The sequence below is a fragment of the uncultured Collinsella sp. genome, from assembly GCF_959026545.1.
Classification (GTDB): Bacteria; Actinomycetota; Coriobacteriia; order Coriobacteriales; family Coriobacteriaceae; genus Collinsella.
Window position 1 is genome coordinate 1 of sequence record NZ_CAUFLV010000008.1, and the last position, 57671, is coordinate 57671.

43 protein-coding genes (1 of these 43 running past the window's edge) are annotated in these 57671 nt (G+C 62.1%); 5 read left to right on the forward strand and 38 right to left on the reverse strand.

The annotated features are described in order from the left end of the window. Positions 1–135: 135 nt before the first annotated feature. Entirely contained in the window at positions 136–777 is a 642-nt protein-coding gene (locus tag Q5Q88_RS05145) for a class C sortase (RefSeq protein WP_302742130.1), read from the reverse strand. 142 nt (positions 778–919) lie between these two features. Beyond that, positions 920–1843, reverse strand: coding sequence for a class C sortase (locus Q5Q88_RS05150; protein WP_302742131.1), 924 nt, complete (start codon positions 1841–1843; stop codon positions 920–922). A 190-nt stretch (positions 1844–2033) separates the two neighbouring features. Here Q5Q88_RS05150 and Q5Q88_RS05155 point away from each other — a divergent pair, with 190 nt between their 5' ends. Beyond that, positions 2034–3332, forward strand: coding sequence for an RNA-binding domain-containing protein (locus Q5Q88_RS05155; RefSeq protein ID WP_302742132.1), 1299 nt, complete (start codon positions 2034–2036; stop codon positions 3330–3332). 99 nt (positions 3333–3431) lie between these two features. On the opposite strand, the gene Q5Q88_RS05160 is transcribed toward Q5Q88_RS05155, so the two are convergent. The 10 genes from Q5Q88_RS05160 to Q5Q88_RS05205 all read right to left on the reverse strand — a co-directional run bounded on the left by Q5Q88_RS05160 (position 3432) and on the right by Q5Q88_RS05205 (position 20084). After that, positions 3432–5030: a SpaH/EbpB family LPXTG-anchored major pilin gene (locus tag Q5Q88_RS05160; RefSeq protein WP_302742133.1), complete on the reverse strand. Its 1599-nt coding sequence runs from the start codon at positions 5028–5030 to the stop codon at positions 3432–3434. Between the two features lie 86 nt (positions 5031–5116). Next, positions 5117–8797 carry a SpaA isopeptide-forming pilin-related protein gene (locus Q5Q88_RS05165; RefSeq protein ID WP_302742134.1) on the reverse strand — a complete coding sequence of 1227 codons (3681 nt, stop codon included), beginning with the start codon at positions 8795–8797 and terminating at the stop codon, positions 5117–5119. A gap of 691 nt (positions 8798–9488) precedes the next feature. Continuing rightward, positions 9489–9986, reverse strand: coding sequence for a 4Fe-4S binding protein (locus tag Q5Q88_RS05170; RefSeq protein ID WP_302742135.1), 498 nt, complete (start codon positions 9984–9986; stop codon positions 9489–9491). A 7-nt stretch (positions 9987–9993) separates the two neighbouring features. Next, positions 9994–11088, reverse strand: a complete 1095-nt coding sequence (locus Q5Q88_RS05175; protein ID WP_302742136.1) for a nickel-dependent hydrogenase large subunit — start codon at positions 11086–11088, stop codon at positions 9994–9996. Positions 11089–11090: 2 nt separating this feature from the next. Then, positions 11091–11798: an NADH-quinone oxidoreductase subunit C gene (locus Q5Q88_RS05180; protein ID WP_302742137.1), complete on the reverse strand. Its 708-nt coding sequence runs from the start codon at positions 11796–11798 to the stop codon at positions 11091–11093. After that, positions 11799–12353 (reverse strand): NADH-quinone oxidoreductase subunit B family protein, encoded by a 555-nt coding sequence (nuoB, locus tag Q5Q88_RS05185; protein ID WP_294121602.1) that lies wholly within the window; start codon positions 12351–12353, stop codon positions 11799–11801. A gap of 12 nt (positions 12354–12365) precedes the next feature. Further along, the gene (locus Q5Q88_RS05190) at positions 12366–15248 is read right to left on the reverse strand and encodes a proton-conducting transporter membrane subunit (RefSeq protein ID WP_302742138.1); all 2883 of its coding nucleotides are present in this window, start codon (positions 15246–15248) and stop codon (positions 12366–12368) included. A gap of 295 nt (positions 15249–15543) precedes the next feature. Then, positions 15544–16728, reverse strand: a complete 1185-nt coding sequence (locus Q5Q88_RS05195) for an FprA family A-type flavoprotein (protein ID WP_302742139.1) — start codon at positions 16726–16728, stop codon at positions 15544–15546. A 118-nt stretch (positions 16729–16846) separates the two neighbouring features. Continuing rightward, positions 16847–17242 carry a helix-turn-helix domain-containing protein gene (locus tag Q5Q88_RS05200; protein ID WP_294121596.1) on the reverse strand — a complete coding sequence of 132 codons (396 nt, stop codon included), beginning with the start codon at positions 17240–17242 and terminating at the stop codon, positions 16847–16849. A gap of 214 nt (positions 17243–17456) precedes the next feature. Beyond that, entirely contained in the window at positions 17457–20084 is a 2628-nt protein-coding gene (locus Q5Q88_RS05205; RefSeq protein WP_302742140.1) for a ribonucleoside-diphosphate reductase subunit alpha, read from the reverse strand. A 167-nt stretch (positions 20085–20251) separates the two neighbouring features. On the opposite strand from Q5Q88_RS05205, the gene Q5Q88_RS05210 reads away from it, so the two are divergent. Beyond that, positions 20252–21310 carry a ribonucleotide-diphosphate reductase subunit beta gene (locus tag Q5Q88_RS05210; RefSeq protein WP_302742141.1) on the forward strand — a complete coding sequence of 353 codons (1059 nt, stop codon included), beginning with the start codon at positions 20252–20254 and terminating at the stop codon, positions 21308–21310. Positions 21311–21428: 118 nt separating this feature from the next. Here Q5Q88_RS05210 and Q5Q88_RS05215 read toward each other — a convergent pair whose 3' ends face one another. From Q5Q88_RS05215 to Q5Q88_RS05240, 6 genes are all read right to left on the reverse strand, one after another. Continuing rightward, positions 21429–23894, reverse strand: coding sequence for a metallophosphoesterase (locus tag Q5Q88_RS05215; RefSeq protein ID WP_302742142.1), 2466 nt, complete (start codon positions 23892–23894; stop codon positions 21429–21431). A 296-nt stretch (positions 23895–24190) separates the two neighbouring features. Continuing rightward, positions 24191–26257, reverse strand: a complete 2067-nt coding sequence (locus Q5Q88_RS05220) for a translation factor GTPase family protein (RefSeq protein ID WP_302742143.1) — start codon at positions 26255–26257, stop codon at positions 24191–24193. A gap of 250 nt (positions 26258–26507) precedes the next feature. Beyond that, positions 26508–28904 carry a lipopolysaccharide assembly protein LapB gene (locus Q5Q88_RS05225; RefSeq protein ID WP_302742144.1) on the reverse strand — a complete coding sequence of 799 codons (2397 nt, stop codon included), beginning with the start codon at positions 28902–28904 and terminating at the stop codon, positions 26508–26510. 131 nt (positions 28905–29035) lie between these two features. Continuing rightward, positions 29036–29797 carry an amino acid ABC transporter ATP-binding protein gene (locus tag Q5Q88_RS05230; protein WP_294121582.1) on the reverse strand — a complete coding sequence of 254 codons (762 nt, stop codon included), beginning with the start codon at positions 29795–29797 and terminating at the stop codon, positions 29036–29038. 67 nt (positions 29798–29864) lie between these two features. Continuing rightward, entirely contained in the window at positions 29865–30518 is a 654-nt protein-coding gene (locus Q5Q88_RS05235) for an amino acid ABC transporter permease (RefSeq protein WP_118652299.1), read from the reverse strand. Positions 30519–30836: 318 nt separating this feature from the next. Further along, a complete protein-coding gene (locus Q5Q88_RS05240; protein ID WP_302742148.1) occupies positions 30837–31739 on the reverse strand; it encodes an amino acid ABC transporter substrate-binding protein in 903 nt (300 codons plus the stop codon). A gap of 193 nt (positions 31740–31932) precedes the next feature. Between Q5Q88_RS05240 and rlmD the strand changes: the two genes are divergently transcribed. After that, entirely contained in the window at positions 31933–33204 is a 1272-nt protein-coding gene (gene rlmD / locus Q5Q88_RS05245; protein ID WP_118652296.1) for a 23S rRNA (uracil(1939)-C(5))-methyltransferase RlmD, read from the forward strand. On the opposite strand, the gene Q5Q88_RS05250 is transcribed toward rlmD, so the two are convergent. From Q5Q88_RS05250 to tilS, 10 genes are all read right to left on the reverse strand, one after another. Beyond that, positions 33201–34559 carry a hypothetical protein gene (locus tag Q5Q88_RS05250; RefSeq protein WP_233545981.1) on the reverse strand — a complete coding sequence of 453 codons (1359 nt, stop codon included), beginning with the start codon at positions 34557–34559 and terminating at the stop codon, positions 33201–33203. The genes rlmD and Q5Q88_RS05250 overlap by 4 nt on opposite strands. Positions 34560–34653: 94 nt before the next feature. Then, positions 34654–35478, reverse strand: coding sequence for a phosphatase (locus Q5Q88_RS05255; protein WP_302742150.1), 825 nt, complete (start codon positions 35476–35478; stop codon positions 34654–34656). Between the two features lie 132 nt (positions 35479–35610). Further along, entirely contained in the window at positions 35611–36792 is a 1182-nt protein-coding gene (locus Q5Q88_RS05260) for a pyridoxal phosphate-dependent aminotransferase (protein ID WP_118652287.1), read from the reverse strand. A 318-nt stretch (positions 36793–37110) separates the two neighbouring features. Further along, the gene (locus tag Q5Q88_RS05265; protein WP_302742152.1) at positions 37111–38487 is read right to left on the reverse strand and encodes a 6-phospho-alpha-glucosidase; all 1377 of its coding nucleotides are present in this window, start codon (positions 38485–38487) and stop codon (positions 37111–37113) included. Between the two features lie 157 nt (positions 38488–38644). After that, positions 38645–40216 (reverse strand): PTS transporter subunit EIIC, encoded by a 1572-nt coding sequence (locus Q5Q88_RS05270; protein WP_294160031.1) that lies wholly within the window; start codon positions 40214–40216, stop codon positions 38645–38647. A 31-nt stretch (positions 40217–40247) separates the two neighbouring features. Beyond that, a complete protein-coding gene (locus Q5Q88_RS05275) occupies positions 40248–41114 on the reverse strand; it encodes a PRD domain-containing protein (protein ID WP_294121570.1) in 867 nt (288 codons plus the stop codon). A gap of 42 nt (positions 41115–41156) precedes the next feature. Further along, entirely contained in the window at positions 41157–41723 is a 567-nt protein-coding gene (locus Q5Q88_RS05280) for a PTS glucose transporter subunit IIA (RefSeq protein ID WP_294121567.1), read from the reverse strand. 229 nt (positions 41724–41952) lie between these two features. Beyond that, positions 41953–44208 (reverse strand): ATP-dependent zinc metalloprotease FtsH, encoded by a 2256-nt coding sequence (gene ftsH / locus Q5Q88_RS05285; protein WP_302742155.1) that lies wholly within the window; start codon positions 44206–44208, stop codon positions 41953–41955. Position 44209: 1 nt separating this feature from the next. Beyond that, the gene (hpt, locus tag Q5Q88_RS05290; RefSeq protein WP_118652269.1) at positions 44210–44758 is read right to left on the reverse strand and encodes a hypoxanthine phosphoribosyltransferase; all 549 of its coding nucleotides are present in this window, start codon (positions 44756–44758) and stop codon (positions 44210–44212) included. Between the two features lie 53 nt (positions 44759–44811). Next, the gene (gene tilS, locus Q5Q88_RS05295) at positions 44812–46398 is read right to left on the reverse strand and encodes a tRNA lysidine(34) synthetase TilS (protein WP_302742157.1); all 1587 of its coding nucleotides are present in this window, start codon (positions 46396–46398) and stop codon (positions 44812–44814) included. A gap of 61 nt (positions 46399–46459) precedes the next feature. Here tilS and Q5Q88_RS05300 point away from each other — a divergent pair, with 61 nt between their 5' ends. Beyond that, on the forward strand, positions 46460–47302 hold the full coding sequence (locus tag Q5Q88_RS05300) for an MBL fold metallo-hydrolase (protein WP_118652263.1): 843 nt from the start codon (positions 46460–46462) through the stop codon (positions 47300–47302). Between the two features lie 12 nt (positions 47303–47314). On the opposite strand, the gene Q5Q88_RS05305 is transcribed toward Q5Q88_RS05300, so the two are convergent. From Q5Q88_RS05305 to Q5Q88_RS05330, 6 genes are all read right to left on the reverse strand, one after another. Beyond that, the gene (locus Q5Q88_RS05305) at positions 47315–47746 is read right to left on the reverse strand and encodes an Hsp20/alpha crystallin family protein (RefSeq protein ID WP_118652260.1); all 432 of its coding nucleotides are present in this window, start codon (positions 47744–47746) and stop codon (positions 47315–47317) included. Positions 47747–47986: 240 nt separating this feature from the next. After that, positions 47987–48676, reverse strand: coding sequence for an AAA family ATPase (locus tag Q5Q88_RS05310; protein ID WP_118652257.1), 690 nt, complete (start codon positions 48674–48676; stop codon positions 47987–47989). Positions 48677–48828: 152 nt separating this feature from the next. Then, positions 48829–49467 (reverse strand): amino acid ABC transporter permease, encoded by a 639-nt coding sequence (locus Q5Q88_RS05315; protein WP_118652254.1) that lies wholly within the window; start codon positions 49465–49467, stop codon positions 48829–48831. A gap of 3 nt (positions 49468–49470) precedes the next feature. After that, the gene (locus tag Q5Q88_RS05320; RefSeq protein ID WP_118652251.1) at positions 49471–50256 is read right to left on the reverse strand and encodes an amino acid ABC transporter permease; all 786 of its coding nucleotides are present in this window, start codon (positions 50254–50256) and stop codon (positions 49471–49473) included. After that, positions 50257–51240 (reverse strand): transporter substrate-binding domain-containing protein, encoded by a 984-nt coding sequence (locus tag Q5Q88_RS05325; RefSeq protein ID WP_302742160.1) that lies wholly within the window; start codon positions 51238–51240, stop codon positions 50257–50259. It abuts the gene before it with no gap. A 16-nt stretch (positions 51241–51256) separates the two neighbouring features. After that, on the reverse strand, positions 51257–51988 hold the full coding sequence (locus Q5Q88_RS05330; protein WP_118652248.1) for an amino acid ABC transporter ATP-binding protein: 732 nt from the start codon (positions 51986–51988) through the stop codon (positions 51257–51259). A 299-nt stretch (positions 51989–52287) separates the two neighbouring features. Here Q5Q88_RS05330 and Q5Q88_RS05335 point away from each other — a divergent pair, with 299 nt between their 5' ends. Beyond that, positions 52288–53232, forward strand: coding sequence for a zinc dependent phospholipase C family protein (locus Q5Q88_RS05335; RefSeq protein WP_302742162.1), 945 nt, complete (start codon positions 52288–52290; stop codon positions 53230–53232). 89 nt (positions 53233–53321) lie between these two features. Here Q5Q88_RS05335 and Q5Q88_RS05340 read toward each other — a convergent pair whose 3' ends face one another. The 4 genes from Q5Q88_RS05340 to Q5Q88_RS05355 all read right to left on the reverse strand — a co-directional run. After that, a complete protein-coding gene (locus Q5Q88_RS05340) occupies positions 53322–53882 on the reverse strand; it encodes a hypothetical protein (protein ID WP_294160041.1) in 561 nt (186 codons plus the stop codon). A gap of 153 nt (positions 53883–54035) precedes the next feature. Beyond that, entirely contained in the window at positions 54036–54719 is a 684-nt protein-coding gene (gene pyrE, locus Q5Q88_RS05345; RefSeq protein WP_294121551.1) for an orotate phosphoribosyltransferase, read from the reverse strand. A 177-nt stretch (positions 54720–54896) separates the two neighbouring features. After that, positions 54897–56702 (reverse strand): hypothetical protein, encoded by a 1806-nt coding sequence (locus Q5Q88_RS05350; RefSeq protein ID WP_302742165.1) that lies wholly within the window; start codon positions 56700–56702, stop codon positions 54897–54899. A gap of 152 nt (positions 56703–56854) precedes the next feature. Further along, positions 56855–57671, reverse strand: the 3' portion of a protein-coding gene (locus Q5Q88_RS05355) for an FctA domain-containing protein (RefSeq protein ID WP_302742167.1). It continues 6632 nt past the right edge of the window; only the last 817 of its 7449 coding nucleotides appear in the window; its start codon lies off the right edge, out of view; the stop codon is at positions 56855–56857.

Consider the following 57671-nt stretch of genomic DNA (forward strand, 5'->3'; position numbering starts at 1 on the left):
CCTCAGACTCTCATCCGACTGTCCAATTTAGTATAGCCACATCAGCCACATCAGTCTCGCCTCTCGTCCATGGGCAGCACCCCTTTCTCTCACGATGTGCAAAGAAGGGACTGTCCCTCTTTTGCACATCGGCCGTCAGACCTGGTCACAGTAGACGACGTATCGCCGGTAGTTCTCGTAGAGCGGATGGCACGTCACCAGGGTGAGCATGGTCCGCCCGGGCTGGATCTTCACAGCGTCGATGTCGGCGGGGTCGATGACCGCCGTGCCGGTCACGCGGTAGCCCAGCGTGCCCCATGGGGCGTCGACGAACACCTCGTCGCCCTCGACGAGGTTCACGATGTTGTTGAAGAATACGTTGGCGCGGTACCCGCGGTGCCCCGCCACTACGGCGTTGGCCGAGACCCCCTCGACCGCGCGCACGGGCAGGCTCGTCTGCGTGAGGTGCGCCGCGCCCACGTTCAGGTGCGCCTCGGTGGCACCCAGGTAGACCGGCATGTCGATGCCGGCGGCGGGCACGCGCAGGCGGGCGTAGACCTCGTCGGGCAGACCCCAGGAGGTCAGGTCGAAACTCGGCTCGGTGTAACTCCAGGCGTCGCGCAGGCCCGCCTGGCCCGTCTCGTCAAGGGCGCGGTTGTATTCGTCGACAGCGTTGAGGAGATCCCGGTGCAGTGGCTCGTCCTCCGCGAGCTCGGCCACCGCGTCGTCGTGCCTGGCGAGGGCCTCGCCCATGCGCCACGAGGTGAGCGCGGCGTCGATGTGGGGCCACGCGAGCACGGCCAGCCCCGCGAGCACCATGAGCGCGGCGAGCAGCTTGAGCAGCGCGCCGCTGAATCGCGCGGCCCCGCCCCGGCCGCCGCGCGGCCCGGGCCTGGTCCCAGTCCCGGGCCCGGAAGGGGCGTCGTCCCTGTCAAAATGCCTACCTGCGTGCATGGCGCCCCCTCGGCCCGCGGCGGCGCAGCGCCAGCGTGCCGGCACCCATCACCGCGAGAAGTCCCGCACCGGCGGCGAGCCCCAACTCATACGGCGTCGGGCGCCATCCGGCCGAATTTGCCGCGGCCTTCTCCTCGGCGCCCTCCGCGTACGACACGCGGCTCCCCCGCACCAGCAGGCGGTGCGTGTTCACCGCGTAGGGCGTGCAGGTGACGAGCGTCACCAGGTCCAGGCCGGGCTCGGCGGCCAACTCCGCCAGCTGGTCGGGCTCGACCACGTTTTTATCGTCCACGCGGTAGGCCATGACGTCATCGAGCACGTGGATGTAGAACTCGTCGCCCACCTCGAGCTCGTCGAGGCGGGTGAACAGCTCGGCCGAGGGCAGGCCGCGGTGACCGGTGAGCACGCTGTGGCGGCCCTCGCCCCCGACGGGCAGGGCCGTCTGCTCGATATGCCCCACGCCCTCGGCGAGCACGTCCTCGGAGGTGCCGTGCAAGATGGGTAGGCTCACATCGATCTTGGGGATTTCGATGAAGCCCATCACGCCGTCGCCGTCGAGGTTCAGGACCTCCTCGTAATTCTTCGGCAGGGCGTAGCCGCTGCCGGGGACGAACGGGTCGTGCACGGGGTCGCCCGCGAGGCTCTCGTTGTACTCCAGCGCCGCGGTGCGGGCCGCCTCGAGCTCCTCGAGGGAATACCGGGCCACCGCCTCTCCGTAGTTCTGTATCGCGCGGCTCGCGTTGCGCTCGGCGAACCAATTGCTCACATAGGGGTAGGACATAACTGCCACACCCGCAAGCACGAGCAACAGCGGCAGCCACGCCAGCGCGCCGCGCCGTCCGCGCGACCGCGAGTACACCGGCCCCGAGGCCCGATGGCTGGGGAGGCCCGCCGCCGACTTTTGCGGCATTTCGCGCAATCTCCCTTGGGCACTTCGCGCCGTCTTGTCCACATATCCTCCCCTCACAAACTTCTCTCCAATAATACGAAGGGTCAGCCACAGCTCCATACAGAAGCCTTGGCTTGCATTTATTCCTTTCTAACCATTCTAACCAGATAGTTGGTTAGAATGGTTAGAACGGTTAGAAAGGAGCAATCGCATGTTTGAACACGCTGAATCCAGCCAAGTCGAATTTAAGAGCACCGTCTGTGCCGGGGCCATCAAGACGATCATTGCCTTCGCCAACACAGAAGGGGGCGACCTTTATATCGGGGTCTCGGATGAAGGTGAGGTCATCGGGATCGAAAAGCTCGACGATGAGCTCACCAAGCTGTCGAGCATGATGCGCGACTCAATCAGGCCGGATATCCTCATGAACTGCTCCGTCCGTGTGGAAGACCTCGGAGAGAAGAGCATCATCGTCGTACACGTGCAGCAAGGAACGAAACGTCCGTATTACCTTGCCTCAAAGGGCCCAAGACCCGAGGGCGTTTTCATTCGCAGCGGCGCCGCCACCCTCCCGTCCAGCGAGTCCTCCATCCTCCGAATGATCCAACAGACTGAACAGGACTCCTTCGAAACGCGACCGTCCCTCCAGCAGGACCTTACGTTCGAATTCGCCACAAACGAATTCCGCCGTAAGGAGCTCAATCTTGGTGCCGATGAACTGCGCACGCTCGGCGCGCGAACCCCGAGCGGGTCCTACACCAACCTTGGCCTCCTCCTCTCCGACCAGTGCCCGCCAATCATCAAGGCGGCGCTGTTCTCTGATGACTCAAGGACGACGTTCACCGCGCGCGAGGAATACTCGGGGTCGATCCTCAAGCAGCTCGCAGACGCCTACGACTTCCTCGAGCGGAACAACCATTACCAAACAACCTTTGACGGCTTGGAGCGCATCGATTACCACGACGTCCCACCTATCGCGCTCCGCGAGGCGCTGGTCAACTCGGTTGCACACCGCGAGTACGCGCTCTCGGGCCCCACGCTCGTCTCGGTCATGCCAAACAGAGTTGAGATCGTGTCCCTCGGGGGCCTTCCACTGGGAATTGACTACCCGGACCTGAGCGCCCACATCTCGATGCCCAGAAACAAGCTCCTGTCGAACGTCCTCTTCCGCCTGGAGCTCATCGAGGCATACGGCACCGGCATCGGGCGCATGCGCGACAGCTATGAGGGAAGCGGCTTGCAGCCCTCGATCCGAGTCACCGCGAACACCTTCACCGTCGAACTTCCCAACCGAAACGCCGACCTTCCCCAGAAAATCGGAAATGCCGACCTCGACACAAATGCCCGATCGCTCCTGAGCGGAGGGTCCCCTCGCACAAGGCGGGAGATCCAAGAGGCTCTTGGGATCTCTCAGACGGCAGCTATCCGTCTCCTCAACAGCCTCGAAGCCGATGGACACGTGCGGCGAATCGGCGGGGGCAAGAACACAAGGTACATGATCTCGCGCTAGCGAAGCGGGCCGCCGGGGGCCGTGCGCGATCGCGGCCCCGGCCCTGAGGTATAGAGACGGGGCCGCCCGCACGGATGGGCGGCCCTGGCTCAAGCGGTGTTAGCGCTGCTCGCGCTTGCGGATGGTGTGGTACAGGGCCACGCCGCCGCCCACGAGCACGACGCCCGCAGCCGCGAACACGGCAGTGCCCATGCCACCCGTGGTGGGCAGGGTGAAGCCGGTGTGGTTCTCGACCGTAATGCCTGCAGTACCGGTACCGGACTGATCTGTCTGCTCGAGAATGTCTCCGTCAAGATCACTGTTCACCTTATCGGTGATCGTGACCACAACCGGCTTGTCGAGCTTGTTGTAGCCACCGGGGGCCTCGGTCTCGTGCAGGTAGTAAGTGCCCTCGTTGAGGCCCTTGATCTTGATGAGGCCATCGACGTCGGTCACGAGTTCCGTACTCGAGAGCGGCGTCATCTCGCCAGTGGGGACATATGTCCCGTCTTCTTCCTTATCGAAGTACATATGGCCGCTGATGTTGTCGCCGTCCTGGAGCGTGGAGAGAACGAACTTGGCACCGGGCAGGACAGTGGCTTTGTTGGCAGCGTCGACCTTCAACACGCGAAGTCCGTAGGTGTAAACCTCAACCTTGTCCTGCTTGGTCTTATAGCTATCGTCCCCATAGGGATTATTGCTGTATTGCAGGAGCACATCGTTGGGGTTGCCCGGGTTTCCGACGACGGCATCCTTGTTGATCTTGGCGATGTAGGACACTTCGATCTTCTTGACGCCATGCTGCTGGAGCTTGTCCATATCGAAGCTCAGAGCGAACGTATACGTCTTGCCGTCGAGCCCCTTGGTCCCAAGCGTCACGATGTTCGGCACGGCGCTGTCCAGATTCACCTCGGATTGGTCATCACGAAAGAACTTGATGGTGAAATTGGACAGACTAATATTGCTCGGACGAACGGGAAACGTCAGACCACCGGAAAGCTGGTCAGCGATGACATACTTCTTGTTGATCGCGTTTGCGGGGTATGTGGGGACATCCGAAGTGAGCTTGAATAGGACGTTATCTCCCACCGCACCGTTATAGTTGCCGGACAAAATATTGTCGTCGCCGGGTGCGGCGCTGCCCACCTTCTTGTCGATGGACAGCTCCTCGCGCTTCAGCTTGGCGTCGATACTGATTTCCCGAGCGAACGTCCACTCCCTATTGTCCTGGTCCCAGGCGGGAGCGATGGTGCACACAATGGGCTTGTAGATGTAATTGACGCTCGCGGTCGTGATCAGGTACCCACCCATGGGCAGGTTATCGATGTGATTCAGGGGCACATCATTGACAGGCACGACGGACGCAGTCGCTGCGTACGCGGCGAGCGCTCCGTAAAGCTCTTCCAGTTCACTGGCTTTGGCGTTGGCATATGCCTCGGTAACCGCATTATCGTTTTTGTCATCAATCCAGCTGGAGTTGACATTTTTGACCTCGGCGGCAAAATCATCATTCCAGTAGAAGCCGGAGCCAACCGGAGCGCCGTCTTCAAATCGGTAGTCGATGATCTTATAGCCGGTCATCTTGGCATCCGAATCACTCGAAAGAGTTATCTTTGCGGTCTCATTCCCAGTCAGCGCCTGGGCGGGCACTGCGCCGAGAACCAGTGTGAGCGCCGCTGCGAACATGGCCAAGAACGCAGCGAGTCTGTGTTTCCTCATGCTTCCTTCCTTTCTGCTCGAGGGAGACCTTCCCCCTCAATGTGCACAGAGCTATGTCATCGCGCTGAGGGCGCGGGGACACCGATTTAGAATTGTTGGCGTCGGCGCCAAACGTATGCGCCGACGAGGGAGAGGCCAAGACCCGCCGCGATAAACAGCGCAGTTCCCCTACCGCCGGAACTAGGGATATTCATGGGGCGCATGTTGGGCAGCCTGTGAGGGGTCGTCCCCTCGGGCGCAGCGTCGTTGAACGCGAACGCTGGGGGCTGGGAGCCACCTGAACCGGGAATCGACGTGATCCTTATGCGCGCGGCCTCATCCGCCTGCGTGGGGTCGACCTCCACCTTCCACTGTCCTGTAGGCAGGGAGTAGCCATTGGGAGCCTTCGTCTCAATCAGACGGTAGGAGCCTTTCCGTAGACCGGCGAACGAAACCAGGCCATCCGCCTCCGATGAAGCCTCAGTCTGCAACGCCCAATCCACCCCGGGATTATTGGGATCGACGAGCGTACCGGGATCGTTCCCTGCTCCGGACCATGAGAAAAGCTTGAACGCCGCCCCCTCGAGCGGCTGCGAGGTGTCCTCGGCCGCAACCTTAGTGAACGAGAAGTCCGCCACCAGAGCCTTGATATGAACGACGGTATTACGGGGCGTCATGAGCGATGCGTTCCAATCGCCATTCGCGTAACGGCTCTGGCTCTCCACCGTCATCTGGTTAAGCGCGACGGCACCCTTGCGCTCCAGCTCCAAGCCGCCCTCATTTGGGGCCCGCATATACACGATGGGAAGGAGCATCTGGCCCTCTTTAAGGGTGAAGTCCCCGCCATTCGCAGAGGCACGGCAATCGATGGCGATCGCGGTCACGCCCTGCCAAGAATCCGGCTCGCCCTTTGTCCAGATGTCGGGGTTATCCAAGGCGCGCTGGCCGGCGTTGCCCTCCTGCGCGAAATCGAGTGTCGTGCGGTCGGCACGCGAATAATACAGCTGCGGCTCGGCACCCATGGCCTCGAGCTGGGACAGGTCGATCGAGGCGACCGTTCCGTACCACTGGTCGGGGTGGCCTGAGTCCACGTAGCCCTCAAGCTCGTCATAGAGGACAATGTCTTTTTGCTCGGAGCCCTTCTGGGGGTTGAAGCGCAGCTTGTAACTGTAGCCATTGCCTTCGTATACGGAAGTCTCGTATCCATAGGCGGCATCCTGGGCAGCCCTTACCGTTTTGTTGGTAGTGAGCTCGGTGGACGTCGCAACGTTGAACTCAAGCCCCAAATATTTGAAGAGCATGTTCCTCGACTGGTTAACCGCATCCCCATCAATCTCGTCGAAATAGCCCACGATCGATTTGTCCCATGATTTGTCGCTCGGGTATCGCCCGGCCCCGCCGTCGTCCAGGTACCCGCCGGGAATATCGCCCGTATCGGCCATATACGCCACGTGGTTGGTCGTTGCGGCCCCATAGGCCCGTATCGATTCCCACGAGTACGAGACGTCGTACACCACCAGAAACCCGGTATATGCACCCGCGTTCTGGCTACTATCCATCCCATATATATTCGACGGCTCTTCGCACGCCGCCTTAACCTTGAGCATGGTCCGACCCGAGCCGCGCCAATTGTCGAATACCTCGACGCGATGCGTGGTGGATTTTTCCTGCTCGGGCAGGCGCGTGTTGGACCGTAATTCATAAATCTTGTTCGGACCAACCGCATACGCCTTAACGGAGGAGACGTCGACCGTCATGCCCTTGGGCAGCAAATCGTAGAACGTGCCCGATTTCTGGTCGGGCATGACGCCGTAGCGTTCAAGCTCCTCGCCCGTGAGGCCACCGGCCACGCTTCCCTCGGCAGCGGAGAGTGCCAAAACGCCGTAGCGCGCATGTGCGCACTGATTTGAAGCATCGTTATCAATTGTGCTGCCGCTCTCGAGCTTGAGGGCGACCTTGCTGCATATCGAGCTCGTATCGAACCCTGTGAGCTCCGCATAGCCCGTCGAGTGTTGGGGATGGTTGTTCTCCCCGTAGATTTCAACGTCTCGATTAACAACGTCATCGCGAAGTGCATCGTCGTCGATGCTCACTTCGGACCATTTGTTGACCCAATCCCCGTCGGCATCCAAAACGCGCATGCTGTTGATGTTCGTGAGCATGGTGCTGCTCGTTGCACTGCCGACGATGCCCTTGACATGATCGCTGGAAAACAGCTCGACCTTGACATTGCTCGGCAAACGCGAATACCCGGCCTTCGTTTTGTACTGGAGCTTGACCGCCGTTGACCCTTTGGGCAGCGCGATTTCAATGGAAAGGGCGTCACTGTGAACGACATCCCCATTCTCGTATGTAAAATCTATGCGATTGCAACCGGCGTAATCTTCATCAGAAGTATGAGTCCAATGGGCGGTTCCAACCTTTTCCCAGGTTGATGTTCCTTTCTGCACAAATACGCCAACATCTTGCCATTCCCTAACGGGCATGGTCCCATATCCGTAGTTTCCACCGGCATCCGCCTTGTACTCCTGCTCAAGGCGATTGTTATCCGACGACCCGATTGTAGGCGGAATGGAAAAGGAGAGGTTCGAGAACTGATAGTCTCCGGGAAGCAGGCGCTCCGATCCCAAGAACACCATGTCGTCGATAAGTTCGACCTCCCAAGACCGTTTACCAAAATGTTCCACATTTGAACCGTCTGTCCCGGTCTCTTGGGTAAGCATGCCACCGTAGTTATCGGTCGCGTTCTTATACGTGATAGAACCAACCGGTGTGCCGGGATCTTCTCCACGGAGCAGATCCAATACGCTGTATTCTTGTATGTCATAGCTTTCGTGTGGGTATTTTTCCACACCGTATTTTCCAGGAGGGTATGAGAACCCCTGCTTGAGGTAGTCAAACGAGTCGGTGCGTGTTTGGGTGCTCACGGCGCCGTCCAATCCCGCAAGGTCGACCTTCGTGGTGCATTCGAACGTCGTCTCCTTGCCGTCCTCAACAACGGCGATGGGGAACCTATACAGGGTTATGACCCATTCATAGGAAGCGATGACGTCGTACAGAAGCTCGTTGGGGTCACGCCCAATGGCTTTGCAGTCGAGGATGTCATCTGTTGACACGGGAACGTTTTTGGTGCCAAAGGTGGACTTTCCGCCATACCACGCCACCACGTCACCCTTATACGTGTTACCGCCTTTCACGGCCGTGGCTTCTGAGTTGTAGGTCAAGTGGTACTTCTGGTTGCCTGCCGTATCGACATGGGCACTCCAGGCCACGTACACATAATCGTCCGCATCGTCGGGCCTATCAAGGCCCCAGGAATCTTGCCAGGTCAAATAGATTGTCGGGCCCTTTGTGTGCCTAAGGTCCATAGTATAGAGCTTCGCAGTGGTGGTGAGTGAAACCGCAAGGGGCGCCGTACCGACGGTTTCGGACTTGCCCGTCGAGTCCTCTAACTCAGCAATCGCCTTGATGTCCTTTTTCGAGTACCCGCTTTGTATGTCGCAGATGTGCTCGGCACTCGTCGATCCTGGCGCCTTGTAACCGGAGGCTCCCCACACGACCCCGCAGGACATCTCGTAAGGGTCGGATATGGGATTCGCGTTGGTGATGACAATCTCGTCGTCGTTGGGCGTATCCGTCCCCTTGCCGTCCTCGATGTAATACAGGCCCTTTTCGCCGGTTTGGCCCGCCTCATAATCCCCCCTTGGGGGAACGCCGACATCCATGATGATGCCCGAGGGCCCGCCGTCTCGTGTGAAGAAGATGTGCTTGGGCAGGCGGATACGCAATTGCCCCGGCTCGATGGCGTCGCCGGCGGCTAGCGACAGCGAGACCTGAGCGCTCGCCTTCGTCGCGTTCGCGTCATTGTTGTTATCGTCGCTTATTGGGGAGAGGACAAGCGACCCGTCCGAGTCATATGTGATCCCGGCGCCCTCGTCTTCCTTATTGGTCCAAACGAGCTCGCAGGAAATAATTCGATCGGACGCTCGGCCCGCTCCATCTACACTCGCGACCTCGCGGGGACCCCTGTTATTCGAAGACGCCCCCCCCCGCCAAGCTATCTGCGGCGGAGGCGACGGGGCCCAACGTGAGCGCGAGGGCGGAAACTAGGGCAAACGAGGTGATGGCACGCGTGATGCAGTTGCGCCTCATCGCCACTCCCCTCTCATTACTTGCGGCACACCTGTGCCAATGTACATTTTTCTCCTATTAGATTAACACTTCCAACCGCCCATGGGTCAAATAATCCGGTTCCGGCAGCGGGCTACATCGCGGCAACAAGCGCCCGAACACCAAGATTGATAAGTAGATGGCAAGTAGATGATAAGTAGAGGGCAAGTAGAATCAGAATAAAAAGCGCAGGTGGAGGCATTGCGACCACCTGCGCGAGAATCGATTTGTTATTTGACGATAAGTAGAATCGCGCTCCGCGACATCAACTAAACGCAGACTGGATGTGCAAAAGAGGGACTGCCCCTTTTACACATCCGCCTTCGCGGCATCCTTGGCGGCCTTGCGTGCGCGGGCGGCGGCGACACGCGCCTCCTGTTCGGGCGTGAGCTGCACCTTCTTGCGTGCGGACTTCTCCGCCCCGGCACCAGACGCGCCTTCACCCGCGGCCGGCTTCTCCTCAACAGGCTTATGCAGCGTGGTCAGCGTCAGCTCCGTGGTGGCAGGCGCGCACGCGGCACCCATGGACAGGCAGTCCTTGGGGCATTCATGCGTGCAGCTCGCACACTGGATGCAGCGGTACGGATCGATGGACCAGGTGCCGCCCTTGCGGTCTACCGCGATGGCACCCACGGGACATGCGCGCTGGCACATGCCGCATAGAATGCACACGTCGATGTCGCACGCCACATGACCGCGCATGTGCTCGTAGGACATGGCCGGCACCTGCTCGGCGGGATATTGGACCGTCGCCGGCTTGCCAAACAGCGAGCGCAGCGTCATTTTGCCTAGTTTGAAGCTACCCATGGAGCGCCTACCTTTCCGTGCAGGAGATGCACGGGTCGATCGTGAGGATGATCATGGGCACGTCCGCAACGTCCACGCCCTGCATGGCGCGCACCATGCCGGCAAGGTTCTGCGAGGTGGGCGTGCGCAGGCGGAAGCGGTCCAGGTACTTGGTGCCGTTACCGCGCACGTAGTAGAAGGCCTCGCCGCGGGGCTGCTCAATGAGCACGTGGGACTGACTGTTCTCCGGCGGGAGCACCTTGGGAAGCGGACGCGAGCCAATGCCGTCATGCGGAATCTTAGCCACGAGTTCCTTGATGATCGCGATGGACTGGAACACCTCCTCGCAACGCACCTTACAGCGTGCGAAGCAGTCGCCCTCGGTGGCGATGATGGGCTCGAAGTGCTCTAGGTCGCCATAGGCGCCAAAGCCGGTGGTGCGCATGTCGTGTTCCACGCCAGAACCCTTCGCGAACGGGCCGACCATGGACAGCTCGAGCGCATCCTCGAAGCTGATGGTGCCCACGCCCTCCAAGCGGCTGCGCACCGAGGAATCGTTCAGCATGGTGTTCACGATCTCGCGATAGTCGCGCTGGATGCCGTCGAGCTTCTCACACACACGGCGCAGCATGGCGTCATCGATGTCGTGGGCCATGCCGCCCACGATGGTAATCGACAAGATGATGCGGCCACCGCACGTCTCTTGGAAGATATCGAGAATCGTCTCGCGCAGGCGCCAGCAGTGATTGAAGAGGCTCTCAAAGCCGAATGCATCGGCGAGCAGGCCCAGCCACAGCAGATGCGAATGAACGCGGGAGAGCTCCTCGAGGATGGCGCGCAGGTAGTCGGCACGGCGGGGAATCTCAATACCCAGCAACTTCTCCGTGGCGCTGGCGTAGCCGTAGCCGTGGCCAAAGCTGCAGATGCCGCACACGCGCTCGGCAATGTAGACGAACTGATTGTAGTCACGCTTCTCGACGAGCTTTTCAAGACCGCGATGCACGAATCCGATTTGCGGTATGGCTTCGATAACATGCTCATCCTCAACCACGAGGTCAAGATGCACGGGCTCGGGAAGCACCGGATGCTGCGGGCCGAACGGAATAACGGAACGAGTCGCCATGCCTACTCACCGTCCTTTCCTGCAGCGGCGTCCTTGGCGGCCTTCGCGGCGAGCGCCGCGCGGACCTTCGCCGCCTTCTCGGGATCCATGTTTGCGAGCTTTGCCTCCATCTTGGCGGCGCGCTCCTCGGCCGTCATGGCGGGCTTGGCGGTGGGCGCGGACGCGGGCTCCGGTGCAGACGCAGCCGCGCTCACCGCGGCGACGGCAGCGGAATCGGCCTCGGCGGAGCTCGTGCCCAAAGCGCGCTCAGCCTGGGCGGCCTCGGCTGCTTCGCGTGCCTTCTTTGCCGCCGCTTCCGCCTTTGCCGCGGCGGCAGCCTTCTTCTTGGCGAGCTTCTCGCGCTCGGCCTTCATCTCGGGCGTGATGATCGTCATGGGCTCAGAGGTTGCCAAGTTGAAGAAATGGCCGCCAAAATCGAGCTTCATGTTCACAAAGCGCACGCCGTACAGGTCGTGCGTCTCGTTCTCATATGAGAACGCGGCGAAGTACAGCCCCTGGATCGAAGGCACCCGACTCGACTCGTCAATGCCGTAGACGCACAGGTTGAGCGCGTTTTGCGTGGTCTCGTCATAGAACGTGTACAGCAGGTCGATACCCTGCTCAGTGGTCTCGGCGCACATCTGCACAAAGCGTATGCCCTCGTGCTTGAGCGTTTGCACACGCGTGAGCAGCTCCTCAAGCGGCAGGTCCACAAAGGACGTCGTGTACATCTACGCCTCCTTCTTTTCGTCGGTCTTCGCGGCGGTGGAATTTGCGGTGGAGCCATCGGCATCCTGAGCGCAGGCGCAACCCTTGGGAGGCAGGATGCCCGGACGCGGCGCGGTGGCGGGGTCCTTGCCCTCCGCCATCAGCTTTGCTTTCTCGTCCAGAATCTTCACGGCCTGCAGCACCGCATCGATGATCGTCTCGGGGCGCACGGCGCATCCCGGCGCGTACACGTCGACCGGAATGGCCTTGTCCACGCCGCCGATCACGTTATAGCAGTCGCGGAACACGCCGCCGGTGCAGGCACAGATACCGCAGGCCACCACGACCTTGGGCTCGAGCATCTGGTCGTAGATATGGCGCACGACCTCGATGTTCTGCGCGTTGACGGAACCCGTCACCAAAAAAATGTCGGCGTGCTTGGGGTTGCCCGTGTTGATAATGCCAAAGCGCTCGATGTCGTAGAGCGGCATCATGGAGTCGAGCACCTCGATGTCGCAGCCGTTGCAACTCGACCCATCGTAATGGATGAGCCACGGCGATTTCGAAGAGTATCCCATCTCACAGCTCCCTTAGATAAACGGCGTGATGAGCACGTAGAACAGGTTGACGACGCCCATCACGAGCGCCACGAGCCACGCGAGCTTGAGGCAGAGCTGCCACTTGACGCGGGCGAAGTTGTTGTCGATCCACACCTCGAAGAACCACACGAGCGCCATCACGATGGCGGCGACTGCGAACGAGATGGGGTTGTCCCAAATGAAGAACATGCCGACCCACATGAGGAACAGCACGCTCTCGCACCAGTGCATCACGTCCACGATGGCGAGCGTACGGCCGCTCATCTCGGTGGTGATGCCCTTGACGATCTCCTGGTGCGCGTGATGACTATAGGAGAGGTCGAACGGGGACTTACGCAGCTTGATGGTGAGGATGAACAGCAGGCCGATGAAGATCGGCACAAGTACGCAGATGATGGGGCTCTCGAGCGTGGTGAGCGATGCGATGTCGAAGGACTGCGTGGCGGTGAAGAAGCCCACCGTCATGATGAGCAGCATGGGCTCGTAGCTCATGACCTGCAGGCACTCGCGGTCGGCGCCCGTATCGGAATAGGGGGAGCGTGACGAGTACGCCGCCACGATCACGAAGAGCGTGCCGAGCGTGACCAGGAACACGCACATCAGCAGGTTGGAGCCGGAGATGAATAGGCCGCCGGCGAGGACCACGAAAATCAGTCCGCACGTGACGTACGCCTCGTCCACCGCATTGACCGTCGCCTGCTCCTTGACGAGAAGCTTGCGCAGGTCGTAATAGGGCTGCAGCAGGCGGGGACCCACACGGCCCTGCATGCCGGCACTCACCTTGCGGTCAAGGCCGTCAAGCAGGCAACCGGCAATAGGTGCGCACACGCCAAAGACCACAACACCCACGGCGATGCCGCCCAGCCCCGGACCCACCAGACGCACGGTGCGCTCGACCAGGAAGCTGCCGCCGGCGAGTACGGCGGAGTCGAAGATGAAGCAGGCGGCGAACCCCATAAGGATCACGGCGGTGCACAGGATGAGGCCGATCGTGCTCAGCGCACCCTCGGGGAAGATGTCGGCCATGTACCAGTTGCGCTTGGACGACGTCATGGTGCGGCCCATCGAGCCGTGGTAGCGACGGCTATCGGGATCGGTGCAGGTGCCGCCCAGATAAACGGCCATGCGGCGCTTATTGGTGGCGCGGCCCCACGGCGTGAGCAGCACAATGGCGATGAACACCACGATCACGGCCATGATGAGCATATTGTCCATGTCGATGAGCTGCGGCGCGTCGCCGAACGCAAAGGTGAGGTACGGGGCAACCACGCCCTGGGAGATCAAGGGCAGGCACACGCAGCAGACGAGCAGCAGCGCGGAGATAAAGCCGATGGCCGCCCACTCGCTCTTGTGGACGCCCGCCTCCTGGTTCTCGGCCTTCTGGGAAACACCCGAGAGCTTGCCCAGCCACTTGGCCCAATAGAAGAAGGTAGCAGCGGAACCGAACGCCAACATGATGAGAAAGAGCACGTTGCCCGTCTCGGCGAAGGACACTAGCGTCGCCCACTTGGAGACAAGCATGCCAAAGGGCGCCACGAACATGCCCATGATGCCGAGCATCATGAAGCGCGTGAGATGGGGCAGGCGGCTGAAAAGGCCATCCATGTCCTCGATGTTGCGGCTGCCAATGCGGTGCTCCACCGTGCCCACGCACAAGAACAAGGTGGACTTGGACACCGTATGGAAGATCATGAGGAAGATGGCGGCCCAAACGGCCTCGGCGGTGCCCACACCCGCGCATGCGGACATGAGGCCCAGGTTGGCGATGGTCGAGTACGCGAGCACGCGCTTGGCGTTGCTCTGCGTGATGGCCATGAAGCTGCACAGCACGAAGGTGATGCCACCCACGAGCACCACCATCGTCGATGCCGCCGGGAACACCAGATACAGGGGGGCAAGCTTGACCAGCAGGAACACACCCGCCTTGACCATGGTGGAGGAGTGGAGCAGCGCGCTCGTGGGAGTGGGGGCGACCATGGCTCCCAGCAGCCAGCGATGGAACGGCATCTGCGCAGCCTTGGTGAGGCCGGCAACCGAGAGCAGCATGAGGGGCACGATGAGCAGATCCGCCTGGGTGCCCTTCCCCGCCGCAATCAGACTCGTGAGCGACATGGGCAGCCCCGCCGCGTGCACGAGGATGAGCGCGGCGAGGAACGCCAGACCGCCCACCATGTTGAGGTTGATCTGCGTGAACGAGTTCTTAATCGCCTCGGGCGTGCGGGTGTAGCCGATCATGAGGAAGGAGCAGACCGTGGTAATTTCCCATCCGGTGAACAGCCACTCCAGGTTGTCCGAAACCACGATCACGAACATGGCCGACAAGAAGGTGAACATGAGCGCCGCGAAGACATGGCGGCGATCGGGGGCATCGGCGGGCTGATGGTGCTGGAAGTCATGCATGTAACCCAGCGCGTACACGCAGATGGCGCTACCGACCAGGCCCACGATCAAGATCATGATAAGTGAAAGCGTATCCACATATACGGGTACGGCAAGCATGTGGCTCGGGCCGGCTCCCAAGGTCATTTGGGCAAAGAGCACGATGCCCACCGTCTGAATCAGGCCAAGCGCGAGCGCGATGCGATTCTTGTAGCGAATGGCACTCCACAAGATCACCGCGCACAGCACGATGTCGACTGCCGTCATGACCCAGGAGATCACATAGCTCGTCGACTGCGAAAACTCAAAGCTTGCAATGGCATGCAGGGCACCCGCCTCAACGGTGAACGTCTGCGCGGCAACGAGCACCGACATCGCCGCCGTCACCGCCGCTCCACCAATCGTGATGGGTCGACGCGCCCGCTCGCCCTTAAAGACGAGCAACAGTGCGGCCGTGATCAACGGCACCGCGATCAAACACCAAATCAGTCCCATAGGTCCCTCTCCTCCATTGGGCTGTCGCTCACACGCAAAGCGGCAGGTGTACTGCGGCAGACTATGTCAGACGTATAAGTTTAGTCCTTTCAATCGGCAAGCGGCGTGAGATCGCCAATTGTGCCGTCATTGCCCCATGGCGCCGTCATTCGTGGGACTCCCGCAAGGCGCGATAAAAAATGGGGGTCTACTCGGTCGTTCCGAATAAACCCCACACATATTGTTTTATGACGCCCCATCACGGTGAACATGTCGCTCGATTGCATAATCGTGCGCGCATGACCAATCGTGCGCGCTACGCGCGGGCGGCCTCGATCATCTTGCGGACCGTGTCCTGCAGCTCGGAGAGGTTCTCCTCGCTCGGAATCCACTGCTGGGCAACCACGGGCACCGGCAGCTGGAACTTCGCGTTCTCGAGCTCGGCGTACACCTGCTTGGGGCCGAGCGGAGCCCAACCGTAGGAGCCAAAGGCAAGGCCGATACGCTGGTCGTTCTTGGGCGAAAGACCGCGCATGTAGGTGAGGAAGCTCGCCACGGTGGGCAGCATGTTGGAATTGAGGGTGGGCGAACCGACCGCGACGTACCTGGCATCGCACATGTAGAGCATGATGTCGGAGATGTGCGTGTTCTTGACATCGATAAGCTGGGCGGAAACACCCTCTGCGATAAACGCGTCGCAAATCTCGCGCGCTATGGACTCGGTCGAATGCCACATCGAATCGAAGACCACCACGGCCTTCTCCTCGATCTGATACGTGGTCCAAGCCTCGTAGCGCTCGAGGATCTCGGGGATATGCGAACGCCAGATGCAGCCGTGGCTGGGGGCGATCATCTTGAGCTCGAGGGCCTTGACCGCCTCGAGGGCCTTGTGTGCCTGCATACCGTAGGGCCACACGATGTTCGCGTAGTACTTCTTGGCCTGCTTGAAGATCTCGCAGAGGTCGTTCTCGTCGTCGAAGCGCTTGGTAGTGGCGTAGTGCTGGCCAAACGCATCGTTGGAGAACAGGATCTGGTCGACGTCGGAATACGTAACCATGTTGTCGGGCCAATGAACCATGGGAGTGGTCACAAAGGTGAGCGTGCGCTCGCCAATGCACAGGGTGTCGCCGCTCTTGACCGGAGTCGCCTCGATGCCAAAATGCGCGCGGACCTCGTTGACGCCCGCCCCAGCGCTGGCATAGATCTGCGCATTCGGGGCGATCTTGTGAATCACCGGCAGGGAGCCAGAGTGATCCATCTCAACATGGTTGGTGATGACCACGTCGATCTTGGCGGGATCGACCACCTGGGAAATGCGCTGGACGAGCTCGTCCGCGAACGTTGCCTTGCACGTGTCGATGAGGGTGATCTTCTCATCCATGATGAGATAAGCGTTATACGTGATACCGCGTTCGGTGGTATAGCCGTGGAACAGTCGCTCGTTCCAGTCGATGCCGCCAACCCACCAGACCTTAGGGGAGATCTCGATTGCATTCAGCATGTTGAATCCTTTCTGCCATGTTTGCAGCCGCTGATTCGAGACAGCATTCTAGCATGTGCGCAAAAAGAGGGCGCGGCATGGGAACATAACCCCATGCCGCGCTCTAACAGCGGAGCGATTAGTCAAGGGGGCGGTTCTTTGGCTTGACGCCGCGGGGCTTATTCACCAAAGCCTCGGCACCATGCTCCCGATACTGGCGGCACCACGTCTTGACGGAGGACTCGCTCGGGATGCCATGCTTGATCATGACCTCGCGCACGGTCATGCCGTTCTCCAAGCGATCCTTCACGGCAGAAAGCTTGAGCTCATAGGGATACACCCGATGGCGCGAACCGGCGTTGAGCACTGCGGCCCTACCGCCAACCGCGTAGGCGCGCGCCCACTGACGTGCGGTCGCATCGGGTATCCCCAACTTCGAGGCAAGGGCGCGATGACCTGCACCCTCCGAAAGCGCGGCGACCGCCTGACGGCGCACCTTAGCACTGTACACTCGTCCTGTTTTTTGATCCACCACGGGGTTCACCTCTCGAGTCGCTCGTTTCTGTTACGTTGATCGGCATATCGGGTATATCGGATTCGTGCCAGTATAGATTGCCCTCATACGTAAGCCCACTTAAAAAACAGGTATATGTCGAAGCGCACAGAGAGAGCACATCTGTGAGTTTATGGACATATGTTACTTCCAAACGAACAGTCCGCAGACCTTCGCGGACGCCCCTCCCCACCTTCTATGCGGAACAGGATTCGCATTCCTCGACCTCGAGTGACTTGCTCCGCACGTAATAGATGGTCTTGACGCCCCGTCGCCAGGCCTCGAGGTACAAATTGAGCACCTGGCGCAGCGTGTAATCGTTCGTGATGTACAGGTTCATCGATTGGGCCTGGTCGATATGACGCTGGCGCACACCCGCCGCCCGCACACTCCACTGCTGATCGATATAGTGCGCCGGCTTGTAGTACCAATACGTGCGAGGCGAAAGGTCCGGGGCAACACGAGGCAGCATCGCGCCCTTCTTTTCTTCCAGGAAGAACTTCCGCATGATGGGATCGATGCCCGGGGTGGTGCCCGAAAGGATCGACGTCGAGCTGGTGGGGGCCACGGCAAGCAGATAGGCGTTGCGCACGCCGTGCTCGCGTACGCGCGCAGCGAGCTCGCGCCAGCGCCCAACGCCCAGACTCGGCTCTCCATCCAGGTACCCGCGCTTCTCGAAGTATGCACCGCTCTGCCAGTCGCTACCCTCAAAGACCCCGTTCGCGCCGCGCTCCTCCGCCAAACGCTCGCTCGCGCTGATCGCGTGGTAGTTGATGCGCTCGAACACCTCGTCCACAAAACGCAGATGCTCATCGCTCTCCCAGCTCACACCGCGTTTGGCGAGCATATGGTGGTACCCCGATACGCCCAAGCCGATCGAACGGTAGCGATGGTTGGTGAGCCGGGCGTAGGGAAGCGCGTAGAAGTTGAGGTCGATGACGTTGTCGAGCGCGCGCACGGCCGTCTCGATCACCCGCTCCATGACGGCGTCGTCCTCCACGGGCAGGCGTCCGAGCGAAAGGCTCGCGAGGTTGCAGACCACAAAGTCGCCCGGACGCGTGGTGGTCACCACCACCGTGTCGCCATCCTCCGTGACAACCTCGCGGGAAACCTCCTGGATTGCACTTGTGTTCTGCGCGATCTCGGTGCAGAGATTGGAGCAGTAGATGATGCCCTCATGCGGATTGGGGTTGGCCCGGTTGACCGCATCGCGCATAAACGCGAACGGGGTACCCGTCTCGACGGCACTCTTGAGGATGAGGCGCACCATATCCTTGATGAGAATGGTTCGTTTGGGGATGCGGGGGTCGGCGACGCAGTCGCGGTACCGGCGCTCCCACTCCTCGCCGTAGCTGTCCTCCAGCGCGTAGCCCTTCACCGTCAAGATGTCATGCGGGCACATGAGATGCCAGTCCTGATCGAGGCTCTCCTCCGCCATACGCCAGAACAGGTCCGGATAGCATACGGCGGGGAAAACGTCATGCGCTTTCATGCGGTCGTCGCCGTTGTTCGTGCGCAGGTTCAAGAACTCGGGCAGGTCGCGGTGCCAGGCGTCGAGGTAGACGGCCACGGCGCCCTGACGCATGCCGAGCTGGTCGACGGCAACGGCGGTGTCGTTGATCACGCGAATCCAGCGGATGACGCCGCCGGCAACACCCTCGAAGCCGCGGATGGATCCACCCGTGGCGCGGACCTTGCCAAGATACATGCCCATGCCGCCACCGTACTTGCTCACCTGGGCAAAGTTGTCGATGCTGCGGTAGATGCCCACCAGGCTGTCGGGCACGGTGTCGATAAAGCAGCTGGAGAGCTGGTGATCGGGCTTGCGGGCGTTGCTCATGGTAGGCGTGGCCATGGTGACCTCGAGCTTGCTGAGCATGTCGTAAAAACGGCGAACCCATTCGAGGCGCGTCTGGGAATCCTCGTTCATGGCAAGGTGCAGGGCGATGCCAAGGAACATCTCCTGCGGGCTCTCGAGCGGCGTGTGGTCGTGGGCGTGGATCACGTAGCGCTGAATGAGCAAATCGAGGCCGGAGTAGGTGAACAGCTCGTCGCGCGCGGGCTCGAGAAACGACGCGGCCCGATCGAGCTCAGCGACCGAATAGGCCGTGAGGATATACGCCCCATACAGGCCCTGGTCGGTGAGATGACGAACAAGCTGGCCGAACGTGTCGATGCCGAGCGCGCGGCGCGTCGATATGAGCTCACGGCTGAACGCGAACCCGTGCAGGCGTGCCGCGATGAACTCCCAGCGAGGCGCCTCTTGGCTCGTGAGCTCAACCGCGCCACGAACCAGGGCGCCCATGCGGTCCGAAGCCGTGGCGTCCGCACCGATGAGGGCGCGGTAGCGCGCGGCAAGCATGGCAAGGTCGTAGACGGGGTCATCGAAGTCCCGCTGGATACGGGAGAGGACTTCGTCCAATCCGGAGGCAAGGTCGGCGTCTCCCGCAGCGACCGCGATTGCCAAATCGGAGCGGACGGAACGCCTCTCGGCACGCTCGTGACGGTACAGGATGTAGCTCTTCGCCACGTCGAAGTGGCCCCGCTCCATGAGGGCGCGTTCGACAAGGTCCTGAATCCCCTCGACGGTCGTGACCTGTTCACGCGCCATTGCCGACTCCACATGCGACAGCAGCGCCGCCAGCTCGTCGGCCGAAACCGCAGGGGAAGAGGCGGCGCCCGCAGGGGCGCTCGTCTCGGGCGCGGCCACCTTCCCCAGCGCGACCTCCTCGAAAGCACGACGCATCGCCTCGACGATCTTGCGGCCCTCGTAGGCCTCCATACGCCCATCGCGTTTTTTGATGACGTCCGCTGCGTGCACCATGGCATCTCCTTGCGTTCTCGGTGAAAACACTATATATAGACATCTGAGTGATACGTTCTATCAATATGTCGGGTATATAAGCATAGCCTAACTGTTTCTATTTTTGTATCGTATACTAAAACCACTAAGGATCATACGTGCGCCCAACGGGAAGGAAGGAATTCGCCATGACCATCGAAGATCGCCAGGCACTCGTTAAGAAACCGTTGTTCAACCCCAATGGCGACATCGATGTGCGCGACCGCCGTATGATCGGCGGCAACACCACCAACCTCAACGACTTCAACAACATGAAGTACCCCTGGGTCTCAAGCTGGTACCGCCAGGCGATGAACAACTTTTGGATCCCCGAGGAAATCAACCTCACCCAGGACGTTAAAGATTACCCGCGCCTCTCCCCCGCCGAGCGCGCCGCCTATGACAAAATCCTGTCGTTCCTCGTGTTCCTCGACTCCCTGCAGTCGGCGAACCTTCCCAACATCGCCGAGTACATCACGGCCAACGAGGTGAATCTCTGCCTCTCGATCCAGGCGTTCCAGGAGAGCGTGCATTCGCAGAGCTATTCGTACATGCTCGACACCATCTGCGACCCCGCCAAGCGCAATGAGATTCTGTACCAATGGAAGACCGACGAGCACCTGCTCGCGCGCAACACGTTCATCGGCGACCTGTACAACGAGTTCCAAGAGCGCCGCGACGCGCGCACGTTCCTGCGCGTCCTCATGGCGAACTTCATCTTGGAGGGCGTGTATTTCTATTCCGGATTCATGTTCTTCTACAACCTCGCACGCATGGGCAAAATGCCCGGCAGCGCGCAGGAGATCCGCTACATCAACCGCGACGAGAACACGCACCTGTGGTTGTTCCGCAGCATCATCCTCGAGTTGCAAAAGGAGGAGCCGCAGCTGTTTTCCGATGAGAACGTGGCGATGCTGAGGGAAATGCTCGAGGAGGGCGTGCGCCAGGAAATCGCCTGGGGCCGTTACGTACTGGGCGATGCGATTCCCGGGCTCACGGGCGATATGGTCGAGGGCTACATCAAGTACCTCGGCAACCTGCGCTGGAGCTCGCTGGGATTTGGCCAGCTGTATGAGGGCTATCGCTCCGAGCCCGAGGACATGGCGTGGGTGAGCCAGTACTCCAACGCGAACATGGTAAAGACCGACTTCTTCGAGGCGAAGTCCACCGCATATGCCAAGAGCACCGCGCTGGTGGACGACCTGTAGAGAGATGTGCGAAAAGGGGCTATCCCCATTTGCGTATCGTGCAAAGAGGGCGATGGGAGATGTCCCGCCGCCCTCTTTGCGCTCGCAGCACTCAGTGCCGTGTGTCTGCCGAGATTAACTACTCGTCGAACGACTCCCATTCGTCGGCATCTTTGCCACGGCCGACCTTGAAGGCCGCCGCGAGGGCACCCAGGCCCATCAGCGCAAAGGACGCAAGCGACATCGAGTCGCCCATCTGGGGCAGCGTACCGCCGGGGTTCTTCTTCGAGACCGTGCCCTTACCGTTTGAGGTCCCGTTGCCCGTGCCCGTGCCGGCGATGCCGCTACCGTCGTTACCGCCATCGGTGCTACCAGATCCCGCAGGCTTCCAGTCGGGATCGGTCAGAGTGGAGGCGAGCTCAAGCTTACGGTCGGTCAGCACGCTCTCGTCGTGCGTGAGCGAATACAGCGCGCCATGGGCGAGTTCGGCGAGCTGCGGGATGTTCGGAATCATGTCGGCGGGATTATCGCCCAGGAAGCCCAGGACCGATCCCACATTCGAAGCAACGATACCGATCAGGGTAATGGGGCCGTTGCCCTGGTCTTTCATGCACAGGTCGTCAAGCTTGAACTTCACCTTCTTGAGCAAGGTGGTGAGTGCCTTCAAGTTCTCCTCATTGTTGATGGCACCGCGCAAATAGCTGATGAGCGATCCGTCCGCTGTCGGATTCCCCTCGGAATCGGAACCCGCCAGCCGCATGTTCGCAGTCGCTGCCTCGACCCAGCTGGGACACGTCTCGTCACCGTAGAGATGATCGCCATAGGCGAACTTGATGAGGTCGAACAAGGTCTTGCCGTCATCCGAAACCCACTCGTTGACCAGCATCTCAATCAAAGAACGCAGAAGGTTCAAGGTATCGCCCCTGCCCTCTTGCAAGAGCTGCGCATCGATATTGGCATACAGCGTTGCCATGAACTTCGCAAACGAAGTAGCGTCGATGTAGTACGACCAGTATCCCGCAGCGGCCATGGGAACCGAAGCAGCAACGACTTCGATTTCGGCGGCCAACGACGGGTCGGGAGACAGCGCGAGCACCTGCGCGGAACTCGTAACCCCATCCAGCTGCTCGAGAATGATTCGCTGTTGGGCCGCGTCCGACCAGATGCCGAGCGTTCCGTAGCTCTTGAGAAGGAAGCTCAAGTCTCCGAGCACGACGGCAAGCGCCTCGTCCTGGGACTGCGGCAGCATGGTGAGCAGCATGTTGAACAGCGCCGGATCGAGGCCGTCGACGGTGCCATCGCCCACATTCAGGCCGCCCAGCAGCCCGGCCAGCGCGGGCTTGACGCCCCCGTTCGCAACCATATCGTCGATCGCCGGCGACACCAGGGCATCGGCGATCATGGTCTTGATCACGTCGACGGTAAGGAGACGTTCCTCGCCATACGCCGTGATATCGGCGATCTTCGTAGTAGCCTTGGTGTCGAAATCGACGTAATCCACCGAACCGAGCGGGTGGTTCTCGACGGCAAGGGTCGCCTCGACATTCGCCGTCCCCTCCTCGCGCTTCCAAGAGAGCGTGGCGAAGCGGATGTCACTCGGATAGGTAACGGTCGCGCAGGTCTCGATATCGTAGAGGGTGTTGCCCGCCTCGGTGGTGATACTCGCGATGTCGTTGGCGTGCATGTGGCCGGTAAAGACCGCCGAGACTCCCGCATCGGCGTAACGGCGCTGGCAATCCTCGTAGTTATCGACCAGGTACTCGCCCATGAGCTCGGGCTCCATGGAGAAGTGCGGGATCACACCGTGGTGCTGGGTCACGAACACGATATCCCCGGCCGCGCGGGCCTGCTTGGCCTGGCTCTCCACCCACGCGAGCAGCTTCTCCCCCACCACACCGGACGTGACGTGCTCATCGCGGCCGAGCCCATTCTGGTCGGCGGAATACTTGCCGGAGTCGATCACGATGAGCGTGACGCCCTTGGCGGGGCGCACCACGTAGGAGAGGCTGCCGCCCTGACTGCCGCCCTCATCGAACTTCGCGATCGCGTCGTCGTAGCCGCAATCGGCGTACAGCTCCTTGAACGCGAGCGGGTCGACGAGGTCGGTGTGCTCCGCCTTGCCGCTCGAGAAATCACGGCCGTTGTCGTCGTTATTGATGTCATGGTTGCCGTTGATCACGCAGAACATGGCCTGCTTGCCGGCATTCGCCAGCTGCTTCTTGGCCGCCGCGAGCTTCTCGTGCATGCCCTGATGGCAGACGAGCTCGCCGTCCTTCGTGAGGTCGCCGGAAAGGATCACCAGATCGGGCTGATACGCCACGATCTCGGCGAGGGCCTTATCAACGATGGCGCCTGACTCGCGAAACATCTTGCGGTCGGAGTTCTCGGCGATAGTGAAGTCACCGCAATCCGCGTACAGCTTCTGGGAGAAGTAGTGCACGTCGGAAAGGTGCACGATCTTGATCTGGTTGGGGTAATCCGTGCCAGCCTCGATCGTCTCGGCCGCCGCCTCATACGGATCGGCGGACATCGCGACAGCCGTGGCGCCCGCCCCGACCACCGAGAACCGAACGAAATTCCTGCGACTGATTTCCTTTTCCAGCATGCATCGACTCCCATCGACGAAAACGGCAACAAAAGGGCCGCCGTAGCGACCGCCGCGTTCAGTATGGGAGACATCTGTTAGCTAGCTGCATGCCGTGCCGTCAGCTCAAGGAAAGGTTACGGTAAAGAATGTCAGGACTAATTCAGGAACGTAAGGATTTTATTCACGGCGGGTGACCTCGGGCGAGACCTCAAATGAGTGCCTGTCCCCATATTGAGGCAAGGCGGGCGCACCGCTGGATGCGCCCGCCTCTCACCAATCACACCGTGGATGCATTGCCACGCGTGTCGCCCGAGCTACCTGCCCTGAGCGCGATTGTGCTCGTAAATCTCCACGAGCTTCTGCTGCACATCGTAGGGCACCTGCTCGTAACCGGCGGGCTCCATCGTGAAGTCACCGGTGCCGCGCGTGAGCGAGCGCAGACGCGTGGCGTAATCGACGAGCTCCGCATACGGCACGGTCGCGGTGACCACAGTCTCTCCGCGGTCATTGGAATCCATGCCGGTCACGCGACCGCGGCTGGCGGACACATCGCCCATCACCGCGCCGGCGTAGCTCTCGGGAATCGTGACCTTGATGTTCTCCATGGGCTCGAGCACCACGGGGTCGGCATCCTCGCATGCCTTCTTGAGACCGATGCGTGCCGCCGTGCGGAAGGCCATCTCGTTGGAATCGACCGGGTGATATGAACCGTCGTAACAGGCCACGCGAATGCCCGTGAGCGGATAACCCGCAATCACGCCGTCCTTCATCGTCTCCTGAATGCCCTTGTCCACCGCGGGGATGAACGAACGCGGAATGCGGCCGCCCACGACCTCATCCACAAACTCGTAGTCGGTGCCGTCGAGCAGCGGCTCAACGCGCAGGTAACAATCGCCAAACTGACCGGCGCCGCCCGTCTGCTTCTTGTGGCGGCCCTGGGCACTCGCCACGCGGCGGATGGTCTCGCGGTACGGGATGCGCAGCGGCACGATATGCGCGGCGACCTTGGTGCGCTCCTCCAGGCGGTTGAGCAGCACGCTCACCTGAGCCTCGCCAACTGCGGAAATCACCGTCTGCGCCGTCTCCTCGTCGCGGTCGATGCTCATGGTCGGATCGGCCTCGCAGGCCTTCTCGATGAAGGTGAACAGCTTGTCCTCGTCGGAGCGGTTCTCCGCCTCGATGGCGATGCGGTACTGGGAATTAGGGAACGCGAACGCCGCGGCCTCGACCTTGCCGGTCACGGACAGGGTGTCGCCCGTCTCAGCGCTCAGCTTGGGCACCACGATGATGTCGCCCGCGTAGGCGTGGCCGACCTCGGTCATCTCGCGGCCGCACATCACATACAGGTGCGTGAGGCGCTCGCCCTTGCGCGTGCGGGCGTTGACGAGCTCCATGCCGGGCTCGATGGTGCCCGTGAGCACCTTGAGGAAGGACAGGCGGCCCTGCTGGGGATCGTTCAGGGTCTTGAAGTCGAAGACCACGGGGCGCTCGTCTTCGCTGGAGATCTTCAAGGCGTCGCCGTCGATGAGCGGCATCTCGCCGTAGTCGGTGGGCGCGGGGAAGTAGGTGGCGATGTCGTCCATGAGGGAGTTCACGCCCTGCTCCTTGATGCAGGAGCCGGCGAACACGGGCACGAACAGGCGCTTTGCGATCGCCTTGGCGAGCAGGCCCTCGACCTCGTCTTGGGTGAGCATCTCGCCCTCGAGGTACTTCTCCATGAGGTCATCGTCCGCCTCGGCAACGAGCTCACACAGCGTCTCGTGTGCGGCCTCGGCGGCGGCGCGATACTCCTCGGGAATCTCGGACTCAGTCTGCTTGGTGCCATCGCAGTGGCGGGCCTTCATGCGCACCAGGTCGATGATGCCGTTGAAGTCGTCGCCCGTGCCCCAGGGCAGCGTCACGGCACCAAGGCGTGTGCCAAAGCGCTCGCGGAGCATCTCGAGGCACATGTCGAAATCGGCGTTTTCCTTGTCCACGCGATTGACGAACACCGAGCGCGCGAGGCGTAGATCCTCAGCCGCATACCACAGCTTGACGGTGGTTGGCTGAGGGCCTTCGACCGCGTCGACCACGAACAGGGCCGTCTCGCACACGCTCATCGCGGCGTAGGCATCACCGATGAAGTCGGGGTAGCACGGGGCGTCGAGCACGTTGATGCGGGCGTTCTTCCAGTCGATCGGCGCAATGGAGGTCGAGATTGAGAACTCACGCTTGACCTCCTCGGCATCGTAATCGAGCGTGGGCTTGGTGCCGCCGTGACCGCCCAGGCGAGCGGTCTTGCCGGAAAGGTGGAGCATGGCCTCCGCGAGCGAGGTCTTGCCCACCCCGCCTTGGCCTACGAGCACCACGTTCCTCACATTGCCAGTCTTGGGCGCACCCATGGGACACCTCCCTTTCCCAGCGCGCTGCGAGCGCGCCGAAAATGCGTGCGAGGTGCCCTGTGCATCCCCGCACGACAGCCGTATGGCATGAGCCTACCCAGTTTTACACGCGGATATATTGGCCTTTCGACCAGCGTGCACTCAGGCACGGTAAAGGGCTTGACGCGCGATACAAGCTATCGAGAAGCGGTACGGGTGCAAACAGGCCAAGCGCCGGGTAAAACAGATCGCATTCTGAGAGAGCCTGCAGCTACCCCTGCATCAGCGAACGGCGCACCGATGCGAGGACATCGAAACTGTTGGGAGCCACATCAAACGTGGACAGGAAGTGCACGAGCGCAGTGGCCGCGTTGAAGATACCGGCGTCAACCAGGCCTATCGCCGCCATCGCCGCCTGATCCCGCAGCTGGCTGACCGGCGCCACCGGTACGCCCTCGGCGCGGAGCAGGGCCACCGCCTCGTCGCGCGCCGGAGGACGGCCCAGGTGCGCCTCTTGCATGAGCTCGCGCATCTCCGCCTGCGTCTCGCCATAGAAGAACGAGTCGCGCGCCACCATGGCATAGCAGGCAAGGCCGAGCGACGGATCGCCACCCTGCCAGAAGAGGAAGCCCAAGCGGTAGTAACCGCAGGCGATATCGTTGGGATCCACCGCGACGCGCATGCTGTCGAGGATGACGCGGGCCGCATCGGAGTCACGGCCGGCCTCGCGATACGACAGCGCAAGCGTGTGGTATGAGGCGAACGACGTGGGCGCCAACCGGACAAGTTCCTCGCCCAAACGAATCGCGTCCTCGTTGTTTCCCTGGTCACGGTATAGGCGGCATAGCAGGGAGCGCGCGTCGAACGCGGTATCGGGAATCTTGCGATACGTCGTCGAAGGATCCTCGTCGAACAGCCCAACTGCGATGCGTGCAATCATGTTCGAGCAGTACAACGGGCGCGCATCGCTCTCTTGCAGTACGTCCGCGGCATCGTAAGCGGCGATGATGTCGGAGACCTCCGCGGTCGCCGATGCCGCGGCGGCATCGCCTTGCGCAGCCTGCTCGTGCACCCTGTCGCAAAGCTCGCGGTACCTGTCGCGCAGGGGATCGTCGCCCACGTCGAAGATATCGAGCTCGGCGACGGTCTTGGCGCGCAGCGGGCCGACCAGGTGCGCAGGGAGCGAACGCCTGTCGTTCGCCATCTTGATATCGCGGTTGGGCAGGCCGGCATCGATGCGCTCGACCGGCACAAGCGAGCCGTCCACGTCCCGCTCCATGTTGATGGCGCGAAGCGAGAGCATCTTGATGAGCTCCTCGACGGACAGCGACGCCTCGAGGATCGCACCCGTCTGGATTGCCGGCACCGTCTCCATGGTGAACAACTGGCGGCTGAATTCGGCCGAGCACACCACCGCTCCGTCGATGTCGCGCTCGTGCGTCGTCACCACCGCGCGAATGACGCCGACGCTGGATCCGAAGGCGATGGCGGCGAGCGCCATGCTCAGGCGGAGCAGGTAGGCCACCTGCATGTCATCGCACGTCAGCGCAGTGCCAGACGCCGGAAAGGCACTCGCTACGGGAACCGCGACATCGATGGAGAACACGCCCGCCGACGTATCGCAGCCGAACAGGTAGTCGAAGCCAAACGGCGCGCGCAGCCCCTCCGCCGCCGCGGCGAAACGAGTGCGCACGTCCCACTCTCCGCCGCGCGCGGCATCTGTACCAAGCAGGCTGCTGTAGTCACTCTTGCGGTCGCTCGCGCGGATCGCGGTGCGGGCCACCTCGGCAAAGGAGCTCAGGGACTGGAGGGCCGCCCGCTCGCACTCATGCTCGCTGATGGCCCCCACCATGGGCGAGGATTCCTCACCCAGATAATGCTCCATGAACACAAGGCGATTGAGCGCACCCTCCACCGCCTGGAGGGTGTCCACCTGCTGTGGGGTCAGCTCGCGCTTGTCGCAGCCCGTCCAAAACAGGCCTGTCGAGCCGAGCCGGCGCAGGTCGATGTCGTGCGCGGCGGCGATTGGGCGCACGCCCTCGGCACCGGCATCCATCAACGTGCGGGAAGCGAAGCGCTCGAAATCACTCGCGCCCTCGCGCCTGCCGCGATACACGATCTCATCGAGCGCATCGGGATACGCGGAGCCGATCATGCCGTCGAGGATGTCGCCAACGGTCAAGAACGAGCTGGCGTCGCCCCGCTCCTTTGACAACACGTGGTACAGCACAAAGCACGCGGCGCCCATCTCATCGATGTCGTATGCCCCCTTGCCATATGCGCCCATATCGTTCATCGATGTGGCAACCGTGAGCTTATAGTCCTGAGGGCGCTGGGTGAATCGTACGACCTTGACCGGCCTACCCTCGGGGCGAACGTAGAAGAACACGTCGCCCTCGTCGTCCTTGGACATCCCCGCATCGGCGTCGCGCGAGGGGCGCTCGGATAGAGGCTCGTCGCATTCGTAGACAGCGCCCCCGAGGGCAAGCCAGGCGTGGATTTTGACTTTACGTGATGCCACCGGCTCGACTAGGTAGCCCATGCTCTTCTCGGGCTGGGGCCTGATCGATTCGACGATCATGAACACGCGGCCCCGCTCTTGCCCGGGGAGCTCCCTGAGCTGCGTGGTCTTGGCAAACAGGGAAAGTTTGAACAGCTTATCCGACATGGCGACCGCTCCCATTCTCCCGCACGATCGGGCGGGTGTAACTGCTCACTCCATCCTATCAAAGCATGCGGTGCCTGCCCGTCACTCCCGCGAGCGGAAGCGCGCGCCGTCCGGGAGATCCTAGGCGTCGTCTATTCGCCCACGCGAGTCAGGAAAGCACGGGTACGCTCCTCGCGGGGGGCGTCGATCACCTGCTCGGCGGGGCCCTCCTCCACAATCACGCCGCCGTCCATGAACACCACGCGGTCGGCGACCTCACGCGCAAAGTTCATCTCGTGTGTCACCACAACCATGGTCATCTGCTCGGCGGCAAGGCCCTTGATCACGCGCAGGACCTCAGCGGTGAGTTCGGGGTCGAGCGCGCTTGTGGGCTCATCGAAGTAGAGGATCTCGGGGTTCATGGCCAGTGCGCGGGCGATGCTCACGCGTTGCTGCTGGCCACCGGAGAGCTGGCAGGGGACCTTGTCCTCACACCCTTCGAGCCCCATCTTGGCAATGAGCTCCCGGGCGCGCTGCTCTACCTCCCCCGCCGGGCGCTTCTGCACGCGCAACGGGGCATCGGTGATGTTACGCATCACCGTGAAGTGCGGGAAAAGGTTGTAGTTTTGAAACACCAGGCCGAATCTGCCGCGCGCCTGCTTGAGCGCCTCCCCCTTGGCGTAGACCGACCTACCGGAGGCGCCTTCCGTCGCAACGGCAAGATCACCATAGGACAGGGCGCCGCCATCGAGCGTCTCGAGCAGCGTCATGCAGCGCAGCAACGTGGACTTGCCGCCGCCGGATGGGCCGATAATGGCAACGGCCTCGCCGCGCTCAACCTCGAGCGAGATGCCGCGCAGCACCTCGGTACCCCCGAATGCCTTGCGAGCGTCTTTCATAGATACGACAGGCATATGAACCCCTTTGAAATTGCCGAGGGCGGATGCAGCGCACGGACCTTAGACGATGCGCGCGTCAAAGCTAGTCGTGGTAGTAGGAGAGCATCTTCTCGATGCGGCCCAACACCAATTCGACAGCGAAATTGAAGACCCAGTAGATCGCGGCGGCGATTGCGAAGGGCACCATACTCACCTGCGAGGCAACAAGGGCCTTGGCGGTGGAGAACATCTCGCCCACGCCAATGGCAAATGCCAGGGACGTGTCCTTCACCAGCGTGATGACCTCGTTGCCAATCGCCGGCATGATGCGCTTGACCACCTGTGGCAGCACGATGTAGAGGAAGGTCTGCGCCTTGGAATACCCCAAGACCTCGGCGGCCTCATATTGGCCGCGGGGGATGGATTGCAGGCCGCTGCGATAAATCTCGGCGAAATACGCGGCATAGTTGATGATGAACGCGACGATGGCCGCCTGCCACTTGGAGTCTGTGGTGAGCTGAATGCCGAACACGTAATACGGCATGAAGTAAATGGCGAACATCTGCAGCATGAGCGGCGTGCCACGCATAACCGAAATATAGGCGCGCGTGATCCCGCGCACGACCTTGAAGCGGCTCACGCGCAACAACGCCACCGGAACGCCAAGCGGAAGCGCACCGATGAGCGTAAACGCGAAGATCTGCAAGCTGGTGAGAAAGCCCTCTCCCAGCATTTGAACCATAGTCGTGATTTCCAAGATATCTCCCGGTCTGTTTCTACCGCCTGAACGACTCTACCATGCAAACGCCCTCCGCAGCAGGCAATCGCGCCTCCAACCACGCGAACGGCTTTTCCAGGTGCCTCAGATCGGCGCGAACGCAAAGGCGCGGTGTGCGGATACGGCCCAAGCAACGCGCAAGGCTTTTCCAGGTGCCCCAGGTTCGCCCGAACGCAAGAGCGCCCATCACCAGCGGGCTTCCCAGGTGCCCCAGATCGGCGCGAACGCAAAGGCGCGGTGTACGGTGGTACATAAGCCTTTGGGTTCGGCCGGAGGTGGGGTGCTTGGGGAGGCCGACTATTTGAGCTGCCAGTTGTCCATGCTCAGCCCCTGATCAGCGTACTTGACCGCGATCGTCTCGACTGTACCGTCCTCGTACAGCGCCTTTAGCGCCTCAGTCACGGCCTTCGCGGTCTTGGTGTCGCCCTTCTTGAAGCCGACGGCGTAGTTCTCCTCGGAGAGGCACTCGTCGAGCATGACATAGGCATCGGGCTTGGCGGCCATCTGATACCGCGCGATGGAGAGGTCGCAGGCGACGGCGTCGACGGCGCCGGACTCGAGCTGCATGAACGCCGTGTTGTACTCGCCGATGGTATCGAGCGAGGCGAAGGTGGCGGCGAGGTCGGCGGCATCGCCCTCGAGCACATCCTCGGCGGCGGAGTCAACCTGGGTCACGACGGTCTTACCGGCGAGGTCTTCCTGCGAAGCGATGCCGCTGTCGGCGCGAACCACGATGACCTGTGCGTTGAGCATGTAGGGATCGGAGAAGGTGTAGTCCTTCTCACGGCCCTCCATGGTGAACCCGTTCCAGATGCAGTTGATGGCACCGGAGTCGAGCAACGTGTCCTTGGCGTCCCAGTCGATGGGCTCGAGCTTGATCTCCCAGCCCTCCTTCTCGGCGACCGCCTGGGCAAGATCGAGGTCGAAGCCGGTGTACTCGCCATCATCACCCACATAGCCATAGGGCGGGTAGGACTGGTCGAAGCCCACAATCAGCTTGCCCGTGGCCGCAGCGGAGGTATCCGCCGCTGCCTTGGTGGCAGAGCCGGCGCTAGAGCCCTCGTTGGTGGCGGCCGGCGTGCCACCGCAGCCGGCAAGCAGCGTGAGCGAGAGGGCAGCAGAGGCGACGCCCGCCACAAGAGAGCGACGCGTCATGGAGCGGGCGGCGGTCACGGAGAGGGTCTTCTGGTCCTTATTCATACTGTGTCCTTTCCCCTGTATGCACTTTACTTAACTAAAGTGTGATGGTCAACGGTTGGAAGAATAACACTTTAGTTTGACGAAGCGCAAGGAACACCATCGAGATTGCCGCTCTGTTACGGGGCCACCTCATGAGATGTGTACAATGGGGCCTGGCCTCAATGTACCAACTTCTTTGGCGAATGGATTGCCCATGGCGAAGCAGAACAAACCGGCATCCGCGGATCGCAAGGCACCCTGCCCGATCATGCGCCAATGCGGCGGATGCGAATGGCTGGGGCTCCCCTACCGCAAGCAGCTCGCCCGCAAGCAGCTCGCCATGTCCGACCTGTATCGGCCTCTCATCGAGCGCTTTGGATGGCGTGTCGATGTCGACCCCGTACTCGGCATAGGACCCTCGCGCGAGACGGGGCCCGTCACCGTGGCGGATGCACCACTCCCGGCACCGCGGTCGTTTCGCCACAAAGCGGCCACGCCCTTCGCCCCCGGCGCATGTGGCGAAGTACGCAGCGGTTTCTTCGCCCGGGGAACGCACGATATCGTCCCCTGCCCCGCCTGCGCCGTTGAAGCGCCCGGGGCGCGTGAACTCCTGGGCGACGTCGCGCGTTTCGCAACCGAACTCAACATCCCCGCTTACGACGAGGACCTCCGCCGCGGCCAGCTTCGTTACGCCGTGCTCCGTTGCGGATGGCGCACGAAGGAGGCGATGCTCACCCTTGTCACTCGCACGCGCGAGGTGCCGCACCTCGAGGAGCTTGTCGAACTCGTCTCCCAAGCCCATCCCAAACTGGTGACGATCGCCCAAAACGTCAATCCACGCGTTACCAACGCGATCCTGGGTGGCGAAACGCGCATCCTACACGGCGAGCCCCGCATGCGCGACGAGCTGCTCGACTGCACATTCGAGATCTCCCCCGTCTCCTTTTACCAAGTCAATCCGCAGCAGACAGAAGTGCTCTACCTACAGGCAATCGAGGGCATGGACCTGCAAGACGGCACCGTGGTCCTCGACGCGTACTGCGGCAGCGGCACCATCGGCATCGCCGCGGCCGCTCACGCCCGCAAACAGGGCGTTCGCATACGCCTCGTGGGCGTGGAGCGCAATGTGGAGGGGGTGCGCGACGCCGTGCGGAACGCACAGATCAACGGCCTGGCGGACACGGCGGAATTCATCGCCCGCGACGCGACCGAGTACATGAGAGAGGCCGCCGACGCGCACATGCACGTGGATGTGGTCGTTATGGATCCTCCGCGGGCGGGGTCGACGCCGGAATTCATCGAAGCCGCAGCGGCGCTCGCCCCGCGGCGCATCGTCTACATCAGCTGTAACCCGGTAACGCATGTGCGCGACCTCGCGGTTCTCGGCGAGAACGGTTACCGCGTTGAACGCCTCACGCCCGTGGACCTCTTCCCCCACACAAGCCATACGGAGATGGTTGCGACCCTCACGCGAGCGCACATCTAAACGGCACCGCTCTCCGTCAGGTCATCCTCGTCAATCGCGTTCATCCAAGCGATGTACGTACTCGGATAATGGCTGTAGAGCATGCGGACCGGATCGACGCGCGCGGCGACGGACGCAAAGACCGCACATGCACCGCGTGGGGTCACCAGCTCCTCAACCGACCCGATACCCTGCGCGACGTCGGTCAGCACCGCATCGACCACGTGTTTGTCGGACGGGTCGGCGCCGCACGCCACTCCAACCGATTGCTCATACAAGCGCTCCATCGCGGTGCGGAGCTCATCGAATCCCTCTGCATCAACCGCGGGGAGTGCCTTGTCGATGCCGTAGCGCTCGTATCCCCATGTACGCAATGGCAGGTAGGGCATGATGTCGGAAGGATTCGCGATGTTGAAGATATTGGCGTATCGCGCATCGTGCGCCTGGGCGTTGAGCGTGGTGGCGGGAGAAGCGAACGTGTAGGCGTACACCCGGTCAATGCCGGCGAGGGAATCGGCGCCCGCAACAGATGAGGTGACGGTCCCGGCCCGGCAGTCGTCGATTTCCGCGGCGGCGAGGTTCGCGATTGCACCGCCCCTGCTGTGGCCCACCAACAGCACCGAAACCTCCGCGCCATCGCCAGCGGACTCATCCGCCCATGCAGCCACCTCACCGCAGATCTCCCGCGCGGCACGGCAATATCCGCCGTGGTCGCTCGTCTCGTCCGTTGCGAGATCGAGGTTGCTCAGCCATTCGGACCCGTAGCTTCCCCGTATGCTCACCAGGATCACATCGCGGGGCGAGCCCTCTTGGCCGTCACCGCCCGATAATGCCAGACGTTTGCGGGCGATCGTGTACGCCACGCCGTCGGCATCGTCCGTCACCAGATTGAGGACCTCGTCCAGCACCTCGCTGCGAAACCGATACGAATCGGTGCACACCTCGTCAAAGCCGAGTTGCGCCAGAGCCTCTTCCATATACGCGGGCTGGTTGCTCCCCGACTGGTAATAACCAGACTCGGAATACGCCAGGGCCGCCAAAACGGAACTCGCCCGCGCGAGCTCATGGTTGTACACATGTTCGTCTCCGGTGAACCACGAATCATCCCACGTCACGCTTGTGGACGCCTCCCCGCTGCCGGGAGCATCGAGGCTCGTGTAGGTGAGCTCGGCGCTAAAACGCGCGGGCAGCGGAGCCTCTTCGCCATACGCCGCGGGCAGAGCGGAAGAAGCCGTCACGTTCGCACGCGTAGACTCCTGGACGCGGCGCGTATACAGACGAGCGGAAGCGGTGAGCGTCCCTGCGATCAGCAGCAAGAGGCACGCCAGCGGAACGCGGCGCAGCACCGCGCGCACTCTGCCCGATCGTCTTGCCATGAGTCGCCTCCCTCGCATCGGGCTTCAGAATATCAGGCGCGCTCGCTCGGCGTGTGACGAAAACCTTACATTTTGGTGGGGGTTTCTTAAGAAGCTATGATTGCTCTCCCAGCACCTGAGACAGATCGCATACACCCGAGGCGGCAAGTTCGCGCAGGAACGGCTCGCGACCGCGGTTCATGATGAGCTCCTCGGGGAAATGGATCTCCTCGAGCATGCGCTCGACCGCGGAGAACCGCCCAATCTGCGGGGCGATGTGCGCGTCGCTCGACACGGCGATACCCACGCCCATCTCGGCGCAACGCTCGGCGATCTTGCGGCACACGCCCTCGTGCTTGCTACCGCCCTCCAGCGAGTGCTCGTTGACCTCGATGAGCTTATGGTGCTCCTTGGCGCAGGCGAGCACCGTGTCGAGGTCGTACGGCAGGCCCGAACGGCCCGTGTGGCCGAGGATGAAGACACGCGGTTGTTCAAGCACGGCGACGTACATGTCGGTGATGTCGGAGATCGAGCAGCCCTTGGCAAAATCCGTGTTGTGGACGCTCGCGATGACGTAATCCGCCGATTCGGTCACGCGCTCGAACAGCGAGCGCTCGCTTGCATACGTGCCGCCGGTGATGCTCTCGCGGCAGGGGATATCCTGGCCGAACAGCGACCCGTCGAGCCCTTCGATGTCCGCCTCGCAGCCGTGCAAGACGGTGACGCCCTCCCAGGTTCGCGGCCAAATCGCCGTGTTGAGGAAGAACTGGAAGTTGCGAATATGCTGCTCGGGGTAGAGCATGCTGCTCAAGTGGTCGGTCGATCCCAAGATCTCGAGGCCGGCGGCAGAGGCCGCCCGCACGTTCTCCTGGATGGTCGAATACGCGTGGCGCGAGTAGAGCGTGTGCGTGTGGACGTCTCCCAAGATACGGTATGCCATGGTGCCTGCCTTCCTCGATTGCGGACTCCGTACATGATACCCGCACGGAAAGCGCCCGTGCATCTGGGGCACGGACGCATGGCAGATGGCGACGAACGAGCAGCGCGACGCAATGCCCGGAGGAGCCCGGTTCTAGCGATACGAATCCATGAGCGCTTGCCAAGCGGGCAGCGAGCGCTCGATGGTCTCGTAGCTCACGCAGTAGCCCACGCGCACCCAACCCGGGGTGCCAAAGCTATCGGACGGCACGGGCAGCAGCTCGAACTGGCGGGCGCGCTCGCAAAACGCCTCGGCATCCGGCTCAAGCGCACGAACCCACAGGTAGAAGGCACCCTGCGGCTCGACCATTGAGTACCCCATCTCCCCCAGGGAATGCATGAGCGCGCGGCGGTTACGGTCGTAGGCCTCGACATCACAGGGCTCGTCAACGCAGTCGATCACCACGCGCTGGAACAGCGACGGCGCACACACGAACCCCAGAGCGCGAGCGGAGCCCGCCACCGCCGCCATGACGCGGGCGCTCTCATGACAGCTGGGGGGCACGAGCACCCAGCCCACGCGCTCGCCCGGCAGCGACAGCGACTTGGAGTAGGAATAGCACACCACCGTATGCTCGTAGATGGACGGAACCCACGGGACCTCCGCACCGTACGTGATCTCGCGATAGGGCTCATCCGAGATGATGAAGATGGGGGCCTCTCGGTCGCGATTCACCTCGAGCAGGCAGTTTGCAAGGCGCTCCAGCACATCGCGGGAGTAGACCGCGCCCGTGGGATTGTTGGGCGAGTTCACGATGATGGCCGCCGTGCGCGGGGTGATGGCACGCATGATGCTACCCACCGAGAGCTGGAACGTGTAGGGCTTCGCCGGTGCCTCCACACACGTGCAACCGCACGACTCGATCCACACCTTGTACTCGGGGAAATACGGGGACACCACGACGACCTCGTCACCGGGGTTGGTGAGGGCATGCAGCGTGCAGGAGATGGAGGCGGCGGCGCCCACGGTCATGAACACATCGGAGGCCTCATACGCCGTATCGAACCGACGATTGAGCGACGCCGCCACCGCGGCACGCGCAGCGGGCAGGCCGGGCGCGGGCGTGTAGCCGTGCAGCTCCTCGGGGCTCAGCTCGGCAAGCGAGCGTTCAATGGAAGCGCGCACGGCATCGGGCGCGGGGATGCTCGGGTTGCCAAGGCTGAAGTCGAACACGTTCTCTGGACCAATCTGGGCCTTGCGCTCGCATCCGTACGCGAAGATCTCGCGAATCTTCGAACTTGCCGCGCCGTATGCGTACATGGTCTCGTTCAACATAGCAGTCCCGTTTCCGTGCGGTTGGTTTTGCCCCATGATACCCACGACGGCGAAGCAATCTGACACGTTGCTTCGAATTAACTGAAATTTGCGAGAGAGATGCACAGCATGGCGGCCTAGGTGTTAAGTGCCAAGACGTTGCTTACACCAAGGTGGTAACAATTGGACGCATTTTACGCATTCTCGTTCGCAATCAAGCAGACGAATATCGAAATAGCAACCGAATTGAAAAAGCGGGCCTTCGCCAAGGAAGACCCGCTCTGGGATGGGCAGCGCATTATGGAAAACTACCCAGATATGCGATGGTTCGAATCCGCCTTACTTCAGCTCGGGCCAAAACTCCTTGTTGGCCTCGATCATGTCGTCGAGGACCTCCTTGGCCACCGTCATGGACGGCACCGTCTTGTTGAGCGTGAAGGCCTGGAGCGCCTTCTCGTAGGAACCCTCGATGCAGGCCTCGACCACGAGCTTCTCGGAGTTGAGCTGCTGCATCATGAGACCCTGCTGGAACAGCGGAATGTTGTCGCGGGAAATGACCTCGGGGCCGTTCTTGCCGATATAGGCGGGCAGCTCGACCATAGCGTCATAGGGCATGTTGGGAATGGCGCCCTTGTTCTGGCAGATCACCAAGAAGCGGGCCTTGGTGTCGTTCTTCAACGCGACGGCCAGATCGGCAATCCAGTCACCGTGGCTGCCGGCGTAGAAGGTGCTCTCGTCGATCTCACCCGTCTTCTCGTACCGGTCGATACCGGCGAACAGATTGGCCTCGCGGGTCTCCTCCACCTCGTTGGCGCGGGTGCGCTCGGGGTTGGAGTGCTCCACAAACTCCTTCTGCTGCAGGTAGTAGTTGAGATAGGTGTTGGGCAGGTACTCCGGGAAGAGCTCCATGATCTCGTAGACGCCCTTCCACACGTAGTACCAGGAACCCTTCGTATGACGATTCTGCTTACTCTCGTCCTCGTTGTCGGTGTTGGACTTCATAAGCGAGCTCATGCCCTTGAGGTAGCTGCTCGGCAGCAGGATCTCATGCTCCTTGATGTAGGCGCGCAGCTGCGGGAGCACCTCCTCGCCCTTGTGGCGGATGCTGGTGAACCAGCCGAAGTGGTTGAGGCCGAAGTAGTCGTACTCAACGTCCTTCTTGTTGATTTCGAGCGCGGCGCACACGAGGTCGATGATGGCGATGGGCATGTCGCAGATGTTGATGATGCGGGCATTGGGGCGCATCTTGCGGCAGGCTTCGGACACGATTGCCGCCGGATTGGAGTAGTTCAAGATCCAGCAGCTGGACTTTGCGTACTTCTCCACATCGTCGATAAGCTCGATCATGGGGAAGATGGTGCGCATTCCGTAGGCGAGGCCGCCGCAGCCGCAGGTCTCCTGACCCACGCAGCCGTGACGCAGCGGGATCTTCTCGTCCTGCTCGCGCATGGCGTAACCGCCCACGCGCATCTGAGCGAACACGAAATCGGCGTCGGTGAAGGCCTCGGCCTTGTCGGTGGTCACCGTGAGCTTGATGTCGAGTTTGAGGTCCTCATGCAAAATCCAGTCGACGAGCACGCCCACTTTGCGCTGGCGTTCCTCGTTGATGTCGTACAGACGGATCTCGTCGACCTCGAGCTCGTCCTTGCGCAGGGCGATAGACTTGACGATGCCGGGAGTGAAGGTGGAGCCGCCACCAGCCAGAGTAATGATCATTGAAGTAACGCTTCCTTTCGTGACACGAATTACGAGTGCGAACTTCGCTTGCCTAAATGGGTGCCCGGATGGCACCCCCATGCGGGGCCGAGCGGGCTTGCGCGCCCGGCCCCGGTTTCCCACCGCCGTTAGGGAAACATGACGGTATGGGAGCCGATTACATCTTCTCGAGCGCGTCCTCGACGGCGCCGCGCACGCTGGCGACCTTCATACCGAAGATAATCTGAACGTCGTTGCCCTTGCGCACGATGCCGCTGTTCTCCATGCGGTTGATGAAGTCCTCGTTCACGAGGCTCTCGTCGGCGACGCTCACGCGCAGACGGGTGAAACAGTTCTCGACGGACTGGATGTTTTCCTTGCCGCCCAGACCCTTGATGAGGTCGAGGATGGCATCGTCGCCGGCGGTGTCGACAGCGGCTGCCGGAGCTGCGGCGTCGGGGGCGGACACGGCGGAGGCGTTGTCCTCATTGCCCTCGCGGCCCGGGGTGTGCAGCTTGAGCTTCTTGATGAGAACGGTGAAGATGACGAAGTACAGGGCGGCATTGACCACGCCGAGCACAAGCATCATGGGCCAGTTGGTCTTCTCGACACCCAGCACCAGGTTGGATACCACGATGTTGATGATGCCACCCGCGGTGGAAGCCGGGATGTTGAGGACCTGCAGAAGCACGAGGCTGATGCCGGACAGGATGGAGTGGACCACGAACAGGACGGGAGCCGAGAACACGAACAGGAAGTCGATGGGCTCGGTGATGCAGGTGAGGACCGCGGTGATCATGAGCGGGATGATGACGGCGCGGGTCTTGTCCTTGTTCTGCTTATAGGCGGTCACGATGAACGCGGCGCCGATGCCCAGGTACGGCCACAGGTTGTTGAAGGTGTAGCTGTTGAAGTAGGTGCTGGGAGAGAAGGGCACGCCCTCCATGGCCATCTCGGCAACGCGTATGGGGTAGGCACCGGCGATGACGGTCTCACCCAAGGCGAGGGTGCCGCCCACATCGGAGAACTGGAACGGGGTGTAGATGAGGTGATGCAGGCCGAGAGGAACAAGCAGCTTGTTGAGCATGCCGTACACGAACAGGCCGATGCTGCCGCTCTCCTGGATCATGCCAGCGAGCGACGCGATGGCGCCCTGAACGGGCGGCCACACCACGCAAGCACCGGCACCCAGAACAAGGGAGATCACGATCATGATGAGGAAGGGGAAACGCACGCCCGAGAACATGGACAGGGCCACGGGGAACTGCTTGCCACCGAACTTGTTGAACACCCAGCCGGCAAGGCAACCGAGCACGATGCCGCCGAACACGCCCATGTCGAGGACCTGGATGCCGAGGACGGAGGACTGGCCGGTGCCCACGAGACCGAGTTGCGTGGGCTCGGCGAGCATGCCCATCGCCTCGAGCACGATGTTGTTGGCGTTCAGGAACAGGAAGAACGACATGAGGCCGATGAGAGTGGCATGGCCCTTGTCCTTCTTGGCCATGGCGCCCGCAATGCCCGCGCAGAACAGCACGGCCAGATTGTTCACGATGAACATAAGGCTGTTGTAGATCACCTTGCCGCTGACGGCGAACACGGGAAGCTGCAGGAACGGAACGGCCGCCACGATGGTCTGGTTGGTGAGGAGGATGCCCAAGATCAGCACGGTACCCGCCACGGAAAGATACATCAACGGCTGCACGATGGACTTGGAAAACACCTCCAACGCGCTCTTCAGATTTGCCATTACCCAAAACTCCTTTCTTCTTGCCCGCGCTCTACTCGGCGGCGGATGGGGCCGCTGGCGCTTCGGCGCGTGCGGCATTGACGAGATTCATGATGTGGTACACCAGGTAACCCTTCTCGGCGTCCGCGACCGCGCACCCGTAGGTGCTCGCCACGTGCCCGCCAATGCGCTCGGTGCACTCGAACGCGGCGGGATACTGGTCTTTACCCAAATGGAACAGGAAGGTGTCCTCCGACTGCACGACGCTCTTGTCGAGCACGCGCTGGGCGAAGAACTGCAAGTGGCGCAGGAAGCGCTCGTATTGGATGGACTCCTCGTCGTACACGAGGTCGAATGCCTCGGCCACGATACCCAAAATCTCATTGATCATGCTGATGGACAGCATGAGGTGGTCGGCGCGCTGCCGCATGGTGGCGTTCACGATGTGAAGCGTTATGAAGCCCACCTCGCCCTCGGATACGCGAATGCCCAGGCGGTCCTCGATGATGTCCTGCGCGCGGAGGGCCAGGGCGAACTCCTTCTTATAGAACCGGCGAGTCTCCATAAGAAGGGGATTGTCGCAGGGAACCTCAGCGCGCTCACGCTCGATGGCCATGGAGATATGGTCGGTCAGCGCGATGAGGACGTTGTCGTCGACATCGCTTCCCAGCTCCGCGCGGAGCATGGCGACAATATCCTCGGCAACGGAGAGATACTCGCTGGGAATGCCCTTGATGAGACGCTCGAGGCGGTTGAGCGAATCGGGATCGTCGAGGGTGAATACCTTCTCAACGGCGGATGTGTCAAGCTCGTCGCCGCGCGAGCGGCCGAACGTGATGCCGCGGCCGATGGCGATGCGCTCGACGCCCTCGTCCTCGACCATGGCTACATTGTTGTTGTAAATGCGCTTGATGACCATAACCGCTCCCGCGTGTATCCCGTGCCCGTCTTGGCGATACGCCTAGGCGAAGCTCAGCACGCGCTCACCGAAGGCGACGGAGCCCGGCTCGCACGTAGCAACGGTAAGCCCGGCGGGAACCTCGGCGGCGATCACCATCGTGGTGTCATCGTAACCCGCGGCGGCAATCTTGTCGCGGTCGAACGTCACGAGCAGCTGGCCCTGCTCGACGTAGTCGCCCTGGGCGACGTGGGCGGTGAAGCCCTCGCCCTTCATGTCGACCGTGTCGATACCGATATGCAGCATAACAGCCACGCCGCTCTCGTTCTTGATGGCGAGCGCATGGCACGTGGGGAACAGCGCCTCGACCGTGCCCGAGAAGGGCGCGACGAGCTCACCGGAGACGGGCTTGATGCCAATACCGTCGCCCATGGCCTTGCTGGAGAATACCGGGTCGGCGACCTCGGCGATATCCATGGCGGTGCCGGGAACCGGGCACAGCGCCGAGATGCCAGTTGCAGCTGCCGGCGCGTCCTCGGTGGAGGGTTGCTCCGCGACAGCGTTCTCGTTATGGGAAGCGGTTTTTTCCGCGGCCTGCTTGCCGCCAAAGAGATTGGAAAGGAAACCCATGGTTCTCACTCCTTCGCCGCGTCGCGGCATAAAAATAACCCCACCAAACAGACTGCCGGCATGGCCGCGAGCAGTCCAAGAGTTTGGTGAGGCCCAAGAGTGGTTCGAGGTAACCTTCCGCATTTCTTGTTTGCAGGCGAGAGTATAAAAACCAGAAGGCCCCATCGTCAAGTTGATGGAGCCTTCTTTTTCTTGTGAACGGTCTGATTTTCCCGGCGAGCGGCATGGGCTACTTGGCTGAAGGGTCGGCCCCAACGGAAGCATCCCCGTCGGGGGCACACGGCTTGCTGACGCCCTCGTCTGCAACGGCTGCCTGCGCGAACGCAGCCGCCTCGGCGGCGATCTCCTCGTCGCTCTGGCGCGGCCTGGCGCGACGGGCGCGCTCGGCCTCGACAACAGCGGGGTCGGCACCGTTGGCGGCTGCCTCGTTGCGCGCCTCCTTGGCGGCAGCGATATCGCCCTCGCGCTCCAGATACGCATCCCACTCGTTGTTGAGCAGGGCATCGACGGCCTCGCCCTCAACGGTCTCGCGCTCAAGCAGAACCTTGGCCATAAGGTCAAGTTGATCGCGGCGGGCAGAGAGGATCTCGGCTGCGCGTTCATGCGCCTCACGCATGATGCGCTGGACCTCGGTATCGATGCGACGAGCCGTCTCCTCGGAGTAATCCTGATGGTCGGCGTAGTCGCGGCCGAGGAACACCTGATGCTGGGCCTCGCCGAACACCTGCGTGCCCAGCTCCTCGCTCATGCCCAAGCGCGTGACCATCTCGCGAGCCAGCTTGGTGGCGCGCTCAAGGTCGTTGCTCGCGCCAGACGTGATGTCCGTGCACATGAGCTCCTCTGCCACGCGACCGCCCAGGAACACGGCGAGCTCGTCGAGCATCTCGCGACGCGTCTTAAGGAAATGGTCCTCGGCCGGCAGCTGCATGGTGTAGCCGAGCGCTTGGCCGCGGCTGATGATCGAGATCTTGTGCACCGGGTCGGCGTTGTCCAAAACGTGGCCCACCAGTGCGTGACCGCTCTCGTGGTAGGCGATGGTCGTACGTTCGGCCTCGCTCATCACGCGGCTCTTACGCTGCGGACCCGCCATGACGCGTTCCATGGACTCCTCGATCTCGTCCATCGAGATGAGCGAGCGGTTGCGGCGGGCGGTGAGCAGAGCCGCCTCGTTGAGCAGGTTCGCCAAGTCGGCACCGGCAAATCCAACCGTGAGCTGCGCGAGCTTCTCAAAACTCACGTCCGTGTCGAGCGGCTTGTTCGCCGCGTGCACGCGCAGGATCTGCTCGCGGCCGCGTACGTCGGGGCGGTCGACCGTGATCTGGCGGTCAAAGCGGCTCGGACGCAGCAGCGCCGGATCGAGCACATCGGGGCGGTTGGTAGCGGCGATGAGGATCACGCTCTCGCTCTCCTCGAAACCGTCCATCTCGACGAGCAACTGGTTGAGCGTCTGTTCGCGCTCGTCGTGACCTCCGCCCAGGCCCGCGCCGCGCTGACGACCCACGGCGTCGATCTCATCGATGAAGATGATCGCCGGAGCCTGCTCTTTGGCGTTCTTAAAGAGGTCGCGCACGCGCGAGGCACCCACACCCACGAACATCTCGACGAACTCGGAGCCGGAGATGGTGAAGAACGGCACGCCCGCCTCGCCTGCGACTGCCTTGGCAAGCAGGGTCTTACCCGTGCCGGGAGGACCAACCAATAGCACGCCGCGCGGAATCTTGGCGCCCAATTTACGGAAGCGCTCGGGGTCGGCGAGGAAGTCACGGACCTCCTCGAGCTCCTCTACTGCCTCATCGATGCCCGCAACGTCCTTGAACTTGACCTTGGGACGCGTTGCCGGAGTCGTCTTGGCGTTCGTCTTGCCAAACTGCATGGCCTTGTTGTTGGCGCCCATCATCTGGCGCATGAAGTACATCATCGCGATGATGATTACGGCGGTGGGCAGAATTGCCAGCAGCAGGTTCATCAATGCATCGGGATCCTCGGTATCCACCTTGTACGTGGTCTTGGGATGCTCGGCCATGAGCTCGGCCAGCGAATCGGAGCCCACATAGGTGGAGGTGAACGTTTCCAAGTTCTTCTTGGACCGGCTCTCGCCCTCGGGCCAATACGTGCCGCTCACCGTACCGTCGATCACCGTATAAGTTGCCTCGTCAACGCGACCTGCCTCCACGGCGGCAACAAAATCACTGGTAGCGAGCTCCGTGGGCTTATCACCCTGACGAAGACCGCCACCGAGATTCCAAAACGTGTAACCAAGCAGAATGCAGGCGAAGGCAAAGTAGATCCATCCCGTGCGCGAGGGACCTCCCGCCCCTTCGGGTCCACCAAAGGGCCCGAAGCCATTGCCGCCCCGGTTACCACCATCGTCCGTAGGACCCACTCCCTGCGGGGGCGTTGGCCCGCCATTTCCATTGCCGGACCCGCCTCCCTCAGCAAGGAGGGCGACGGGTCCCCGTGCGTAATCGTCTGTGCGATCGGTCATGCTATGCGTAAACCTCCGGTTTGAGAACGCCCACATAAGGCAGATTGCGGTAATGCTCGGCATAATCCAAGCCATAGCCCACCACAAAGGCATCGGGGCAGTGCGTGCCCACGTACTTGGGATCGATGGCCGCCTGCTTGCCCTCGACGTCCTTCCACAGGAAGGTGCAGACCTCGAGCGAAGCGGGACCACGGCTGGCGAGGTTCGCCATGAGATACTTGAGCGTTAGGCCGGAATCGAGAATGTCCTCGACGATGAGAACGTCGCGACCCTTGATGTCGATGTCGAGGTCCTTGATGATGCGCACGATGCCCGAGGACTTGGCGCCGTCGCCGTAGCTCGACACGGCCATGAAGTCGATGGAGAGCGGAGCGTCGATGGCGCGCATGAGGTCGCCCATGAAGACGACCGCGCCGCGCAGGACGGCGATCAGCACAAGGTCCTTGCCCTGGTAATCCTCGGAGATCTGCGCACCCAGGCGCTTGACCATGGCGGCGATGTCCTCCTCCGAGAACAGGACCTTCTCAACATCGGGATGAATCGTTTCCATGGATACCCTTTCATGGCGCGTATGCAGATAATTGCAGCATACCCGTTTGGGAGTTACTGCACGTCCGCAACGGGACGAAATGTCAATTTTACCAAGACTTTGCTGGTGGCGGTGCATTTAAAGCGATCGTCCAAACGAACTGGTGCCACCCACACGATCGCACCGCCGGGGGAAGTCCGCACCACGGGCGTGTACGCGCGCTCGGAACGTGGAATTTGCGCCTCATTAAGGAGATCCGAAAGCTTCTTGCTGCGCCCGCACATGCCAAAGGGGCAGAGCATGTCGCCCGGCGCCGGGACATCCACCCACAGGCGCAGCCCGTCTCGACTCGGCACGGACGAGCCCGCAACGCCCCAACGCTGGTCCTCCGCCAAGCGCGGGAGATCGTGCGCCGCATAGCCGAGCGCCGCCGCGTCGATCAGCACCGATGCGGGCGCGTCGCTTGTCGCCGAGAGCGCGTCCCCACGTGCGGACGACACCTCCCGCGCCAAGGCGACGCCGTCGGTGCCGGCGGGAAGCTCCACCAACTCCGCCTCGACCACGCCACCTGCCGCCGTGCGCAACTGCCCGGGAATCGCAAGCCAGCCTGCAGTGGCGCGTTCGCGCTCCTCGGGCGTTCGCAGGGCGAGCGTGCCGAACTCGATGCGCGCATCGATTCCCGCCGGAAGGGTCACGGAGCCCTCCGCGCGAGCCACGCAGGCAAGGACCGCCTCCACATGGCGCATCTCCAAACGCGCCTCGGTATCGAGCTCGCGTACGGCCAGGCGCACGATGCGTCGCGCGATGGCAACCTCCGCCGCCGCGAGACGCGCGGCGTCGAGCACGATGAGCCCCGCAGCCCGACGGCGCTCGCAACCGCGCAGGGCAGTCGCGGCGAGCTGAGACATGAACGCGTCCTCGTCGCCCAAGATGTCGCACGCCGCGCTCACGCTGCGCTCCACGTTCGGATTGCGTTCCTGCGCAACGGGCATGAGGCGGTGACGCACGTAGTTGCGTAGATACCTCGTGTCTTGGTTGCTCGCGTCCTCGCGCCACGGCTGGCCGGTGACCTCCAAATAGCGCACCAGCTCCTCATGCGTTCGGTCGAGCAGGGGGCGCACGATGATGTTTCGCCGGCGCGGGATGCTCGAGAGCCCAGCCGCGCCGGAGCCTTTGATGGCATTCATGAAAAACGTCTCGGCTCGATCGCTCGAGGTGTGAGCCGTGAGAATCCGCGCGGCGGAGCGAGGGGTTCCCGCTTTTCGCGAGAGCTCCCCTACATACCGGCGCGCTGCGGCATAGCGAACCTCGCGTGCGGCACCCTCGAGGTTTTGCCCGCCCAGATCGGCAAAGCTCGCGTGCTCGACGCAAAGCGGCACCCCCAGCTGTTCGCAGAGGGCGCGCACGAACTGCTCGTCGCCATCGGACGCCTCTCCCCGCAGATGATGATTCACGTGAAGCACATGGAGGCGCTCGCGAGCGATGCGCGTGCGGCCCCTACCGTCGTCCATATCGAGCGTTCCCGTGCACGCCAGGAGCAACAGCGCCGTTGAGTCCGCACCGCCTGATACCATGAGGACAACGGGGGCGCGCCGCTCGAGCGCCCGAGCGGCGGGCGCCGTGGCGCGTCGCGTGCCATACCGTTGGGAAACTGTGGGCATGTCCCACCCCTTCTGCCATATCCACCTGTACGCATTGTATCTGCGAGGAGCCTGTAACGCCATGAAGCAACCAGTCGCAACGCCGTTCCCGCGTCCCCTTCACCTTCACATCCTCGGAAGCGGGTCGCAGGGCAACTGCGCCCTCATCGAAGGGCCTCAAGGGCTCATCATGATCGATGACGGCTTTTCCCGCCGGGAGGTGCTCACCCGCATGCACGACCTCGACCTGAACGAGGACGACGTGCGTGCGCTTATCCTCACGCACGAGCACAGCGACCATGTGAGCGGCGTGTCCGTGTGGGTCAAACGCTTCGACGGGCCTCTGTTCGCGAGCTCGGGCACGGCGGAAGCGCGCAAATACCTCGCCTGCCTGCCTTTTGAGACGTTCATGCCGGGCGAGGTCCTCGAAGTCGCCGGAGTGCGCGTTGAGACCTTCCCCACCTCGCACGACGTCGTCAATCCGGTGGGTTTTAGATTCTCCTGCAATGGAGACTCGATCGGCTATGCCACCGATACCGGCACCCTGCCGCCTGGCGCCATGCGTCTGCTTGCCGATGTGCGCATTCTCGCGCTTGAGAGCAACCACGACGTGCCGATGCTCCGCACCGGCTCCTATCCTCGCTACCTGCAGGACCGCATCATCTCCGAACGCGGGCACCTCTCCAACGCGCAAGCCGCCGAGGCGCTACCGCAGCTGATCACCAGCCGAACCGAGCACGTGGTCGCCATGCACATCTCGCAGGAGAATAACCGCCCGAGCCTCGCCGTGCGCGCACTGGCCGAAGCCGTAGGGGCACAGCTGGACGACGAGCTGGGCTCGAGCGCCACACTCGACCGAGGCAGCGAAAAGCCGGCGCTCCGCATCCGAAGCGCCGGCCAAAACCGTCCGATATCAATCTTCTAACGCGCTGCCACGTTAGTCGATGGAGATCTTCGTGACGTTCTTCTTCTCGACGAACTTGGGCACGTTAACCGTGAGGACGCCGTCGGCAAACGTGGCGGACAGGCCCTCGCTCGCCGCGTCCTTGAGATAAACGCCGCGCGTGGCGCTATAGGAAGTGAACTCGCGCTGGAGGTAGTTCTTGCCCTTGTCCTCCTCCTTCTCCTCAACGTTGACGGAGATGGACAGACGGCCCTCGTTGAGCTCAACGTCCAGATCGTCCTTGGTGACACCGGTGAGATACGCCTTGACCTCGTAGGCGTCGCCCTTGTCCTCAACGTCGATGGGGAACGCTTTCGCGGCAAGCGCCGTGCGCGGGATGTCCATCATGTCGTCGAAGATGTCGAACAGCGAGTTGGTGGAAACGGGGAGGACGCCATAACCCTGACGATACGGAACCATTGCCATAATCGATCACTCCTTCGTGATGCGCGCGGGGCGGGGTGTCTCGCGCCTTTGCGCGTGCCCTTTGGGGCGCGCGTCTTTGTTTGACAATCCGGTTATGCCCGCATCGCCGCCTATTATTCACAGACGCACAAGTTTTTTAAGCGTCATATTGTCATCATATCTAAGTGTACTTGACTTAGATATCTTTTCTCGATGCTTCGGTGGGGTTCGCGGGCGCTCCGTCCGCTGCCCCCTCTCAATTCAATGCCGCAAATCGGTAGACGTGCTCGCCTGTTCGGCCTCGCGTAGCTTGGAGCGGTACGCAGCCGCGATCACGTCCACGCATCCCTGGCGCCCAAGCTTGGCGCGGTTAACCACGATATCCTTGCCATCGGTCATCTTCCATTTGCCCGCAGAGTAGCGCTTGTAGAACGCCTCGCGCGCATGCTGGCGCTCGCGCACGAGCTTGGCGCCGGCGCGCTTGTCCAGCCCGCGCTTGCCGCGCACGATCTCAACGCGTGCATCGAACGGCGCCGTCACCAGCACCGCGATGTGGTTGGGGTTGTTGCGCAGCAGGTAATCGGATAGGCGGCCCTCGATGATGCAGCTACGCGTAGCCGCCAAGTCCACGATCACCTGGCTCATCGACTTGAAGAGCTTGTCCGAGAGCGTGCGCGAATCTGCGCGGTCGGGCAGAAACGCCATGAACTCCGCGGCCATGCGCTCGTCGTACTCGGCAACCTTGTCGAGCGCCTCACCCGCGCGCGTGGCGGAGCGCACGAGCAGCTCGTTGTCATAGAGCGGGATGCCCAACTCGACGGAAAGCATCTTGCCGATCTCGTGGCCCTCCGCGCCGTAGTCGCGCGCAATGGTGATGACCACGGGCTGATCGGCGCGCGCCTCCTGCTCGGCAGCGAGCCTACGCTCGAAACGATTCTTTAGGTAACCCATTCCTTCTCCTTACGAGAGAACCGATTAAAGCTCAAGGCGCATCCGGGCGCCCCAGATTGGCGTGCAGGGAAAGACGCTCGCCCGCTGCGAGGCGCCAGGCCCGTGCGAAAACGGCCAACTGAGCACCAAGGCGGGGTGTCCGGGCGCGCCGACTATGCCGCGATGGCCTTACGCTGGTACCGGCGGACCAGCAGCGAGATGCCAAAGTTCAGCGCAAAATACAGCGCGAACACGAAACCGTATAGCATGAGCACCTGATCGAGTGCGATCGCGTGCGCCATGACCACATTGGTGGTGTACATGAACTCCGCCACGTTGATGCCCGAGAGGTACGAGCTGTCCTTGATCACCGTGGTGCACTGGCCGAACAGCGCCGGCGTGATGGTGCGGAACGTCTGCGGCAGGATGATGTAGCGCATGGTGGCAAAGAAGCCAAAGCCCTGGCTGCGCGCCGCCTCGAACTGTCCGGCGGGGATGGCGTTCAGGCCCGCGCGCACGATCTCGGCCATGACGGCGCTCGTAAACAGGGTGAACGCGAGCGTCGAGATGAAGATGTCAATGCCCTGCACCGTGAAGTAGATGAACAGGATCCACAGCAGGTTGGGCGTACAGCGGAACAGCTCGATGTAGGCGCTCACCAGCCAACGGAACGGACGGGGCGCGTAGCTCTTGATGAGCGCGAGCACCGTGCCCAGGATGACCGAGCAAATGATGGACAGCACCGAGATCTCGACGGTCTTGACGAAGCCACCCAAGATGTAGATGAGATTGGTCGCGTTGAAGATCTCCATCGCCTACGCCTCCTTTCCGGTAGCCGGGGCGGGCACGGCAGCGGCATCCGTAGCGCCGGCGACGTCCGTCACGCCGGGGATGACCTTGGCGCGCGGGCGCTGCTTGCTGCGGCGCTCGAGCCACTGACCGAGCATGGCCAAAGGAAAGCAGATGATGAAGTACATAAAGCAGCAGACGATGTATCCCTGCAGGTACCCGTAGAGACTCACGAAGTTGTCAGAGCGGTACATGAGGTCGCCGCCAGCGACCAGCGCAAGCACCGAGGTGTTCTTGACCAGGTTGAGTGCTTGGTTGCACAGGGGCGGCAGGATGATCTTGAACGTCTGCGGCAACACGATGTACGCGTATGTCTGGACGCGGGAGAAGCCCTGACTCTGCGCCGCCTCCATCTGGCCGCGCGGGACGGCCTCTATGCCGGTGCGGATGACCTCAGCCACGTAGGCAGCGTGGTACAGGCCCACACCGAGGGCACCGAGCGCGAACGGGGCGATGCGCACGGGCTGCGCCGCGCCGGTGATGGCCTGCAGGAACTGCGGGCCGGCCATGTACATGAACAGCACCTGCACGGGCAGGGGCGTGTTCTGGTAGAACTCAACGTATACGCGGGAGATGCCGCGCAGGATGCGCGAGCGCGTGGTGGACAGGACGCCGAGCAGCGTGCCCAGCAGCAGGGCGAGGGCGAGGCCCGCGGCGACGACGCGCAAGGTCACGCCAAAGCCCTCCCAAAACGGTCCCATGTTGGCGAACGTCAGCGTCCAGCGCTGGGGATCAAGTAGTCCTTCGAGCATTTACACCAACCCCCACTTCTCGATCTCCTCGTCGAGCCAGCCGCTCGCCGCGCAGTCCTGCACGCACTGGTCGACCACGGCGGACAGGTCGCTGCCCTTCTTCGTGGCAATGCCGTACTGCTGCTCGCCAAACTTCACCTCGGGCTCGAGCAGCTCGACCGTCTCGTTCATGTAGCCGGCAAGCGTGGAGCGGTCCATGGCGAAGCAGTCGATGTTACCCGCGTCGAGCGAGCTCTTGATGATGGGGTAACCGGAAAACGCCAGGAACTCCGGAGTCGCGTCGATATCCTCGTCCACGAGCATCTGCTCGATGAGGCTCTGCGTGGTGGCGCCCTGGCTCACGCCGATGATCTTTTCATCGAGGTCGGCGATGCGGGCGAAGCCGCTGCGCTTCTTGACCATAAGGCCCACGTAGTCGGTGCGGTACGCGGTGGAGAAGTCCCAGCTCTCGCGACGCTCGGGCGTGATGGTGTAGGTGGCGCACACCACGTCGAGCTGGTCGTTGTCGATGAGCGGACCACGGGTCTTGGGCGTGACGTCGGTGAACGCCACGAGCCCGCGCTCGCGCGCCTCATCGTAGCTCACGCCAAAGATGGCGGCGGCGACCTGGTAGCACAGGTCGATCTCCATGCCCTCGTAGACCTGGGCGGCGGGGTCGTAGTAACCGTAGCCTGGCACGTCCTTCTTAACGCCGGCGTTCAGCTGCCCGCGCGCCTTAATGGCGGAGAGCTTGGAGCCGGGCGTGGCGACGGACGAGGAGCCGGCGCTGGCTCCGTCCGCACCGCAGCCCGTCAGCGCGCCGGCTCCGGCGAGCATTGCCGCGGCAGCGACGCCGCGCAGAAGCGAACGACGGCTCAAGCTGGGCTCGGTTCCGCATCGAGTACCCGTGCAGGAGACGCCGCGGCCATTGGCGACGAGCCCATCGCCGGCGCCGGGGGCGAATGGCAGGCGGTCGCGCCACCCGTACGTCATCATGTCCTTCATACACATCCCCTCGCCTTTAGTGCAGGATCTTCGCGAGGAAGTCGCGGCAACGCGGGTTCGTCGGATTGTCGAAGAAGTGCTCGGGCGTGCCCTCCTCGAGGATGCGGCCGTCGTCCATGAAGATGACGCGATCGGCGACCTGGCGGGCGAAGCCCATCTCGTGCGTCACGCAGATCATGGTGATGTTCTCCTGCGCGAGCTCGATCATGACGTCGAGCACCTCCTGGACCATCTCGGGGTCAAGTGCCGAGGTGGGCTCATCGAACAGGATGATGGGCTGCTTGGTACACAGGGCGCGGGCGATGGCGACGCGCTGCTGCTGGCCACCGGAGAGGTTCTGGGGGTACTCCCCTGCCTTGTGGGCGAGGCCCACGCGCTTGAGGGCCGCCATGGCGGCGGCGTTCGCCTCCTCCTTGGACTTCTTTTGCAGCTTGATGGGCGCGAGCGTGAGGTTGCCCAGCACGGTCATGTTCGGATACAGGTTGAACTGCTGGAACACCATGGAGCTGTACGTACGGGCCATCTCCAGGTGGTTCTTCTTGGTGAGCGGCGTGCCATCGATGATGACCTCACCGCTGGTGGGCTCCTCCAGGTAATCGACGCAGCGGATGAGCGTCGACTTGCCCGACCCAGACGGTCCGATGATGACGACCTTCTCGCCCTCCGCGACCGTGAGGTCGATGTCCTTGAGGACATGCAGGTCACCGAAGTACTTGTTCAGGCCGTGTATCTCAATCATGTTGGCCATGCGATCCCCCCTTATTTCCGTGCAAACAAGAGCCTGTTATACCTTATTTCCCCAGCTACGCGCAACATTATGGATTTCAAAACCATTTCGATACCGTTTCTGGCGCAGTCGGATGGGGCAACGCCGGAACGCCCACCCGCGCCGGAGGGATGTGCAAAATGGGGATACGTCCCTATTTTGCACATCCCTCGCAGCCCGCTTGCGAGAGCGCCCCCTCACATCGCAAAATCTCATGAGATAACTGCTCCCAGCTGGGAATAATGAGCGACAGACGTTTCTTTTTTGAAAAAGGAGTCCCCATGCCCGCACTGATCACCCATCGACTGTTCGGCGAGGAAAGCATCGAGCGTCTTCCCGAAGGGCTCATAACCTCAGATGACGAGCGCGCCGCCTTCCTGCTCGCCAACCAGGGCCCCGACCCGTTCTTCTTCCGGGTCCGCACGCCCCACATGGGCACTTGCATGGAACTCGCGCGCGTCATGCACCGCAGCCGCATGTCAAAGCAGCTTGCCGCCTTGCGCGACGGCGTGACACACCTGCAGCCCGCCGATGCGGGCGTTGGCCGCGCATGGACGCTCGGCCTACTCTCCCACTACATTCTGGACCGCAACGCCCATCCCTTTGTATATGCGCAGCAATGGGACATTCAAGAGGCGGACGATGACCTTACGGGCGCGGGAAGCCAAGTTCATGCAGTGATTGAAAGCGACCTCGACGTGCTCATGCTCCAAATCAAGCGCGATGGGGCGACCGTGGCGGACTATCCGCCCGCCGGCGAGCTCGTCACAAGCGCCCGCATCGACAAGGTGGCGGGCGCGCTCACGAGCTTTGTCGCGAACAGCGTGTACGGCATAAGCGTAGGCGCGAATGAATACGGTGGTGCCGTGGCGGACATGCAGCTCGCCTACCGCGTGATCGAGCCGGCTGGCTCTGTACGAACGTGCGCCCTCGCTCGCCTCGAAGGCCTCGTCAAAGATTACTCCCTGCTGCAGGCGCTAGCGCATCGCGTGACCGCCGAGCCGCCGGCGGGCGCGGGAAACTTGGCGCGCAACGAATGGACCGACCCCTTCACTCAAGCCGTTCGCACGGAAAGCTTCCCGGCACTGTTCGAGCGCGCTCTCGACGATTACCAACAAGCTGCCGCGCGGTTCATCGGGACGGGCGATACGGCGGCGGTGACGGGGCACGTCAACTACTCGGGACGCACGCTCGACGCCACCGAAGAGTTCGACCGCGAAGAGTAGCGACCGGCCAGGCGCAGCGAAACACCATATGAGAAAGGGGAGGTTCGCGCCTCCCCTTTCTTTGCGCCATATGTTCTTACTCGCCGCATTTACTGCATCGCGTTGAGGATCTCTGTCTCGGTATCCTCCGTTGCGGACCAGCTGCCCTCGTCGTCCTTCTCATACGAGAACGTGCACTCGGTCTCGGCGGGCTCGGCGTTCTTGACCGCATCCATCAGAATCTGGCCTGCTTGGGCGTACAGTACCTCCTCGCTGCTCACGGTCGATAGGTCAAGACCGTTCACATACTCCTGGAACTGCGAGGCAAAATCGGCCATGATCGCGGTAAGGGACTTGATCTTGACGATCACCTTGGCGTCGGCGGTGCCGGCCTCCTCGTCAACCACGACCTCCTTGATCTCGTGACCAAAGCCGTCCAGATACGCCTCGGCGAATTCTTTGGTGTCGAGGCCGAGCTGCTCGAACGCACCGTCGGAGCTCGCGACCATGGCATCCATCAGGTCCTCGTTGTCGGCGGAGACCTCCGAAAACGCCTTCTCGACGTCCTCACGAATGAGCTCCTCGACCGAGGGGCCGCCGCACGCGCTCAGCAGCACGGTGCATACGACCGCGATTGCCGCCAAGGGCATGACCCAGAACTTCTTCTTCATCGCTTCCTCCCGATGCCGGTGACGGGTCATTCTCTTACGCACTCGAACGCCAACCCATCAAATTACCCTGATGGTATCCGACCTCCGAACACCTGAGGGGATGCCCCTCAAATCGCCGCCCGGGCGGCAAGCGCCAATCGGCAAACGGAAATCCTATTCGCGGGCGCCGTACTGCTCGTAGTAGGCATCGATGGCTGCCTTGAGCTCGTCGTCGATCACCACGCGGCCGGCAACTTCGCGGTTATACAAGTGCTCGGTCACCTCGGCCATGGACACGATGCTCGCCACGGGGAAGCCGTACTTGGCCTCGATCTCCTTCTGCGCGGTGGTCACGCCACCCTTGCCGACCTCCATGCGGTTGAGGCTCACAATGAGGCCCTTGACCTCGACGTTCGCGGCGTCCATGAGCTTGGGGTAGGTCTCATCGATGGACTTGCCCGAGGTGGTCACGTCCTCGACCATCACCACGCGGTCGCCGTCCTTGAGCTCATAGCCCAGCATGCCGCCCTTGTCGGCGCCGTGGTCCTTGACCTCCTTGCGGTCGGAGCAGTACTTGACCTCCTTGCCATACAGCTTGTGCATGGCGATGGCGGTGACAACGGACAGCGGAATGCCCTTGTAGGCAGGACCGAATACGACGTCGAAGTCCAGGCCGAAGTTGTCGTGGATGGCACGGGCGTAGTACTCGCCCAGGCGCATGAGCTGCTCGCCCGTCACGTAAGCTCCAGCGTTCATGAAGAACGGGGACTTGCGGCCGCTCTTGAGGGTGAAGTCGCCGAACTTGAGTACATCGGACTCAACCATGAACTCGATGAACTCCTGCTTGTAAGCCTCCATGAGGCCTCCCTTCCCATAGCATGCAACACCCGATCCAATGCGGGCGCACGCGTGCCAAGCACGTGTTTTACCGCCTTAAGGGTACCAGAAAGAACCCGCCCCGCGCTTTGGCCGGAGGGCTACCGCGGAACGGGTGGAATCGCAAGGTTGAGTAGCTAGACTGTGCGACGCTTGAGGCTACTCCTCGTCGCGCTCTTTTTTTGCGAGCGAGAGGAAGGAGCCGCCGGCCACGGCGAGACCCGTCGCGCCCACGGCGACCATCGAGATGATGTCGCCCGTGCCGGGCAAGCCCTCCTTGGAGGAGCCACCCGAGGTCGATTGCGCGCCCGTTGTCTTTGCAGACGCGGCCTCGTATTCCTCAGAAACGATCTTGCCGCAGGTATTGCAGGTGCGCTCGCGAACGCCCTTTTCGGCCTCGGTAGCCTGCTTGGTAATGCGCCACTCCCCAAAATCGTGGGGAGCGATGTCGAACGCCGTACCGCAGACCTCGCAGACCTTCCAGTGGTCGGTGCTGTTCGTCACCCAAGTGTCGCTCGTGTGCGCTTCCTCGGAACCGTGCCCGGTGCAGGTCTCGTCCTCGCACGCATGCCAATGGGTCTTCCCGTCATGGCTCCAAGCCTTAACGAATGTGTGCGTGTGCGCGCTCTCATCCGAATCGTCCCCGGCATCGTCGGTAGAGTCGAACGAGTCGTCGTCGGGAAGCTTGTCGTCCTCGGAAGTCGTGCCGCCATTGGAGGTGTTGCCCCCCTGGTCGCCGGAGCCGGAGTCGCCCGCGCCGTCGCCGGTCGAGGTGTCGCCAGTCGACGCGTCACCGCTTTCACCAGTACCGGCGTCGCTGCCCGAGCTGGAGCCACCGTTGTTGCCGTCGCTGGCACTGCCGCCGCCGGTGTTACCGCCGTTATCGGAGCCACTGTCACTCGTCCCACCGGAGGGGCCGGAGGTTCCCTGGTCGCCCGCGCTGGGGTTGTCCGGAGTGCCCACGCTGGGTTCGTTCGGCGCACCGGTGCCGGGGCTCTGTTGGGCGGCGCCGCCACCATTCGACGCATCGCCGCCCTGCTCTTGGCCACCCGCGTTCTGCTCCGCATCATGCTGGTCCAGGTACGCCAGGCACGCGGCCTTCTCCTTCTTATAGCGGTTCTGCCAGCCCTGGTGATACTGCGGCTGCTTGGGATACCACTCCGCCACACGGTTGACCACCGTATCACACAGCGCCGTGACCAGCTCGCGGTCGCTCATCGCGTTGTTGATGTTCGCGGCCTTAAAGAACTTCTGCACGCCTCCCTGGCCGAACAGGTTGCACATGCCCCACACGAGCCCCTTGACGCAATCGGCTCGGTTGCGCACGTCAACGCCATAGGTATTGAGCAGCGAGCTCTGAACCGGCAGGTAGTAATTGTTGTATGCGTAGGCGTCCTGCAGAGCCGAAAACTCGGCGGGATCCGCCGCATAAGCCGCGTGCCACGCCTCGTTCAGAATCTGCGCCGGAGCGGTGAGCTGCCGAGTCGTGTAGTCGTACATGCTGTACGACGGATTCGAGAGTGTATCGCGCTGAGCAATGACCGCCTGGAACATGGCGTACTTGGTGGGGTTGTAGCTGTATACCTGTTGGATGAACGACAGGAGGCTGTAACGACGATCGAACTGATAATAGCCCATCGCGTTGTAACCGTCGCCGTACGAGAGACCCTTGTCGTAATTGCAGCCGCTCTCGTACTTGGTAAAGTACTTCATCTCGTCCGACAGCGCGACCGGGGTAAGCGTGGAGCCAGAGCGCACGGAGGCGAACGTCGTCACCCCTTCGGAGCCCTCGTAATAGTCCGCCTTGTCGTAGTCGCCCGGCAGGGGCACTCCCATGCCGTCGGGATCGGAATCCGTCATGGGAGTGCTGTTGGAAGTAGTCGCCATCGCCGGCAAGGTGACGCTGCCGAGTGTGAGTGCAGCGGTGAGGCCAGCGATTACGGCCTTGTTGCGTGACTGAGCCATCAGTCCTCCTTGGTTTGCCCCCGTAAGGGAAGTGCGTTTGCGATTCGTTTGCGGCAAAGCCACAAGAAGCGATACGAACAGTATGAAGAACCCGCGCCCCATGGACAAGAGAAACCGACGGCACGTTCACAAAACCCTCCGGCCACGAACGGCTACGAACGCCCAGCCCGGTCGTCACGAACCCGCCTGCGCACCAGCACACCTCCCGTCGCCACCAGAAGAGATCCGACGAACGCACACGCGGCGATGGCGGAAGGCACGGCAGGATCGCCCGTCCCAGGCAGGCGAGATCCGTCCGTCTTTCCATCTCCACTTCCACCGTCGGGCGAAGCGGGTCGGTCACCCGAATCTCCGGGATCGGAAGGGTCAATGGGATCGGTGGGGTCCTTCGGCTCGGTATAGCTGTTCACAAACACCACGGACTGATCGCGGGCCGGGTTGCCATTCGCGTCGAGCAGCGCATGGGAGACCGAAAGCGTGCCGTCTCCGCTGTCCTTCACCGTGGTCTGCACGCGGTGGGCCGCATCGTCGTACGTCACACCGTCGGCCGACCCGTGCACCTCGCGCAGCACGTAGCTGTGCACGCCGGGGCCGTCATAGGCGATCGGCCGCATGCCCACAGAGCCATCCGCCGCATTGACGCCCTCAGAGACGACCCTCTCCACTCCGTCAACGGTCTCGATCAGCTCAAAACTGAACTCGCCTTCTCGCAGGTTGCGCCCGCCCAGCGTCTTGGTGATGGCAATGGCGTCGCTCACAGATGAAGGAGAGGTAGGCACGACGGAATACGTGTTAGTGAAGGAGTAATTCGCGCCGCCCTCGATCTTGGAGGCGATCGCCGAGATGGTGCCATCCCCGTTGTCGGTCACCGTCACCTCGACGGTCTTGATATCGGGATCGTTGGCGATTCCGGGCACCGTGCCGCTCTCGGAGATTGTGTAGCGAAAGACCCTGGTGCGCTCGGCGGGA

Excerpts from the sequence above, each read along its gene's own strand:
- Q5Q88_RS05320 (WP_118652251.1), bottom strand. The coding sequence starts at position 50,256 with ATGCTCGAAGGACTACTTGATCCCCAGCGCTGGACGCTGACGTTCGCC.
- Q5Q88_RS05230 (WP_294121582.1), bottom strand. The coding sequence starts at position 29,797 with ATGCCTGTCGTATCTATGAAAGACGCTCGCAAGGCATTCGGGGGTACC.
- Q5Q88_RS05265 (WP_302742152.1), bottom strand. The coding sequence starts at position 38,487 with ATGATCATTACTCTGGCTGGTGGCGGCTCCACCTTCACTCCCGGCATC.
- Q5Q88_RS05215 (WP_302742142.1), bottom strand. The coding sequence starts at position 23,894 with ATGCTGGAAAAGGAAATCAGTCGCAGGAATTTCGTTCGGTTCTCGGTG.
- tilS (WP_302742157.1), bottom strand. The coding sequence starts at position 46,398 with ATGCCCACAGTTTCCCAACGGTATGGCACGCGACGCGCCACGGCGCCC.
- Q5Q88_RS05280 (WP_294121567.1), bottom strand. The coding sequence starts at position 41,723 with ATGGGTTTCCTTTCCAATCTCTTTGGCGGCAAGCAGGCCGCGGAAAAA.
- Q5Q88_RS05275 (WP_294121570.1), bottom strand. The coding sequence starts at position 41,114 with ATGGTCATCAAGCGCATTTACAACAACAATGTAGCCATGGTCGAGGAC.
- ftsH (WP_302742155.1), bottom strand. The coding sequence starts at position 44,208 with ATGACCGATCGCACAGACGATTACGCACGGGGACCCGTCGCCCTCCTT.
- Q5Q88_RS05310 (WP_118652257.1), bottom strand. The coding sequence starts at position 48,676 with ATGGGTTACCTAAAGAATCGTTTCGAGCGTAGGCTCGCTGCCGAGCAG.
- rlmD (WP_118652296.1), top strand. The coding sequence starts at position 31,933 with ATGGCGAAGCAGAACAAACCGGCATCCGCGGATCGCAAGGCACCCTGC.
- Q5Q88_RS05270 (WP_294160031.1), bottom strand. The coding sequence starts at position 40,216 with ATGGCAAATCTGAAGAGCGCGTTGGAGGTGTTTTCCAAGTCCATCGTG.
- nuoB (WP_294121602.1), bottom strand. The coding sequence starts at position 12,353 with ATGGGATACTCTTCGAAATCGCCGTGGCTCATCCATTACGATGGGTCG.
- Q5Q88_RS05190 (WP_302742138.1), bottom strand. The coding sequence starts at position 15,248 with ATGGGACTGATTTGGTGTTTGATCGCGGTGCCGTTGATCACGGCCGCA.
- Q5Q88_RS05155 (WP_302742132.1), top strand. The coding sequence starts at position 2,034 with ATGTTTGAACACGCTGAATCCAGCCAAGTCGAATTTAAGAGCACCGTC.
- Q5Q88_RS05240 (WP_302742148.1), bottom strand. The coding sequence starts at position 31,739 with ATGAATAAGGACCAGAAGACCCTCTCCGTGACCGCCGCCCGCTCCATG.
- Q5Q88_RS05350 (WP_302742165.1), bottom strand. The coding sequence starts at position 56,702 with ATGGCTCAGTCACGCAACAAGGCCGTAATCGCTGGCCTCACCGCTGCA.
- Q5Q88_RS05195 (WP_302742139.1), bottom strand. The coding sequence starts at position 16,728 with ATGCTGAATGCAATCGAGATCTCCCCTAAGGTCTGGTGGGTTGGCGGC.
- Q5Q88_RS05160 (WP_302742133.1), bottom strand. The coding sequence starts at position 5,030 with ATGAGGAAACACAGACTCGCTGCGTTCTTGGCCATGTTCGCAGCGGCG.
- Q5Q88_RS05325 (WP_302742160.1), bottom strand. The coding sequence starts at position 51,240 with ATGAAGGACATGATGACGTACGGGTGGCGCGACCGCCTGCCATTCGCC.
- Q5Q88_RS05300 (WP_118652263.1), top strand. The coding sequence starts at position 46,460 with ATGAAGCAACCAGTCGCAACGCCGTTCCCGCGTCCCCTTCACCTTCAC.
- pyrE (WP_294121551.1), bottom strand. The coding sequence starts at position 54,719 with ATGGAGGCTTACAAGCAGGAGTTCATCGAGTTCATGGTTGAGTCCGAT.
- hpt (WP_118652269.1), bottom strand. The coding sequence starts at position 44,758 with ATGGAAACGATTCATCCCGATGTTGAGAAGGTCCTGTTCTCGGAGGAG.
- Q5Q88_RS05225 (WP_302742144.1), bottom strand. The coding sequence starts at position 28,904 with ATGTCGGATAAGCTGTTCAAACTTTCCCTGTTTGCCAAGACCACGCAG.
- Q5Q88_RS05255 (WP_302742150.1), bottom strand. The coding sequence starts at position 35,478 with ATGGCATACCGTATCTTGGGAGACGTCCACACGCACACGCTCTACTCG.
- Q5Q88_RS05175 (WP_302742136.1), bottom strand. The coding sequence starts at position 11,088 with ATGGCGACTCGTTCCGTTATTCCGTTCGGCCCGCAGCATCCGGTGCTT.
- Q5Q88_RS05180 (WP_302742137.1), bottom strand. The coding sequence starts at position 11,798 with ATGTACACGACGTCCTTTGTGGACCTGCCGCTTGAGGAGCTGCTCACG.
- Q5Q88_RS05335 (WP_302742162.1), top strand. The coding sequence starts at position 52,288 with ATGCCCGCACTGATCACCCATCGACTGTTCGGCGAGGAAAGCATCGAG.
- Q5Q88_RS05260 (WP_118652287.1), bottom strand. The coding sequence starts at position 36,792 with ATGTTGAACGAGACCATGTACGCATACGGCGCGGCAAGTTCGAAGATT.
- Q5Q88_RS05305 (WP_118652260.1), bottom strand. The coding sequence starts at position 47,746 with ATGGCAATGGTTCCGTATCGTCAGGGTTATGGCGTCCTCCCCGTTTCC.
- Q5Q88_RS05205 (WP_302742140.1), bottom strand. The coding sequence starts at position 20,084 with ATGGTGCACGCAGCGGACGTCATCAAAAAACGCGATGGGCGTATGGAG.
- Q5Q88_RS05170 (WP_302742135.1), bottom strand. The coding sequence starts at position 9,986 with ATGGGTAGCTTCAAACTAGGCAAAATGACGCTGCGCTCGCTGTTTGGC.
- Q5Q88_RS05340 (WP_294160041.1), bottom strand. The coding sequence starts at position 53,882 with ATGAAGAAGAAGTTCTGGGTCATGCCCTTGGCGGCAATCGCGGTCGTA.
- Q5Q88_RS05330 (WP_118652248.1), bottom strand. The coding sequence starts at position 51,988 with ATGGCCAACATGATTGAGATACACGGCCTGAACAAGTACTTCGGTGAC.
- Q5Q88_RS05210 (WP_302742141.1), top strand. The coding sequence starts at position 20,252 with ATGACCATCGAAGATCGCCAGGCACTCGTTAAGAAACCGTTGTTCAAC.
- Q5Q88_RS05150 (WP_302742131.1), bottom strand. The coding sequence starts at position 1,843 with ATGCCGCAAAAGTCGGCGGCGGGCCTCCCCAGCCATCGGGCCTCGGGG.
- Q5Q88_RS05250 (WP_233545981.1), bottom strand. The coding sequence starts at position 34,559 with ATGGCAAGACGATCGGGCAGAGTGCGCGCGGTGCTGCGCCGCGTTCCG.
- Q5Q88_RS05220 (WP_302742143.1), bottom strand. The coding sequence starts at position 26,257 with ATGGGTGCGCCCAAGACTGGCAATGTGAGGAACGTGGTGCTCGTAGGC.
- Q5Q88_RS05315 (WP_118652254.1), bottom strand. The coding sequence starts at position 49,467 with ATGGAGATCTTCAACGCGACCAATCTCATCTACATCTTGGGTGGCTTC.